Source organism: Pontibacter sp. LHS1 (assembly GCF_058932855.1).
Map to the genome: position 1 here is coordinate 171,842 of NZ_JBZYWF010000007.1, position 57,671 is coordinate 229,512.

A 57,671-nucleotide genomic window follows, 5' to 3' on the forward strand; every position below is an offset into this window, starting at 1 on the left:
CCGGGTTAATCTCCAGAATAGCACTCAACTGGTCCTCTTCCCCACTGAGCATGCGTTTAAACTCCAGCCCTTCAATAGCCGCCTCTGCCTTTTTTGCTTCCTGCTTTATGTCTTCTTCCGACACATCGCCTTCTTTGTAGAAATCGAAAAGCACTTCCAGGTCAGAAACCGTTTTCTCTACCTCCTCATAGTGGTCAGTCCATACCTTCAGCAGTTTTACTTCTTTGAGAACCTTCTCTGCTTCTTTTGGTTCATCCCAGAAGTCAGGCGCCAAGGTCTGCTTCTCGGTTTCTGCTATCTGCTCTTTCTTGGCATCGTAGTCAAAGATACCTCCTCAAGGCTTCAACACGAGCCTTTAATTCCTTCAATTGTTCTGAAGTCATGTTTTCTGTTTTTTATTTAACGCTAAAATGCTGGACTAAAAGCCGATGCAGCTTCCAGTCCAGCATTTACTTTTATCTGATTACTATAGGCTGATCTTATAGATCCAGTTGTGCGAGTCAGGCGCCTGACCGGTTTTGATACGGTCCAGCTCCTCGGCTATACTGTTGGAAATCTTGCGCCCTTCCAGTGCCGGCAGATCCAGGTCTTCGCCATTGCAGTGGATGGTGGCAATCTGGGCGATGGTAGCTGCTGTACCCGTACCAAATGCCTCCTGCAGCTTGCCGGCTTTGTGAGCCTCCACAATCTCGCTTACGGCTACCTTACGCTCCTCTACAGGTATACCTTTGTCGCGGGCTATCTGCAGCACGCTGTCGCGGGTGATGCCTGACAGAATGGTAGTGCTCACAGCAGGCGTCACAATCTTGCCATCGATCACAAACATCACGTTCATGGTACCGGACTCCTCGATATACTTGTGCTCACGCGAATCAGTCCAGATGAGCTGGTGATAACCGCGCTCCTGCATTTTGCGTGCAGGGTATAGGGCAGCACCGTAGTTACCGGCGGCCTTGGCATAACCGGCACCACCTTCAGCTGAGCGTACATAATTCGGCTCAATGGCAACGCGCAACGGCTGACCATAGTATGCTCCCACCGGACAGCTAAACACGACAAAGCGGTAGCTCGATGACGGGCGCACACCAATAAAGTCGTCGGTAGCGAAGATGAACGGACGGATGTACAGCGCGCAACCCGGTGTTGGCGGTACCCAGGCAGCGTCCAGGCGCAGCAATTGCTCCAGCCCCTGCATGAAGATCTCCTCAGGCAGCTCCGGTATGCACATGCGATCTCCGGAGATGTTCAGTCGCTTGAAATTATCGAGCGGTCTGAACAGCAGGATATCGCCATCTGCATTCTTATAAGCCTTCATACCTTCGAAGATAGCCTGGCCATAGTGTAGGGCTGAGGTTGCCGGACTAAGCGACATGTTGCCGTAGGGCTTGATTTCGGGGTTCTGCCAGGCACCGTCTTTGTAGTCGGCTACCAGCATGTGGTCGGCAAAGATTTTCCCGAATTCAATATTATTGAAGTCCAGCTCAGAAATGCGGCTCTGCGGGACGCACTGAGTAGGTATAGTTAGGGTATCAACTGACATAAATAAAGGGAATTATTAGTTGAACAATGTAATCAGACGCGAGGCTTCCAGGCAATTTCCTCAGCCTGTAACTCATACGTCATTTTGCGGCAAAGAGCGAACAGATAATCAGACAGGCGGTTGAGGTACATGATCACCAGATCGTCTACCGGCGACTCTTCCTGCAGGCGGATGGCCAGGCGCTCGGCACGACGGCACACGCAGCGGGCCAGGTGACCGAATGAAACAGACTGATGACCTCCTGGCAGCACAAAAGAGCGCAACGGGGGCACTTCGGCCGTCATCTTGTCTATTTCCTGCTCCAGCAGGGTGACATCCTCTGCATGCAGGTCGGGGGTCACCATTTTGGTGTTTTTATCAGGATCGGTGGCCAGTGTGGAGCCGATGGTGAAGAGGCGGTCCTGTATCTCTTTCAGGATATCAGCCCGGCTCTTGTTTACTTCCTGGTCGCGTACCAGTCCGATGTATGAGTTAAGTTCGTCTACGGTGCCGTAGGCTTCTATGCGTAGGTGCGACTTGGCTACACGAGTACCTCCTATAAGTGAGGTGGTACCTTTGTCGCCTGTCTTAGTGTAAATTTTCATGAGCTATTGCGCAGCGTTTAGATTTGCATGCGAGGTGACCTCCTGGTTCATTTCGTCTGTCTCTACCAAACCATCGCGAAGGCGCACGATCCGGTGGGCGTATTTAGCAATGTCCTCTTCGTGCGTCACCATGATAATGGTGTTGCCTTTGGCGTGCAGGTTCTCGAACAGCTCCATGATCTCGTAAGAGGTCTTGGTGTCGAGGTTACCAGTCGGTTCGTCAGCCAGGATAATGCTTGGATCGTTGATGAGCGCACGGGCAATGGCCACACGCTGACGCTGACCACCCGAAAGTTCGTTTGGCTTGTGCTTGCCACGGTTACCGAGGCCTACACTCTCCAGCGCTTTCTGGGCTTTCTCCTCACGCGCTGATTTGTTATACCCGGCATAGATCAGCGGAAGGGCTACGTTCTCAAGCGAGCTCTGGCGGGGCAACAGGTTAAAGGTCTGGAACACGAAGCCGATCTCCTTGTTCCGAACTTCCGCCAACTCATTGTCAGTCATGTTGCTCACATCATTCCCGTTCAGGATGTACTGTCCTCCTGAAGGTGTATCTAGACAGCCGATAATATTCATGAGCGTGGACTTTCCGGAACCTGAGGGTCCCATAAACGCCACATACTCTCCTCTCTCTATCTTGATAGACACGGACTTGAGTGCATGGATTGTTTCGCTTCCCATGCGGTATACTTTCGAAATATCGTGAGTCTCGATGATGGTGCTCATAGAACCTGTTTTAGAGTTGCCACTGATCTGCCTCTGCCTCCTTAGCTCGGCGCTGTTTATCAAATTTCTCTTTAAAAGTACTATATTCCGAAGCAGGAAGCAAGCTGCGAAGCGAAACAAGTGCCTGGTCTGCGTAGCTGACAAGTCCCCTGTTCACACTCTCCAGCGCATAGGCTTTGTAGAGTCTGGCGGAGTATGGATTATAGGTGATGCCATCCAGCAAAATGTCATAAGCCTGCATCTCAGCGGGGCTGTATCGGGCAAAGAAAGTAGCCGCGTCCTCTACCACCTGCTCATCGTATAACAGCATCTTAAGTGCCTGGCTGTAACGCTCGGCAGCTTCACGGTCACGCCCCTTTACTTCGGCAATTTTAGCCCTGAAGTAGAGTTTCTGCCGCTTATCCTTTGGTGTCAGGTATAGGTTGTCCATCCGTTTCACAAGCACCTCGTGATTCTTGGTATTGAGCCACAGGCGCATTTGCTGCAGGTTAAGCCTGGAGCGGAGCTCCCCTTCCGGCTGAAGTTCGCTAGCTGCCTCTTTTATAGCATCATTGGCCTGCTTCCAATCCCGTCGTCCCATAAAGTAATCTACCTTGGCTACCAATGCCTCACGGCGCAGGTCCTTTTCCTGCACGCTCTTCACGATGCGCTCTACATCTGTGGGCAGCAGGTCAGGCAGGTAAGCGATCAGATACTGCACCTTGTCGTGGTCCGGGGCCTGGGTGATGATGGTAGATGGGGCCTGTTCCAGCACTTCTTCCAGCGACTGCGCCACCGCAACAGCCGATTCTACTTCTGTAAAGGCAACTTCGCGGAGTGCTTCTACAGCCTCGTCGGTCTGATGGTTAAGGGCTAGCGCATAGGCATGGGACAGGAAGGCTTGCGTAAAGCCCCTGTCTTTGGCCTCTTTAAAATAATGAGCAGCGGCACCGTAGTTCTCCTCCTCCATCATCCAATGCCCCAATGCATTGTAATAATACCCGCTGCGCTCCCCTGCGGCCAGTGCCAGGTTCTCCACTACGCTGCGTGCCTCTTTCGGCCTGCCATCGTAGTGGTGTACCAGGCCCTTCAGGTATAGCAGGTCTTCCATAAAGAGCCTGTTCTCCTGTGAAGCCAGGTAGCGGTTGATTGGCTTCAACAGCGATGTATCGCCATTGTTTACACTGGAAATGGTTTTGTTGTAGAACAGCGTCAGATCTTCTACCCGCTCCAGCGAGTCCGACACAAAGTCGTCCTCTTTGATGTCAGAAGCCCGACCCAGCAGCTGGATAAGTGCTGCCATGTTGCTGCGTAGTGGCTTGTATTTCGTGGAGCGGATCTCAGCGATCAGTTCCTTGGCTTCTTCCGGCATGGCCTGGCGGGTATAGTAAGCCAGGCGATTGCTGCGTACCAGATCCTGATTCTCCGCATGCCGCTGTGCAAGATCAAAGTAGTAGGCTACACTGTCGTGTACGCTGGTCTGGGCATAAAGCAAGGCCAGGTTGTTGTAGATCTCCCCATTCTTCGGGAAAGCCTCCGCTCCCTGCTGCAGCACATACAACTTTTCGAAAAAGTACTGCTTGCGATCGTACAGGTTAGCCAGGCGGATGTAGAGCTTCGGGTTCGGGCTCCGCTCCAGTGCCTCCTGCAGGCTCAGAATTTCTTTGTTGCGCTCGTTCTGCACACGATACATAGCCGACAAGCTAAAGCTCGCCTTCATGTTGTGGTTATCAAACAGATCGCTCTCCCTGTAGAAGCGCTCTGCCAGAATCGAATTGTCAGAACCCTGGTACAGGTCGCCGAGGTAGCTGTAGTAGCCGGCATAAGCATTAAAGTATACCCTGAACTGCGTGCGCATCACCAGAATGGCCAAAAGAATAGCCCCCATTGTGTAGATGGTATAGACAGGCAGTTTCCGTGGCTCGTACACCACTTTATAAACGGCCAGCCGCTGCTTGATCAGGTCCCCGAAGTTCACCATCACATACACGAAGAAAAAGGCCCCGAAAGCCAGGTGCGTGTACACGATCAGGTTATGGAAAACTGAAACAACGGAATCGTTGGCGGTGGCATAGGCATAACCGATGCTCAGGAAAGTAATGGTTGCGAATACCAGGTATATGATGGCACCTGTAGGTTTGAAGGGGAACAGTCTGCCATACAGGACTTCGCGCTGGCGCATGCCCCAAAAGCCGGCTATTGACGAAAACAGCAGGATAACAAATGCATTGATGTAAGACAGATCGCCCTTTACATAACCCACATGGCGCAGGTATAACAACCCCAAAGTAACCAGGTATAGCACGCTTACGAGCACAAACTGCCATATACTAAAGCGACGCTCCGGCTTAGCAGCCTGTGTGTTGACCCAGAGCAGGGCATTGATGTTTTCGTACCCAACCCAGATCATAAAGAGCAGTGAGGCTACCATAAGGGCCAGCGAACTGTAGTTGGCCAGATGCAAAGTGGTCAGCAGTGGTGGAAAGTCTGACTCCATGTAGACAAAGGAGCCCAGCAAACTCACCAGCGCGATCATCACCATTACCCTGACACTAAAGGAAACCTGCTGGTAGAAGGCCTGAAAAGCATAGCTGACCAGGGCAAAGAACACGATGAATACCAGCAGCGTGGTCTGCCCGGTGTTGCTGCCAATCACCCCCAGGAGGTCCAGGTTGAAGGAAGCCAGCAGCATCATGAGCAGCAGCATACCTGCAAAGTAAGGGATACGCTTCATGGTGGTGATGGCCGCTGTATAGAAAGCCACGCAGAGGGCCAGCAGCAGAACCAGCGCCACCGCAGCAAACTTGTTGAGGGCAGGCATCGCCACATCGTACTGCTCTGTGAGCAGGTAGCCATCCACATACAGGGTGAAGGGCTCCAGCAGACGCGAAAACTCGTGCACCGGCACCTGCACCACCTGCAGTTCAGGCAGCTTGTCCCAGGCCATGAAATTGCTCTCACCTGTAAAGTAATGGTATACCCCCAGCATGAGCGCCAGCACGGCCACGATCAGCAAAAACAGATAGGGATACCTGGTATCGGCATCCCAACTGTTCCAAAACTTGATTTTGTTCATAGACAAACCGTCGGACTACTCGAGCACTTTCGGTACTCTGAAATAATCGGAGTCTTTTCTAGGTGCGTTTTTCAGCGCTTCGTCGTGTGACACTGTATTTTGTGCCAGGTCTTCGCGCATCACGTTCACTTCTTCTGACATATGAATAAGCGGCTCCACACTTTCGGTGTCAAGTTCGCGAAGCTGGTCTACCCAATTCAGGATCTTGTTCAGGTCCTGCAGCATCTCCTGCTCCTTCTCTTCATTGAACTCCAGTCGGGCCAGGTGCGCGATCTTTCTAATGGTTTGTATATCGGTTGACATCTATCGTATTGTGTTTCTTAAGTTCTTCCTGAATGATATGAAATACTTCCTGCTTCAGCGCAGGCAGGTCCTGCAACGTCATGCCTTTGGTTTCGATCGGCTCGTGAATAATGATCTTGAGCGGGTGCCAGCGCACTTTCAGCTTCCCGTCCAGATCCGGCAGAAATTTGTGGTTGTAGGGCATAGTTACCGGCACCACAGGCAACTGCTTCTCAATTGCCAGGCGAAAAGGGCCATCCTTAAATGCCAGCAGCTCCTCTCCTGCCGTGGGTGGTATGGTGCCCTCCGGAAAGATCACCAGGTTGCGACCCTGCTCCAGCGTGCGCACGGACTGTATGTAACTCTTGGCACTGCTGATCGCACTCTTACGGTCTACGGCAATATATAGCTTTTCATATACCTTTCCCCACAACGGCACTTTGGTGAGCGAGCTTTTCCCGACAAAGTTAATAAAACCCGGGATGGCATGCAGCAACAGCGGGATATCGAGGTATGAGCTGTGGTTAGGCGTAAAAATATACTGCTTGCCAGGGTTGAAGCGCATACGCCACTCCACCCGCAAAGGCGTCAGGAACATGCGCAGGGCTGATGATGACCAGAAGCGGTTGATGCTGTGTACGCGCGGATACCAGCGCTGCTTGCGTATAAGCACTGCCTGAAACGGATACGTGACCACAAACGGCATCACAAACCAGGTGACACACCAGGTTGTATAGATACGATGGGACAGGTATTTAAGCGCTTTCATGCCTTCAAATGTAAGAATAATCCACCAGTTATCAATCGGGGCGCTTCACCTAGTTAGCCTCCATTATGCTTACTCTCCCTGTTGCAAAAGTATAGCTGCCTTGAGTATACCTGCCACACTGATGGCGTCGGTGATCTCGTTGTCCATCACCATCCGCACGGCCTCCTCAAAGTGCACCCGCCGGATGTGAAGCTCCTCTGTCTCTTCAAAAGATGTTTCACCGGCCTTTAGTTCCTGTGCTAGGAAAACAAAGCCTTCCTCATCTGTAACGGAATTGGAGGTATGCAGGCGGGCAATGTTGGTCCACTTTTCGGCTGTGAAACCGGTTTCCTCCTGTAGCTCCCGCTTCGCCGACTCCAGTATGTCATTCTCGATCAGGCCGCCGCCCATCGGTATTTCCCAGCTATACTCCTTGAGCGGGTAGCGGTACTGCCCCACCAGGTAGGTATAACCTTCGTCATCGATGGGAATAATGCCAATGGCTTTGTTCTTCATACTTACTACGCCATAGATGCCCTCTCCGCCGTTGGGGTTGAGCACCTGGTCTTCGCGCACACTGATCCAGGGGTTCTGGTATACCTGCTTGCTGGACAGGGTGGTCCAGGGGTTATGCTGTTCGTCGATCATCATGCTATTTTCTTTTGGCGATCATTTCTATCTCTACCTGCGCCCCCAGCGGCAGCGAAGCCACCCCGATGGTGGTACGGACCTACAGCCACTGCTCCTTCAGCATTGAAAGCTTTTCCGGACATATGTTAAGCTTGTTTATGATCTAATTCTGGGCAAAGATAATAAGGTATAGATGAATTCTATTTCAGAGACGATCAGCCTCATCTATTTCTACTCTGGTATTATCCTTTTCCACGCCAGCTGTATCTGCGGGTGCCGTATCGGGTTCCGGTTGGGTTATGGTTGTCTCCTCGGTGTCGGGCGTGCTGTTGCAGCTGGCCATCAGAAAAGCGCCCAGGGCGAAGGTTAGCAGATACTTTTTCATAAATTCAGCTTCATTCTGTTATTGGTTATACAAATATCTCTGCTGCTGCAATCAGGCAGCATACACGGAGGCACAGGGGCGATGCTGGAACGCCGCCGCCTTAATGCATCCATACCTGCCGGGCCGGGAAGTTGATTGTCATTCTGGTTTGACGAATCACATCGTAGTTCAGCACCCCGTCATAGATGATGTTTTCGGCAGCAGCCTTGCTCACCAGCTTCCGCCTGCCTAGTTGAATCGCAATCGGATTCAGGGCTGTGCGCTGGACTGTCGTATCGCTTTGGAGGCCCCACCCGGAGGCTGTCTGGTGCGAAAGCAGCACCTCGCTTATATTGCCTGTGTCTAAAAGAAACCAGTATGAGCGGTCCTGATGAGGTATACCCAGGAAAATAGTCAGCTCGCTACCATCCAGCCCATTGGCGAAACGGCTGGGCAGCAGCGTTAGCCTGCCCTGCTGCTTCCGAAGGGCGGCTGGCGTCTCAACGAGGAGTCTGCTGGCCGCCAGGTCTAACGTCACAATCCTGTCCTGAAAGGACTTCAATGAGATAACTCCATCTACTTTCGGGAGGTCCTCCGGCAGGATGGTCATCAGGTCCCATACTCCAACGGTCGCATGAAAAAGCGGAACGTTATCGACCCTGATCTCAACTGAATCCAGCTTTTGGTACCGAAACATCTCCCCGTTCATGCGGAAGGCAGTTGCGCTGCCGTAAGGCTGTCTACCGATTTTCTGTGCTACTTCCGGGGATATAAAGGTCTGGCCACCTCCTGTATCGAATAAGAAGGTGTAGGGATGTCCTGCTATGGTAACGTCCACCTGCTTCAGTTCTCTGAAATATTCTTTCAGCTGAATGGTGTTTTGCGCAAGAGTTTCACCAACAAAGGCTAAGCACAGGGCCAAACCCAGGAAAAGTGTTTTCATTTTGAAAAAAAGACTGATCATCTAAGCATGTACGTCAGTGATAGATTTTGGCTGAATAATTACGCTAGCCCTTCATCAGTTCACCCAACGTTGTAATTCCCCGCTTTTTGGCCAGTGAGAGCAGCCTGAGCAATAGCAAAGCCGTGGCAAAAGCGTCTCCAGAGGCGGTGTGGCGGTCGTCGGTGGGTAGATTATACCTTCCACAGAGGGCGTCGAGGCTGTATTCGGCGGTTTTCAGGGTATGGCTGTCGGCGTGGCGGCGCTCCAGTCGTATGGCCAGGTGTGCTGTGTCGACGGAGCGGTTACGGAGCTTGCCGCCTATACCTTGCCGCTTCAACATCTGGTTGATCATGCCGATGTCGAAAGCCACATGCTGCCCGACCAGTACGGCATTGCCGACAAAATCAACAAAATTCTCCACCGCTTCCCGCTCCGATATACCTCCCTCCAGCTGACTGGAAAGCAGACCATGCACTTCAGCGCTTTTGGTAGCAGGTGCCCCTTCCTGCTGCACTAAACACTCGAAGGTATCTGACACGAGCACCTGCAGCCCCCTTACCTTTATCGCCCCGATGGAAAGCACTTTGTCCTTGCGTTGGTCCAGCCCGGTCGTTTCGGTATCGAACACCACGAATTCGGCTTCTGCCAAGGGGGTATCTTTTGATGGCTGCTCTTTCAGAGCGGCGCTATACCTGTGCCAGAAAGCCGGCGCATTCCTGTCTACTGGTTGCAGCTGGTGAATTAACTCTTTCAGCCACTCCATCAGCCGAGGTAGTTGAGTTGAAAGCGTACTTGCAGGAGCTCCTGTATGTCGCTGATCGGCTTGAAGGTGCTGCGCAGCGTCTGCCGCTCCAGTTTGTTGAGCTGATTGGGGTTGAGGTAACGGCCGGAGTTTTTGTTGCGCAGGCCGCTGAGCGCCCGGAAACGCATCATGATCTCGTAAGCCATGGCGGCCTCACGGTATAGCTCTGCGTTTTGCGGCTCCAGCTCGGCCAGTTTCTCGAAGCGCTTGAAGGTGTTGTTCTCGCCGGCTACGCGGTTGTCGAGCGTGAGCACCCGGGCGGCATCCACGAGTGGAGTCATGGCCCGTAGTTTGATATCAAATTCGTTTTTGTGCTCTCCTCCCCGCTCCACAATAAAGTTGCGGAAAAAGCTCAGCGGCGGCGGACTCTGCAGCGCATGCTTGGCCAGGAAAGGAAGAAAAATGCGCTCCTGCTGTATGTTGTCGTAAATGTAGTCAGTAAGCTGATGGCTCAGACTGAAGTCGCCGTACACGGGGCGGTAGTCGTAGAAAATAGAGGTATGCATCAGCGCCTCCTCGGTTGGTTCGTGTATCCAGTTGTAGAAGTACTGCTTCCAGGTATGCAGCGGCTGGCACCACTTCGGGTTGCTGGCCATCATGTCTGCCGGGCACTTTTCGAATCCGCATTGCACCAGAATATCCCGCACGATGGCGGCTAACTTCACAAAGTAGTCCTGATATTCCTTCTCAAGCGCGATGTTCTTGTCTTCATACACGAGGGCATTGTCCTGGTCAGTGCGCAGGAGTTGCTCTTCGCGCCCTTCGCTGCCCAATGAGAGCCAGCAATAGTGCACAGGCGGCTCGCCCAGCTCCTTTTCGGCATGCTGCAGCGCCCGTACAATGATGGCGTCGTTGATCTCGGTGATGATGTTGGCGATGAACGAAATACTCACCTCCTGCTCCAGGTACTTCAGCAAAAGCTCCTCGGCCCTGTCGCGGATGGCAGGCAGGGAGTTTATATCCCATGTTTGGCGAATCTCGGAGATCAGCACGGCCGGGTTGTTGCCCTGCGCCAGCAACAGGTCATGTTCGGTGAGCACACCCAGTGCTTTGGAGTTAATAGTCCCGTCAATGGTCACACAGAGGTGCTTCACTTTGTTCCGGATCATGTTGATGAGCGCATCGGCCATGGGCGGATTGGGCACGGTCGTGATCACTGGCGATGACATGATGACCTTCACCGGATCATCAATAGCCACATGCCCCGCTACTACCTGGCGGCGCAGGTCGGTGTCGGTCAGAATACCTAATGGCCGCTCGTCAGCATCGACTACCATCATAAAGCTGGAATCCTTGTCGCTCATCATCTGGGCGGCCAGCCGGATGGAGGTATCAGGCGGACAAGCTACAATGCTTTTAGCCGTATCGATTTTAAGGGTGTCTTCGAGGTGCAGCGGTATAGACGAAGGTGCAATAGTGCTCAATCCAACCCGTGCCCTTTGCGCATCACGCAAGGTAGGGTTGCGCACCGGCTGCCCCGCCGCAAAACCCGCCGCAAAGTAAAGCGCCACCTGCGGATTTTCGGTTAGGATGGGTTCGAAAGCAGCGATAGGTATAGCGTACACCAGTGACTCCTCAGCAGAAGTGGCCGTGGAGGAGTAGTTCTTTTTGGCGATGAGTGCCCGCACCCCAAACACATCTCCTTCATCGCACACATCGATTAGCTTAGGATTGCCGCCTTCCGTCTTTTGCTCTAGTCGCACCGATCCCTGCCGCACGACATAGAAAAACGCATGAGCTGTATCCCCCTGTGCAAACAAGACCTGCTCCGGCTCCAGGTATAGCACCCGCACCTGCCGCGCCAACTGACGCAGTTTTTCCGGGTCAATCAGATTGAAGGGTGGATTGGCATTGAGAAACTCGTGGACGCGTTCCTGTATGACGTTGGAGGGTTTCATAGCTTCGGTTTATACCTGTTGAAGGTACGGTTTTGGGAAGTGGATTGCAATTGTCTGAATCAAGATTTTCTGGATTAAAAGATTAACAGGACTGTCGCAGATACCGGGTCACTTATACCTGAAAAATCTAATTAAGGCAGTCTCAAACTGTCGGCATTTAAAACATTCTATTTAACGCAAAAGTCCTGCAACAGACGCCGCAGGACTTTACGCATTCAACTAAACTTATCAATCTAAAATCTTTACAAAGCTCCCGCTTTGATCTCATCCACTACATCCGGATCAAGCAAGGTTGAAGTATCGCCCAGGTTAGACGTATCGCCCTCGGCTACTTTCCGGAGGATGCGGCGCATGATCTTGCCGGAACGGGTTTTAGGCAGACCACTCACGATCTGGATCTTGTCTGGTTTGGCGATCTTGCCGATCTTCTCCACCACCGTTTCGATGATCTCGGCACGCAGCCAGTCTTCGCGCTCTGGCACCTCTTTGCATATAACAAAGGCGTATATCCCCTGTCCTTTCACGTCGTGCGGATAACCCACCACCGCAGACTCCACCACGTGGGCGTTGTGGTTGATGGCCTCTTCGATCTCGGCCGTTCCGAAGCGGTGACCGGACACGTTAATCACATCGTCCACACGGCCGATGATGCGGTAAAGGCCATCCTTGTCACGCTTGGCACCATCGCCCGTGAAGTACAGGCCTTTGTAAGTCGAGAAGTAGCTCAGGCGGGCACGCTCGTGGTCGCCGTAGGTAGTGCGGATAATGCTCGGCCACGGGAATTTCATGCACAGGTAGCCTTCCACTTCATTGTCGGTAATCTCCTTGCCGTCGCTGTCTACCAGGATCGGCTGTATGCCTGGCAGCGGCAAACCGGCGTGGCTTGGCTTCATCGGAGTTACGTTAGCGATGGTCGAAATCATGATGCCGCCAGTTTCGGTTTGCCACCAAGTGTCTACCAGCGGACAGCGCTCCTTGCCAACGTGGGTGTGGTACCAGTGCCAGGCTTCTTCGTTGATCGGTTCGCCTACTGAGCCCAGCACTTTGAGCGAGTCAAGGCTGTAGGAAAGCACATCGTCGATATCACCACCCATCAGTGAGCGAATGGCAGTTGGGGCGGTATAGAAAATGTTCACGCCAAACTTATCCACTACCTGCCAGAAGCGACCCATGTCCGGGAAGGTCGGTACGCCTTCAAACATCAGTGAAGTAGAGCCCGATAAGAGCGGACCGTAGAGCAGATAGGTATGGCCGGTGATCCAGCCGATGTCGGCAGTACACCAGTAGATGTCGTTTTCCTGTACCTGGAACACATTGCTGAAGCTGTACTGGGCGTATACCATGTAGCCGCCGCAGGTATGCACCACACCTTTCGGTTTGCCCGTAGAGCCGGAAGTATAGAGAATGAAGAGCATGTCTTCGGCGTCCATTTCTTCGGCCGGGCAGTCCTTGCTGACACCCTGCACTTCGTCGTGGTACCACACGTCACGGCCTTTGACCATGTTCACGGCCCAGCCCAGGCGCTCTACCACAATTACTTTCTGCACCGAGTCGCAACGCTCCAAGGCTTCGTCTACCACACGCTTCACCGGAATCTGTTTCGCGCCGCGGTTCAGACCATCAGACGTGAGCACCATGCTGCACTGCGCGTCGTTGATACGGTCGGCCATGGCCACAGCGGAGAAACCAGCGAACACCACCGAATGGATGGCTCCGATACGGGCACACGCCAGCACAGCGAAAGCCAGTTCCGGGATCATGGGCATGTATATGCAGATGCGGTCTCCTTTCTTAGCACCGTTCTTTTTGAGCACGTTGGCAAACTGGCATACCTTCTCGTGAAGTTCGCGGTAGGTATAGCGTATGTATCTTTCTTTCGGGTCGTTCGGCTCCCAGATCAAGGCCAGTTTGTTGCCCCGGGTTTTCAGGTGACGGTCCAGACAGTTTTCCGTAATGTTCAGCCTGCCGCCCTTAAACCACTTTATGTTTGGCTCTTCAAAGTTCCACTCCAGTGTCGTGTTCCACTTCTTGCGCCACGTAAAGGTACTCGCTATATCGGACCAGAACCCCTCCGGGTCTTCCACACTTCGCTTATAGGCTTCTTCGTACTCCTGATAAGTTTTGATTTGAATGTTAGGCATGATATCGGTTTGTTATGGTGTTTAAGGTTTATTTCGGTAATTCTAGTCTAGGGGTGAATCACTGGAATTAACCCACCCCTGCCCCTCCGAGGAGGGGATTTAGAGAACGATTGTCATCCCCCTGCGCCCTACAAATAGAGACTTTTCCTGTGATTGCCATTTGGCAGGTATTGACTACGATGTATACCGCAAGTTTAGCGTCAGCGCAACTTGTGGTTGTTTATGTGGCCAGTTTGTAACTGGCGTAATTATGTAGTGCCACATACGCCAGTTACAAACTGGCTGTCATGTATTCCACCTGTTACCGCTGCGCTCAAACTGGCGGTATGAATGGGCCCCTCTACCCTCGCTCCCCTGTTTTAGGGCTGGGGGGTCACTCCAAAAAAGCATTCCCAATCTTCCGCTGCTTCAGGTCATCGTGAATCTCGGTTAAGATGGCCGGATCGTCGATGGTGGAAGGTATAGCGTAGTGCACCCCGTCGGCGATGTTGCGCAGTATCTTGCGGAGGATCTTGCCGGAGCGGGTCTTGGGCAGGCGTTTCACGATCAGTGCGTTTCGGAAATAAGCTACGGCACCGATTTTCTCCCGAATCAAGGCGATCAGCTCTTGCTCGATTTGCTGTTCGCTGATATTCTGTCCGTCTTTCAGCACCACTAAACCAATAGGACGCTGACCACGCAGGTCATCGGCTATACCTACCACGGCGCATTCAGCCACGGCAGGGTGAGAGGCGACCATCTCTTCCATCTCTCCGGTTGAGAGACGGTGGCCGGATACGTTGATCACATCGTCTATGCGACCCATGATATAAATATAGCCTTCTTCATCCATATATCCCCCATCGCCGGTCATGTAATAGCCCGGGAAGCGGTCGAGATAGGATTTGTAGAAGCGGTCATTGTCTTCCCACAAGGTGGGCAGGCAGCCGGGAGGCAAAGGAAGCTTCACCGCCACGTAGCCTTCCTGCGCAGGTATAAGTTCCTGCCCTTCTTCGCCCAGAATTTCTACTTTATACCCACAAACCGGCAAGCCCGCAGAACCCGGCTTGGCTGGCTTTATACCATAGCCCACCATGTTGGCTACCATCGGCCAGCCTGATTCTGTTTGCCACCAGTGGTCGATGACAGGTATGCGCAGCAGGTCTTTTGCCCAGTAGTAAGTGGCAGGGTCGCAGCGCTCGCCGGCCAGAAACAGGTACTTGAGCGATGGCAGGTCATACTTTATTTTCTCTATGCCATCCGGGTCTTCTTTTTTGATGGCGCGGATGGCGGTCGGGGCCGTGAAGAGCACCTTTACATCATGCTGCATGATGATGCGCCAGAAAGTACCAGCATCTGGGGTACGCACGGGCTTACCTTCGAACAGCACTGTGGTGCAGCCATGAATCAGCGGGGCGTATACCAGGTACGAGTGCCCTACGGCCCAACCCACGTCTGAAGCAGCCCAAAACACATCGCCCGGGTCTACTCCATACACGGCTTTCATGCTATACTTGAGCGCCACAGCATGGCCGCCGTTGTCGCGCACAATACCTTTGGGCTTTCCGGTGGTGCCGGAGGTATAAAGAATGTAGAGCGGGTCGTGTGCGTCTACCGGCACGCAGTCGACTGGCTGGGCTTTTTGAAGCACGTCTATGTAATCCAAATCACGGCCCGGCTGCATGTCGGCCTCCACATAGGGGCGCTGCAGAATAATAGTGTGCTCAGGCTTGTGCTTGCTGTCATTCAGGGCCTTGTCCAGAAGCGGCTTGTAAGGTATGTGCTTGTCGAATTCAATGCCACAGGAAGCGGAGATGACCACCTTCGGACGGGCATCGTCTATGCGCACTGTGAGCTCGTGCGGCGCAAAGCCGCCGAACACCACCGAGTGAATGGCTCCTAACCTTGCGCAGGCGAGCATGGCAACCACGGCCTCAGGTATAACGGGCATGTAAATGACCACGGTATCGCCTTTGCCCACACCTAAACCACGCAGCGCACCTGCAAACCGGGCCACCAAGTCCCGGAACTCACGGTAGCTGTACTTGCGGATGGTATTGGTGACGGGAGAGTCGTAAATCAGGGCAGTCTGGTCGGCGCGACCGTTCTCCACGTGGTAGTCAAGCGCCAGGTAAGCCGTGTTGAGTTTGCCGCCCGCGAACCAGCGGTAGAAGCCGTTTTCGTCGGTGGTCAGGATTTGCTTTGGCTCTTCGAACCAGGCAATCTGCCGCGCCTGTTCGCCCCAGAATCCCTCGGGGTCCCGAATGCTTTTTTCGTAGGCCTCGGCGTACGAGCTGTAGGTGTGGATTAAGCTTTCCATATCTCCTGCGTCTTTTATTGCGATTAACTCTGTGTCAGCTCCTTTATCTTTTCCATAAGGAAACGTGTCGAAAAGGGCTTCGGGATATACAGGTCCGCCCCTACGTCATAGCCCTTCCTGATATCGGCGTCCTTGGTTTTGGCGCTCATAAAGATCACTTTGGCGCCGTTCATATTTTCCTGTCCGCGTATGTGGCGGCATACCTCGTAGCCGTCCACGTCAGGCATCATAATGTCGAGCAACACCACATCGGGGCGCTCTTTGTCCACACTTTCTATGGCCTCGGTACCGTTGCGGGCAATGTATACCTGATAGCCGCTCTTGCGCATCAGGAACTCCAGCGGCATCAGTATACTCGGCTCATCGTCCACGACCAACACCTTCAATTTTTCTTTACTAGCCATAGTTTTATACGTTTGCGGGCACATTTACTTTCACGGGCAGCACGAACGAAAACCTGGACCCTTTGCCCAACTCGCTCTCCACCCAAATGCGCCCCTGGTGCGATTCAATTATCTTCTTGCTGATGGCCAGTCCCAGTCCGCTGCCCTCTGGTTTGCGGATGTTCTGGTTCTGCGCCTGGTAAAACTTGTCGAATATCTGTTTGTGAAACTCGGGGTCAATGCCCTTACCGTTATCCACCACATTCACTTTGATGTCGCCGTCGATGTAGTAACCCGACACAATAATGCGGCCGTGCTCGGGGTTGCAAAACTTGACAGCGTTGGAGATCAGGTTGACCAGCACCTGTATCAGGCGGTCTCTGTCACCGTTGATGGTGGGCAGGTTGTGCTGCACATCCACCACCAGGTCGATGCTCTTCTCCTGCACCAGTTGCTCCAGCGCCTGCACCGATTCATGTACGACTTCCTCTATCTGCACAGGTCCCAGGTTAAGTTTTTGCTTGCCCGATTCGAAGCGCTCCAAGTCCAGCACCTGCGTAATCAGGCGCGTCAATCGCTCCGATTCCTTCACGATGGTCTGCAGGAAATGCTCCTGGTCCTCGCGCTCCATTTCCGGGTTGTCGTACAGGATTTCAGAGAGCGCCCGAATGGAAGTCAGCGGTGTGCGCAGCTCGTGCGTGACAGTCGACAGGAACTCGTCTTTCAGCTCGTCGAGTTGCTTCAGTCGTTCATTGGCGCTGCGGAGTTGCTCGGTAGCGCGGCGCAGTTCCATCGACTTGCGGCGGAGTTCGTTGTTGATGGAAATTAGTTGCTGCGATTCTTTCAGGATGTTGAGCACCTCGTCGATGCTGATTTCCTCCTCCTTCACAACCGACGACACCATAATGCGGGCCGATGATGACCCGATGACACCCGATAAAAGCTTCTCTGCATAGGTCACCAGTTTCGGGTCGGCCTTTCCTGATTCGTCTTCGGGCTCAGGATATTTACGCTTGTAGGCTTTCATGGCGACCTCCGCTTTTTTCTCCCCCAGGAAGTTCACCAGCAACGACTTGATGTCAGGTATATACGCCGTGCCTTTCCAGACGATGGAGCTTTCGAACACAGTGGAGTACTTGAAGATGTCCACGAACACTTCGGCCTGGTTGCGCTCCTGTGACGTTTGTTTGCTCAGAAGTGACACGCCAATGTAAAGACCCACATTCAGGAACATGCTCCAGAACATGGCGTGCGAAATGTAGTCCATGACCTGCAGGCCGAAAAGCTCGAAAGGTTTAAGCAAGGCTATACCTAGCGGACCTTCATTTAAAATAGAAGTTGGCAGCATGCCTACCCCCACCATCGACGGCACGACCAAGGTATAGAACCACACCGCCGCCCCAACGACTATACCCGCCAGCGCACCGTTTTTAGTGCCCTCTTTCCAAAAAATGCCCCCAATAATGGCAGGTGCAAACTGCGCCACCGCCGCAAAGGACACCAGCCCGACTTCCACCAGCGAGTAGTATTCGGCCACACCTTTGTAATACAGGTATGCCAGCAACAAAATCAACAGGATACCCAGCCGACGACTGAAAAGCAAAAGCTTTGTCAGCTGGTTCTGGTACTTGTTTTTGATGGCAGGTATACCTACTAGTAGCGGCATGACCAAGTTATTGCTAATCATCACACTCAGGGCGATGGTCGCCACGATGACCATACTTGTGGCTGCCGAAAAGCCACCCAGGTATACCAGCAAAGCGAGTAGCGATTGGCCTTCGCTCAAAGGTATAGCCAGCACAAACATATCAGCGTCTACGCTGGCACCGTTGAACAATAAGTCACCGCCAAAGGCAATCGGCAGCACGAAAATGTTGATGGCAAACAGGTATAGCGGAAAGAGCCACATGGCCTTGTTCAAATGCTGTTCATTCACGTTCTCTACCACGGCCACCTGAAACTGGCGCGGCAGAAACAGAATCGCCAGCATGGACAGCACCACCATCCAGAACCACTGCGAAAAGCCGCTGTCATTGTCAAAGGTCATCAGCCGCTCGAAGTCGGGCAGCTGCGTAGCCTGTTGCATGATATCACCGAAACCGTTGAACACGCCATAGGTCACAAAAACACCCGCCACGATAAAAATCACCAGCTTGAAAAGCGACTCAAATGCAATGGCCGTGACCATCCCTTCGTGCCGCTCCGTGGCTTCCACGTGTCGCGTGCCATACACAATCGTGAATAGACCCAAGCCCAGCGCAATGTAGAAAGACGTGTCGCCGAACAGCGGACTCCGGCCCACCTCATTCATGCCGGTTAGTATATCCAGGCTACTGGCGATGGCCTTGAGCTGGATGGAGATGTAAGGTATAATGCCAAGCACGCAGATGATGGTGACGATGCTGCCCAGCGTGATATTTTTGCCGTAGCGCGACGAGATGAAGTCGGCGATGGTCGTAATGCGCTGCACCTTGCAAATGCGTATAATCTTGCGCAACACCACCCACCAAAGCGGCGCCATCAGCGTCGGACCGATGTAAATCGCCAGATAACCCAAGCCCGTTGTGGCGGCCCTTCCCACCGAACCGTAATAGGTCCAGGCAGTGCAGTACACGGCCATGGAGAGCGCGTAGATATAAGGATTTCCCACGAAACTCCTGCCCGCAGCCGAACGCCTTTCTGCCCACGAAGCCAGCCCAAAGAGCAAAGCCAGGTAGAAAAACGACACACCGATGACAAGCCAGTAGTTCATGGTTTACCTCTTCTGTTTCCGTGGATCCTGCCGGTTAATGAAAAACGCAATCGCCGCAATGCAAAGCAGCCACACCACCGTCAGGTACAGGTATAGCACCGGCACACCGCTCACCGTCGCCCCCGAATTGAAGATCGAAAGCAAGGGAAAATTCAACAGCACCATGAACAGGGCGCTGATGAAAAAGAGTAGTCTGCCTTTGGAGCGGTCACGCATGGGAGTTTAGAAGTTTAAGAGTTAGAAAGTTTAAGAGTTTGAGAGTTGTTCTAAGTTAGGAAGTTTAGAAGGTTAGATTTAGAAAATTAAATAATGCTTTAAGCCTTTTACCTTTGCCCTCGTCCCAAATGCTTCCGGGATGTGAGCTATCTGGCGGACTCTGGCCACTTGAATGTGTGCCTGTACCACAAGTGGCGGGACGCCACTGAATAACTCACACTCGCGGGACGCGAGCGAGGGCTGAAGAGCCAGCAAACTGCCGAATGGCTGACCAGTGAGATTCACCGAATCAACCATTCAACAATTTAACTATCATCAATCAACAATTCAACCTTAATGCCCTGCAACTGCTTCGCCGGCACCGCGTGGTATGCGGATGTCCTCAATCAGCTCCTGAATGTGGGCTGGTGGGGCTGGCGTGAAGCGGGACACGATGAACGACACGATGAAGTTGATCAACATACCTACGGTACCGATGCCTTCAGGAGAGATCTCCATGAACCAGTTTTCTGGTATGTTGGCAGCCGGGTTTATGAACTTGAAGTAGGAGATGTAGCTGATCGTGAACAACAAACCAGAAATCATACCCCAGATAGCACCTTGTTTGTTCATGCGTTTCGAGAAGATACCCATAATGATCACCGGGAAGAAGGAAGCCGCTGCCAGACCAAAGGCGAAGGCCACCACCTCCGCCACAAAGCCTGGCGGGTTGATACCGAAATAACCTGCAATTACCACCGCGAAAGTTGCTGCGATGCGAGCCGCAACCAGCTCTTGCTTTTCGGATATATGTGTCATCACAGACTTTTTAAGCAAGTCGTGTGCAATCGACGTAGAGATTACGAGCAAGAGACCGGCCGCTGTGGAAAGAGCCGCTGCCAGACCACCAGCCGCTACCAGCGCGATCACCCAGTTAGGAAGCTGCGCGATCTCAGGGTTAGCCAGCACCATGATGTCTTTGTCAATCTTGAGTTCGTTTACAGCTGGGTCCTTCACATACTGCACGCGACCGTCACCATTTTTATCATCCACACCGATCAGACCAGTCTTTTCCCAGTTGTTCACCCACTGCGGCAAGTTGGCTATGGGCTGATTACTGGTAGTCTGCAGCATGTTGTACATACCAAAGGCGCCTACTGCAGGTGCAGCTGTGTACAGAATAGCAATGAACACGAGCGCATAACCAGCCGACTTACGGGCGTCTTTTACCTTTGGCACTGTAAAGAAGCGCACAATTACGTGCGGCAGACCGGCGGTACCCACCATTAGGGCGGCCGTGATAAAGAATACATCAATGGTGGCTTTGCTACCATCGGTATAGGCCGTGAAGCCAAGCTCCGGAAGCAAACCGTCTAGTTTATCTAACAGGTAAGTGCCATCAGCCAATGTGCCACCCAAGCCAAGCTGCGGAATCGGGTTGCCGGTCAGCATCATGGAGATAAAGATAGCCGGTACCATGTAAGCGAAGATCAGCACGCAGTACTGCGCTACCTGGGTATAGGTGATGCCTTTCATACCACCTAATACCGCGTAGAAAAGCACGATGATCATACCAATGATTACACCGGTTTCGATCTGCACTTCCAGGAAGCGGGAGAATACGATACCTACCCCACGCATCTGCCCGGCCACATAGGTAAACGACACGAAAATGGCACAGATTACCGCCACCAAACGGGCAGTTTTGGAGTAGTAACGGTCTCCCACGAAATCAGGCACGGTAAACTTACCGAACTTGCGCAGGTATGGCGCCAGAAACAGGGCCAACAGCACGTAGCCGCCGGTCCAGCCCATCAGGTATACCGAGCCGTCATAGCCCATAAACGAAATCAGACCGGCCATGGAGATGAACGATGCTGCCGACATCCAGTCAGCGGCCGTTGCCATACCGTTGGCCAGCGGAGAAACCCCACCGCCTGCCACGTAAAATTCTTTTGTAGAACCGGCCCGCGACCAGATGGCGATACCAATGTACAGGGCGAAGGTCAGGCCCACAATAATGTATGTCCAGGTTAAGATATCCATTGTCTTAAATGTTGTGTGGTGAGAGATTAGTCTTCGTGCACGTCAAATTCGCGGTCCAGTCTGTTCATCAGCCACACATAAATGAAGATGATGATCACAAACACATAAATGGAGCCTTGCTGTGCAAACCAGAAGCCCAACTTAAAGCCGCCCAGTCGGAACTGGTTGAGCTCGTCGACGAGCAAAATGCCGAAGAGGTAAGACACGGCGAACCAAAGGCCCAAAAGCATCAGGAGAATGCGCACGTTGCGCTGCCAGTACTCCTGCATTCTGTTCTTGTTATTTTCCATGGGTTATAAAGTTTAGTCTTTAAGGTTCTGTTATAAGTAGATCATGGCCTGCAGCGTGATCTCCGGACGGTAACGCAGGTTATTCGGGTTAGTAAAGTCCGGTCGGTTGCGGTAGTTCAGCGTAAGTTTGGAGTGGTGGCCTTCGAGCAACAGGTTGGCGCCAAGATCGAGCACTTTTACCGGCACTTTATCGCCGGCAGCATCGCGCAGACCTTCAAAATTGCCGTAGCTATAGGCCGCGTAAGGCTGCAAACGGGTTTTTTCGGTGATCAGGTCTTTCGGAAGTAAGTAGCCTACCTGTCCGTACAGGATATCGCCCGTACCCATCGTAGGGAAGGCGTTGCCACGCAAGCCGCCACCGCCTTGTGCCGGGTTCATGATACCGATATTGCGCACATAGTTTCTGCCGAAGTCGTAGTTGTAGTACACACCGTAGGCTGTCAAAGCCGTGTTAGTCTCAGTGTTGAGTGGCAGGTCCAGGAAGGCATCTACACCAAACAAGGAGATGTCTTCGTGCACTACGTTTGTTGTGCCTATTGCAGTGGCTTCTTCACGCCACATGGCGTCGCTGTTGTGCATAAAGCCTGCACCGATGTTAAACACTCTTTTTGTACCCAGATAGGTACCCACCATGAACGGCAATAGATTTGACTCCTGATCCAGGAACTGCCAGTTGAAATACCCCTGGTATACCTTGTTGTTGTTCCGTGGACTGTAGTTGGCTGCGGTACCGATCGCCTCTGCCGTATTGGTCAGGAAGGGGTCGTTCACGGCTACGCGATAGTCGAGTTTGCCGAGCTTACCTTTGGCATATACGCCCAGCATACGGGCGAACTGGTCAGCGGCATCAATGGTGGCCCAGTTGAAGATAGGTGCATCGATAGTCATGAAGTTGAGGGTACTGGCGTTGGACATCCGCGAGATGCCGTTCCAGTAGTGCAGACCCGCCCCGATGGAGAGCGCCTTGTCGAACACCTTGTACTCTGTCCAGGCATCATGAATAAAGATCTGCGGCTTCTTACCATCCAATGCCGGGTTCACACCGCCGCTGATCGCATTCTGGTTGTTGATACCAAAGTGCAGTAACACTAAAAAGCGCGGTGAAATCTGGGAGTAGGTAAGGAAGCGGGAGCGACGCAGCCCGAAGTCCAGCGTATTGTCGACAGGCTCGCCGTTGCGGATGGTGCCCGAGTTGTGCTCGTTATACCTCACCCATACCTGATGCCAGGTGATAAAGCGGATGTACTTAGATCCGTCTTCGTTAATAGGCAGCTTAATTCCAGCGCCATACTCTGTGGAGCCCTGTGCAGACGCACTCCTCCCGACACAGCAGAGCATCAGCCCTGCTGCTACATATAGTAACAGTTTTTTCATTTGGAATACTAAATGTTAAGGTGAAGAGAGGTCAGCTGTTTCCCCGAATTCTTTATCTATTTTAAGAAAGATTTATGAAAAAGGGTAAAGAGGTGTATATATTTGGTAAGTTGATATATATGGCGCGAGCGTCCACGCTCGTGTCTACTATGATGGGGGCCTCTGGCCCTTTTGTCAGGTATATCTGCTGTCTTATTTTATAGCTTGCCTTGGCCAGGCGGGCACCTTTTTCGCCTGTGCGGCGGGCACCTACTTTTTTTCTTGACAAAAAAAGTAGGCAAAAAAGTCAAGACTATCCAAACTCGCTGAACACTCAAACAGTGGATAGTCAACGGGTGCACCTGGGACAGTTGTTTATTTCATAGGTTCAGTGCGATTTACTTAGCAATCCGTGCCTATGATATGTGTAGTATGCTACAAAATCACAAATTTACCCATCAACAATTTCAAAATTGACCTAATCCTTAAACCGCTTCCACTTGATCATCATGTACTTGTCACCAAGCTCGGTGATCATCATACCTGCGCCTTTCAGGTTGGCGCTGTTTTTCATGTGCTCTACCAATTCGGCGTGATTCAGAATCTTGTAGGTGGGATGATATTCTGTTTGCTCCGGGGCCTTGATTTTGTACTTGCGCACCCAGTTCATGATCGAAACATGGCTTACCCCCAGAATCCGCTCGATTTCCCGATAGCTTATACCTTCGATGTAAAGCTGCAGCGCCTTGGTGACATAGTAGCTGTCTATGCCCTTCCCAAGCTTGTTCACCGTGAAATAATAACCGCACTTCTTGCAGCGGTAGCGCTGCCGATCATTTATGACACCACTTTTTACTACTTCCAGGGCATTACATTTCGGACAGATTGGGTTCTTCATAACAGCCTCAGGTATAGTTCAAAAACAACTATACCAATTTAGCATAACTATAGTAAATTAGCAACAATGCTTTAAAAACTATTTTTGTCAGTATCAGCAGGTTATGCATGTATAAACATCAGTCGGATACAATACCTAGGTGTTATAAACGAAAAAGCCCTGCCACAGAGGCAAGGCTTTTTCATCGTGTGTGCAAACGATGAACTAAAAACTACATGTCCCGCACGGACACAATCACTTCATCAAATTTATCGGTATTGTTCAGAAACCAGACAATCTTGCGGCCCACTTCTTCCGGAGACGCCAGTTCCCCCTGCTCCTTGTAATCCCTAAACCGCTGCACATTACTGAATTTCTCCTCATCGCTCTCCCGGATGTGCTCCTGCATGGCAGTATCTACCACACCTGGTGACAGGGCGTATACCCGCACGTCTGAAGCCCGCACATTCTGTTCCTGCTGAATCGTCTGCGACAGCATATCAATCGCTGCTTTGGAAGCGCAATAACTCGCCCAACCGTCTATCGGATATTTGCCTGCTCCGGAGCTAATGTTTACGATCACTTTAGGAACCTGCAAGGGCTGGTATACCTGCAGAAAGCTGTTCATCAGCATGGCCGGCACGATTACGTTCACGTCAAATACAAACTCAAAGCGCTCATTCGGCATACCTTCTCCTACGTAGCCAATATCTCCCAGCACACCCGCATTGTTGATCAGCACGAGACGTTCGGCATCTTTAAAAGGTACGAATACCTTATGCAGGTTATGCTCCACGGCAGGTATATCCGAAAAATCCAGCGGCTGATGGCGGTAGTTCTTGTGCTGTATGGTGCTGTTGCGGCACACGCCAATCACAAAGTTGTTCTCGTCCTGCAGTAATTCCTCGGCGATGGCTTTGCCTATACCTTTGCTCGTTCCGGTGATGATGTAGTAGTTCATGGAAGTTTAGGAGTTTGAGAGTTAAGAGTTAAGAGTGACTCTTCTAAAGTACGAATGGGATTTAAGATTTGGTTATACCTATACCTGCAAGCAGAGGTTTCTCCAAACAAAAAAGCTGGTGCCTCTGCCTTCACAGAAACACCAGCTTTTCTTTTTCGCGAGTATTAAATCAGCTTTAGTGTAAGAGTCACGTGAATGGATCTTGCACCAGTACCTTTAAAAGATTGCGTACGGTCGCCTCACAATGAAGCGGAAATGCTTCGTAGCACCACGACGTTACGATGTAACGTCGCTACATTTCAACTCCTCAAACTCCTAAACTTAAAGAATGTACTGGCTCAGATCGCGGTTCTTCACCATATCCGACAGCCTTTCCAGCACCATCTCGCGGTTGATCACAATATGTGCATTGGCACCGATCTTGTCTGGCACGTCGAAGAGGATGTCGTTGAGCAGGCGGCTCATGACGGTATGCAGGCGACGGGCACCGATATTCTCTACCTCTGAGTTTACCTCGTAGGCAATATTGGCGATTTCATCCAACGCTTCGTCAGCAAAGCTCAGTTCTACGTCCTCGGCTTTCAACAAGGCTTCGTACTGCTTGGTCAGCGCATTTTTCGGGAACTTCAGGATCTGGTAGAAGTCGTCCTTGGTCAGGCTCTGCAGCTCCACTCGAATCGGGAAGCGGCCCTGTAACTCAGGTATAAGGTCCGATGGCTTGGCTACGTGAAAAGCTCCGGCTGCGATGAACAGGATATGATCGGTGTTAATCACGCCGTACTTGGTGTTCACCGTAGAGCCCTCCACAATAGGCAACAGGTCGCGCTGCACGCCTTCGCGGCTCACGTCCGGTCCGCTGCCTTTGCTGCTCGAGCTGGCCACCTTGTCAATCTCGTCAATGAAAATCACCCCGGAGTTTTCGGCTTTGAAAATCGCTTCTTCCTTCACCTCGTCCATATCGATCAGTTTAGAGGCTTCTTCCTCCAGCAAAATCTTGCGGGCTTCAGCAATGGTCACTTTGCGCTTCTTGGTTTTCTTTGGCATCATGCCGCTGATCATCTCCTGGATGTTCATCATAGAAGCCTCGTCCATACCTGGTCCCATAGCACCTATACCTGGCATAGCGCTCTGCTGAATGCGGATCTCGATCTTACGGTCTTCGAGTTCGCCGTTGCGAATTTTCTCTCTGAATTTCTCACGGGTGCGTTCGTTCAACTCGTAGTCATTGTCGGGCATGCCGTTTGACTCTGATGTACTGGAGAAGCTTGGCGTTGCGCGGCCACCTTGTATTGGCGGGATCAGCGCGTCCAGAATGATGTCTTCCACCACCTCGGCGGCTTTCTGCTTCACCTCCTCTTTCTTTCTGGTCTTCACCATATTCACAGACTGCTCCACCAGGTCGCGCACCATGCTTTCCACGTCACGGCCCACGTAGCCTACTTCTGTAAACTTAGAAGCCTCCACTTTGGTGAAAGGTGCATCCGCAATCTTGGCCAGACGGCGGGCGATCTCGGTTTTACCTACACCGGTCGCACCGATCATCAAAATATTATTGGGCACGATTTCGCGACGGATACTTTCGTCGGCGTTCATTCGGCGCCAGCGGTTACGCAGCGCAATGGCCACATTTCGTTTAGCGTCTTTCTGCCCGATAATATATTTATCCAGCTCCTCAACAATCTGGGCTGGTGTTAAATGCTCTATTGAATCTAACATGTTCTATACTTAAAATTTATAAAACTGACAGCTGTGCACAGGGGCTCACGCTGTCTTATTCTTTACTCTTACGTTTCAGGAAGGTGCCTGTATCGGTGCTGAGCGTAATATAATGTGTGCCACCCGACGGATGAAAAAAGGCACTTCCGTAATTCAGCTCGAAAGCCCGCACCCGCAGCATGGCTCCCACTGAGAAGCCGGCACCACCAGCATTGCTATCGAGCCGAAGCTCTTTACGCCGCAAATGGTTATACCCTGCCCGCACCTGAAAGTTTTTGCTGAAGATAAACTCCGTGCCCACCACAAAATGCCGTGCGATCTGGTCACCGACCTTTTTCTCCTCCTCCACCTGGTTGCCGTTGGCGTCCAGTCTTGTCGAAGTGCTGGGGTCCAGGTATACAACGTCAAACTTGTACAGGTGGTGTGCCGTGAGCGACAATCGAACCGGCATGTGCTCCGGTTTGTAGCTTGCGCCGAGTTGCACATCAAAAGGCATTGACTGCCGATCGGCTCCGGCAAAAGAGCGCACCTGGTATCCGATATTCTTAAAGGCCATCCCTATGCTCAGGTCATGTTCGGGATGCTGAAAAGCGCCACCTACATCGGCCAGTATACCTACCGCTTTGTCGCCGGCCATACTCGAGACAGCCACTTTGGCGGTGGCTCCCACCGTGAAAGCCTCCGCCTGCCGCGAATGGCTGATGCCCAAGGTATAGTCGTTCACCGTAAAGCTGCCCTCTTCCATACCTGTGTGATCGCGCTGCACAAAGTCACCATAGTTCAGGTAGTTCAGACTAGCGGACCAGCGGCCATACCTGCTAGTGTTGAAAGCATAAGCCAGACTGCTTTGCCTGATATCAGCCAGATAGCCAACATAGGTCAGGGACAACTGACGGTCCATCGCCTCGTTCAGTAAAGCAGGGTTGGAAGCCACCATGTTTACATCATGCCCCGGCGCACTCACATTCACACCGCCTAAGGCTGCCACCCGCGCATTGCCAGGCAGCTGCAAAAAAGGAAACCCACGCTGCCCACCTACCTGCGCCCATCCCGTGAGCGGAAGGCTCAGGAAGAGGGTTAAGATGAGGATGGCGGTTGGTTTCATATGGTTGCCCCTTCCCAGCCCTCCCCTAAAAACAGGGGAAGGGGTTCGGAAATATTGTAATGAGAGGGTTTGTACTACACTTCGTATTCAGAACCCATCGATCTACCCCTTAAAAGGGCTTACTATAACTATGTACCTGCAAATGCTTGCCACAGGCATAACAATTAACAATTAGCAATCCATTACTCCTCACTCCTACCATTCTCCGTAACGACCAGCTTAAGCGGATGCTTTACCTTCTGCTTGAGCAAGGCAATCTGCACGACTTCATCCACACGATCCACATAGTGGATATGCAGACCTTTGATGTACTGGTCTGGAATCTCCGTGATGTCTTTGCGGTTTTTCTGGCAAAGAATAATATCCGTTATACCTGCTCTTTTTGCAGCCAGAATCTTCTCTTTAATACCTCCCACCGGCAGCACCTTGCCACGTAGCGTAATCTCGCCGGTCATCGCAAGACGCGACTTCACTTTGCGTTGCGTGAACACCGAGGCAATGGACGTAAATATGGCTATACCTGCCGACGGACCGTCTTTCGGCACAGCGCCTTCCGGGAAGTGAATGTGCAGGTCGTACTGGTCAAACAGGCGGTAGTCAATCTCCAACAGCTCAGCGTGGGCTTTCAGGTAGGAGATGGCCGTCATCGCTGACTCTTTCATCACATCGCCCAACTGGCCTGAAAGCGTCAGTTTGCCTTTCCCTTTGCTCAAAATGGACTCAATAAACAGAATATCGCCGCCTACCGACGTCCAGGCCAGGCCCGTTACCACACCGGCCGTGTCGATGTCCTGGTAGATCTCTTTGTCAAAGGTTTCCGGACCCAGAATTTTCACTACGTCCTCTGGTTTGATGGACGGAACAAACTCTTCCTCCATCGCCTTCAGTTTGGCTGTGTTGCGCACTACCTGTCCAATTTTGCGTTCCAGGCTACGCACTCCCGACTCGCGGGTATAGTCGTCGATCACTTTCTGAATAGTAGCTTTCGACATTTTCACGTCTTCTTCCTCCAGTCCGTGCTCTTTCACCTGCTTCGGCACCAGGTGGCGCTTCGCAATTTCGGTCTTCTCCTCCAGGGTATAGCCGGTTAGCTCAATGATCTCCATACGGTCGCGCAGGGCAGGCTGAATGGTGTCCAAAGAGTTGGCTGTGGCAATGAAGAGCACTTTGGAGAGATCGTACTCTACGTCCAGGTAGTTGTCCATGAAAGTATGGTTCTGCTCCGGATCCAGCACCTCCAGCAAGGCCGAAGACGGGTCACCACGGAAGTCAGAGGCCAGTTTGTCGATCTCATCAAGAATGATCACCGGATTAGAAGAGCCCACTTTTTTGATCTGGCTGATGATCTTGCCTGGCATGGCGCCCACGTAGGTACGACGGTGACCGCGAATCTCGGCTTCGTCACGCACCCCGCCCAGTGACATTCTGACATATTTACGACCCAATGCTGTGGCAATTGAACGGCCAAGTGAGGTTTTACCCACACCCGGAGGTCCGTACAGGCACAGAATCGGCGCTTTCATGTCCTTTTTCAATTTGAGCACAGCCAGGTACTCGATGATGCGCTCCTTTACCTTCTCCAGACCATAGTGGTCGGCGTCCAGTATCTTCTTGGTGCGCTTCAGGTTAAAATTGTCTTTGGTAGTCTCGTCCCAGGGCAGGTCCAGCAAAAACTCCAGGTAGTTCACCGCCACCGGATATTCGGCTGCCTGCGGATTGAGACGGGCCAGTCGTTCTATCTCCTTGTTGAAATGCTTGGCAACAGCCTCTGGCCACTTCTTTTTGGTAGCACGTTCGCGGAATCGCTCGATCTCCTGATCAGGTCCTTCCTGCCCCAGTTCGTCCTGCAGCACTTTGATCTGCTGACGCAGGAAATAGTCACGCTGCTGCTGGTCGATATCGGTGTGTACCTTGGTATGAATCTCCTGCTTGAGCTCCAGCAACTGGATCTCGCGCAGCATGATTTCGAGGAGTTGTGTACCGCGCTCCACACCGTCGTTCACTTCCAGAAGTTTCTGTTTCTGAGCCACATCCACATTGAGGTTGCTCGACAGGAAGTGTGTCAGGAAACTTGGGCTGTCAATATTATCAAGGGCGACTTGTGCCTCCTGCGGAATCTCCGGGTTCAGCTTGAGCATCTTGGCGGCTGCATCTTTCAGCGAGTGCACCAGTGCCTTTACTTCTTTGCTTTTCTTGTTTGGGAAGGTGTCTTTGCAGTAGCTCACCTTGGCCGACAGGTAAGGGTCTTCCTGCGTCACCTCATCTATCTTGAAACGGCCCTGCCCCTGGATGATAATGGTCGTGTTGCCATCCGGCAGCACCAGCATTTTCAGGATCTTGGCCATGGTGCCGATGTCGTACAGGTCTTCGGCTGTAGGGTCGTCGCTGTTGGTGTTGCGCTGCGCCACTACCCCGATGATTTTATCGCCTTTATGGGCTTTGCGCACCAGGCGCACCGATTTTTTGCGGCTAACAGTAATAGGCAATACCACACCCGGAAACAATACTGTGTTGCGCACCGCCAGTATAGGCAGCTCGCCCGGCATATCTTCCGGCAGCATTTCTTCATCAGGGTCCGTGGTGATTACCGGAATCAGATCGTCGCTATCGTCTACCGACATGTTTCCGATTAAAAGATTGTTTAAAAAGTTCTTCAGTGTATAGTTCATAGGTTGTATCAGTGCCAAATTGACATAAAGATAACGAAATTCTCTCTCTATGCCTGTGGGGTGTACTATAGTCAAGAGCTGTGCCAAGTGCGCCGGCCTACCCAAATTGTCGCACTGGCAGCAGCGTTAGCACTTATCCACAAAATATAAGGGATAATTAATAAATCGTTTCAGAACATAGGCTAAAAAATAATATCTTTGGTTTCAGGTATCATGCTCTGTGCCGATGAAACGACTTATTACTCCTGCTTTCTTCCTGCTGCTCTTGCTGGCTCCGCTCCTGTGCGTAGGTCAGCTGAAGCACACGCCATTGCAAGACGGACCTGATGTAAAGGTGAAGAAAAAGGCTCCGAACCAGGAGATGCACCTGGACTTCCCCAACCTGAACAAGATCACCTTCTACAAGGATTCAAAGAAGCTTTCGGAAATACAGCGCTTGGAAAGACGCAAGCAGTACGGGCAGGCACTTCCGCTGCTGGAGCGCTACGTGCGCAATTTCGGCATTCAGAACTTCTACAAGGACACGAATCTGCTCTGGAGACTGGGCCAGCTTTATGAGCGCCAGGGCATGATGGACCAGGCTATGGAGGTATACCGCCTCGTGCTCAAGCACCACCGCAGCGACGTGCGCCAGGTGCAATCCTATTACGACTCGCTGGAGCAGAACACCAAGGACTACTATGTGCCGCTGAGTTACTATTATGAACTGGTGGAATACCGTAAGTCCATCTCGACGTACCAGCCACCACGTGGGGTATACCTGAACATGGGCAACAGCATCAACTCCCCTTACGAAGACTATGGCCCTACGCTCAGTGCCGACAATAACAAGCTTATCTTCACCTCTAAGCGCACCTTTCAAGGTATAGAGAGTAAGCCAAACGAAGACCTGTACTATTCCGATAACAGCAATGGTTACTGGACAGAAGCGCAGTCATTTGGCAAGCCGATCAACAGCATTTACAACGAAGGCTCCGCCACCCTCACCCGCGACGGCAAGACACTGTACTTTGCCCGCTGTGAATCGCCGGACGGCTATGGCAACTGCGACCTGTACAAGGCTACGCTTCAACCAGACGGCAGCTGGCATGAGATCGAGAACCTGGGACCAAACGTAAACAGCCCGGCCTGGGACTCCCAGCCTACCCTGTCGCCTAACGAGGATACGCTTTACTTTGCCTCCGACCGCCTGGGTGGTTTTGGTCTTTCTGACATTTACTTTACACATAAGCTAAAGAACGGGGCTTGGGCACCGGCGCAGAACATGGGGCCTATTATCAACACCCGCCAGAGTGAGGTGAGTCCTTTCTACCACCCAAAGTATAAAGTACTCTACTTCAGCTCCCGCGGGCAGCTGTTCAACTTCGGCGACTTCGATATCTACAAGACTTACCTGGTAGGCGGCAAGTGGCAGGAGCCGCGTAATATTGGCCCGCTCGTAAACGGACGCGGCAGCGAGTACTACTTCACCATCGATTCGCAGTCCCAGAACCTGTACTATGCCCGCTCCGAAGAGAGCGACCTCAAGAACCTGGACCTCTACTCTTTCCCCCTGCCCATGGAAGCCCATCCGCTGGCTGTGACCAAGGTAGAAGGTACCCTACGGGATTCTGTTACGAACAAACCGCTTTCCGGCATCATCTCCATCATTGACCTTGATAACGGCATTGAGATCTCTTCGAAGTACATCCGTCCCGATGGTTCCTTTGCCTTTAACCTGATTGACAATTCGCGCTACATGATGATCATCCAGAGTCCGGATTTCTTCACTATTGAGCGAGAGCTGGCACTGCAACAGGATACTTCGCTGCAGATTATGACCAAAGTGATCGACCACAACATTCCGATCGTGTTCAGGAACATTGAGTTTGAGCCGAACGAGTCGAATATTACACCGGAGATGCACCCGATATTGGACGAGGTGGCTTACTACCTGGCCGAGAACCCAGGTTATCGACTTGAGATCTCTGGCCATACCGACAGTGCAGGTGATCCAGAGTTCAACCAGATTCTGTCGAAGGACCGGGCAGACGCCATCATGATGTACATCCAGCACAAAGTGCGCATCGACGATGGCCGGATTGATGCCTATGGCTACGGAAGCAGCAAACCGCTACGTGAAGAGAGAACGGAAGAAGATCGCCGCATTAATCGCCGCGTAGAATTCAGGCTAATAAAACCAGTACTGCAGGGACGAGGTATAGGAAAGTAGTTTATCCCGATTCTTATACCTTATGCCTTTCACCGCTGCGCATCCCGCTGCCATACTTCCTTTACTTAAGCATAGCCGCTGGTTTTCTGCCACCGGCCTGATCACAGGCAGTATAGCGCCGGACTTTCAGTACTTCCTGCTACTCCCCCTTTTCAAGCACAGCGGCCATACCCTGGAGGGCTTGCTGTATTTTAATTTGCCTGTTGCGCTGGCCATTGCGACTGTCTTTCACCTGATCGTGCGCCGCCCCGCTGTTGCACACCTCCCCGATTGGCTCAAAAGCCGTGCCCTGGCCGTGCCGGAGCTCAACTGGATCACCTATCTAAAAGAGCGTTGGTTTGTATTTGCAACGTCGGTTATCATCGGCGCAGCCACGCACATATTCTGGGATGGTTTTACGCACGAAACAGGTTACTTCGCAAGTCGGTGGCCGCTATTGACCAGCATGGTGCATGTAATGGGTCAGGAGATCATGCTTTGCCGTATCATACAGCACAGCAGTACGCTGGTAGGTGGCTTTCTTATCCTGCTCTATACCTGGCGTCAGCCGACGGTGGCTCTACCTGACAAGGTGAGTCTGCCGCAAAAACTGTGGTTCTGGACAGGTATAGCAGTGGCGGGTTTTGCCTTTATGGGCTATGCGCTATACGCCAGCGCTTTTATGCGCTCGATGATGGGTGTGGTTGTTTCCTTTCTGACAGGCTCCATGATGGCGACAGTCGTCATCAGCATAATGGCGCAATTGAGCTGGCGCAGGCAGCGTTTCTAGAAAGACATTTTGCGGGTACCGTCGTTCTTCTGAAAAAGGGTGCTGTTCACCTTTCCTTTGTAGTCCAGGTTCACAATGTTCATCTGGTCATTAAAAAGCTCCTGCAGTACGACATTTCGCACATAGAGGTGCGTGAGGTTTTGCGTCTTCACGGGCACTTCCAGGTATACCCACACCACATCAGCCTCCTGCTCGGCTCCGACAAAGGTATGTCGCAGCGATTTGCCTTTCTCCAGCTCAAAAGAGAGTGTTGCTCCCATATACTCCTGCACCAGTTGCTGCACCTGTGGCGCCTGGCTGTAAGTTACTTTTGATTTGCTTTTGCGGGAGAGGGCATTTTCCAGATCATCCATAAACACCTTTACGGCTACCTCCAGGCTTTGCGTGCGCGGGTTGTACCGGACGTCGGTGATGCTGGCGTGGTAGTCATGGGCATGGGCGGCAAGGCTCGTAAAACTGAGCAACAGTGCCAACAGGATTATTCGGAACATACTTACTTCTGGGCTTGCGGAAGGTCAGCCAGCACGCGCCGGGCCATGTTCGGCATGTTGTCGCTCACAATGCGCTGCACGTCGTTCATGTTCGACTGGTAAGGCACTTTCACCTTGTTGCCTGACACGAGCTCTCCCTTGCTGTCATAGATTGAGTAGTGAACCAGGAAATCGCGCTCGTAGTTCCAGGTAGCCCGATCGAGGCAGTTCTCGTAATTGGTCTTCACCTCAAACTGGTTGATGAACACGTAGTAGTCTATGCCATACTGCCCGTTGAAGTGCGAAAAGAATTTCGGGTCCTTCACCTTCACCCCGAAGTGCTTGTTTTCGTCCTGCGCCACAGGCACAGTGGCCGGCTGCCCGCCTCTGATGTTCACTTTCTCTTTCTGACGCTTCACCCAATCCAGTGCATTTTCACGCTCTTTGGCTTTTACCGTAGGCTGGTGGTTGTAGCGCGACTGCTTGTTATCCTGGTAGCCGTAGCTTAATGATTTGTACAAAGTGCTCAGTTCGCTCACACTGTCGCGGTACACGCCGCCCAACAGGTTGATAGTCTCATAACCTTCGGGTGCCAGCAGGGCGTTAAGTCGGCCACGGAACACGTGGCGCACGTTCTGGCGCGGAATTTTGGAATGACGGGCGATCTCGTCGTCAGCGTCAGAGAAGTACAGGTATGGGTCGAACGGCACCACCAGGATGCGCTGCTTCACCTTGCTCTCTAGTGTAGGCAGTGTTGAGGCCGAGGCTGAAGTACTTGCCTGCGTACGGGCCGGGCCTGTCGGATTAGCTGTGCTGGTCGCTCTTGCTGACTGTGCAGACGGAGTAGCGGCTGACTTGGCAGCTTGTGGCTGTGGTGCAGCCTGGGCTTTAGTGGCAGGCTGCTTAGCTGGCGTAGCCGGTGTATTGGCTGCGGTGTTCGCTGGCTTTACAGCTGGCGCTGGGGTTTTAGCGGCATTGCGCTGCTGGTTGGTAGCTGGAGCAGGCTTGGTAGCAACTGTTTTAGCTTTCGCTTGACGGTTCGTCAGGTATAGCGTCTGGCCCATGTTCAACTGCGCGCCATTCCACTTCTGCAGCGAGTCAATTGGAATATTAAACCGGCGAGACAGGCTGTAATAAGTGTCGCCCTGCTGCACCAGGTAGGTGGTGTCAGCTGCGACAGATTGCTGCGGTATAGAAAAAGCCGATGCTACTGGTGTAGCACCGGCTTGATTAAATGCAAACAGAACAAAAAGAATGGCAATAGTTAGAACGCTCTTCACGATGGCTTTCATAAAAGAATCTTTGGTTAGAAGATTATCTTGAATACATCGTTAAATATAGCAAAAGCCATTAAGCCCAACAATAAAACCATGCCCACTTTTTGAGCGTTTTCCAAAAAATTATCCGACGGCTTGCGGCCGCTGATCATCTCGTATGTCAAAAATACAACGTGGCCACCATCCAGCGCAGGTATAGGCAGGAAGTTCATAAAGGCCAGCACCATCGACAACATACCTGTGATCGACCAGAACTTGTACCAGTTAAAGGTGTCGCCGAAGATCTGCGCTATACCTATTGGTCCGCTCAATGACTTGGAAGCCGATACTTCGCCTCTGAATATTTTGCCAAAGCCTTTCAGGTTGGCTGTGATTACACCAAAGGCCTGGTTCGTGCCACGTGGAATAGACTCGCCCAAACTAAAGTCACGGGTAGCGTACTCTAACAGCGGCTTCTGGTAAAAGCCCAGGGTACCGTCTTCGTTCACAGTGCCCTTCAGGGCTACAATCTCGTCATTACGCTCTACCTCGATAGTTACAGGCTTACCGGCATACTTCTGCATCGCCGCCTGGAAGTCGCTAAAGAATAAGGTACTCTCGCCGTTTACCGACTTGATATAGTCACCTGCCTTCAGACCGGCTTTGTCTGCGTTGCTGTTTGGCTCCACCTGGCCTACCATAAATGGCTCACGCGGCTGAATGAACACCATGCGCTCCTTGTTGTCGGCCATGCGGTCCATAAAATCGGCAGGTATAGGAATATCCACCTGGCTGCCGTTGCGCTCTACTGTATAGTAAGAGCCACGGTCCAGCAGCATGTCCATGGAATACACGTCGTTGAAATTCTCCAGCGGACGACCATTTAATGCCACAATCTTATCACCAGGCTCGAAACCGAGTTCCTGCCCCAGCTGGTTTGGCTGCACGCCGTACTTTACTTCGCTGGCTGGCAGGTATGTCTCGCCATAGTAATAGTTCAGGGCGATGAAAATGACAATACCAGTGATCACATTCACGATGATACCGCCCATCATCACGATCAGGCGCTGCCAGGCGGGTTTGGCTCTGAATTCATATGGCTCCGGGTCTTTCTTGAGCGCCTCTGTGTCCAGCGACTCGTCCACCATACCTGTTATCTTCACGAAACCACCCAATGGGATAGCACCCACCATATACTCTGTTTCGCCTATTTTTTTGCTAAATATCTTCGGGGGAAACCCAATCGCATATTTCTCTACACGCATGCCAAACCATTTGGCAGTCAACATGTGTCCCAGCTCGTGCAATCCTACTAGCAGTGTAAGGCCTAGAAGGAGCTGGCCCACCATTATTAAAATATCCATTTAATAGAAATAAATTTAGAATCGATGATTATGACGAGAGATTAACGTACCACGGGAGCTATGAAAGGCTCAGCTTGCTGGCCACTTCTGTCGCATAAATACGTGTGTCTCTGTCTGTTGTAACATAGTCTTCGTAAGAAGGATTCGCAATATACGCAACTTTTGCCATACTGCTTTCGATGATGTCGGACATCTCCAGGAAGCCAACCTCCTCACGCAGGAAAGCCTCCACGGCAACTTCGTTGGCCGCATTGAGAATGCAAGGCATGTTGCCGCCACGTTCCATCGCATCAAAAGCCAGTTGCAGGTTGCGGAAAGTCTCCAGATCCGGTTTCTCGAAGGTAAGCTGCGGATAGTCCAGAAAGCTGAAGCGCGGAAAATCGTTCTTCAGCCTGTTCGGGTAGCCCAGCGCATACTGGATTGGCAGTTTCATGTCGGGAAGCCCGAGCTGCGCCTTGATGGAACCGTCCTCGAACTGCACCAGCGAATGGATGATGGACTGCGGATGCACCACCACCTCGATCTGCTCGTTCTTCAGCCCGAAAAGCCACTTTGCCTCGATCACCTCCAGACCTTTGTTCATCAGCGAAGCTGAGTCAATGGTGATCTTGGCGCCCATCTCCCAGTTGGGATGCTTGAGTGCCTGCGCCCGGGTCACCTGGCGCAGTTCGTCTGCCTTGCGGCCACGGAAGGGGCCACCCGAAGCTGTCAGGATGATTTTCTCGATCGGGTTGTGAAACTCGCCTGCCAGGCACTGGAAAATAGCACTGTGCTCAGAGTCTACCGGGTAAATGTTCACCCCTTGCTGACGAGCTAAGTCGGTAATCAGTTGACCGGCCACTACCAGGGTTTCTTTGTTAGCCAGGGCAATCTCTTTACCGGCTTTGATGGCGCGGATGGTTGGCTGCAATCCGGCATAGCCCACCATGGCGGTCAGCACCATGTCCACTGTCCCCATCTCCACAACAGAGTTGAGCGCATTGGCACCGGCGTACACCTTGATGGCCTCGTGCTGCAGGGCATCGCGCACCTGCTCGTAGCGGGCTTCATTGGCGATCACGACCACATTCGGCTTAAAGGCCAGCGCCTGTGCTATCAGCAGGTCGGCGTTGTTGTTGGCGGTAATGACCTCCAGCTCAAAACTATCAGGATTGGCCCCGATCACCTCCAGGGCTTGTGTGCCGATGGAGCCTGTGGAGCCAAGTATGGCAATTCGTTTCATTTGTTAGTGTTAGTAGTAAGGGCGCCCGCCGACTCAATCAGGCCATCAGCCAGTTTGCGGTCGTTGCTCAGGCGCGGCACTTTGTTCTGCCCGCCAAGCTTGCCCTGCGACTTCATGTAGTGGCGGAACGTTCCTTGCGGCAGCGACCGGATCTTCAGATCAGCCAGAATATGGCCTGTGATCAGGTCGTCATAATAGGTATTCAGTTTCTGCAATTGTGCATTCAGTTCTTTTTCAAAGGCCTCCATATTGGAAGGAGGTATAGAAAACTCCACAAACCACTCGTGAAAAGACTGTCCCTTGTCCTGACTCACGTAAGGCGCAACCGTGAACTCTACCAGCTCCACCATGGAGTAGCTTTGCATCGTGCGCTGCATCGCCTTCTCCACCTCCTCGCCTATCACGTGCTCGCCAAAAGCAGAGATGTAATGCTTGATGCGGCCACTCACGATCAGTTTATAAGGCTTCACAGATGTGAACTTTACTGTATCGCCTATGGAGTATGCCCACAGGCCGGCATTGCTGCTAACGATCAATGCATAGTTCACACCCGCCTCCACTTCGCCAATGGTAAGGCGGGTTGGATTTTCGTTGAAGTACTCATCGGTAGGTATAAACTCAAAGAAGATACCCGCGTTCAGCAACAGCAACAGTCCTTTGTCGTGCTGCTCGTTCTGGTAAGCGAAAAACCCTTCGGAGGCCGGAAATGTTTCGACGGAATCAATCTCGCGGCCGATCGACTCGAACAGTTTTTTGCGGTAAGGCTCAAAATTCACGCCACCATACACAAACAGCGAGAAATTCGGAAAAATATCCTTAATCGGCTTGCCTGTCTGCCTCATCAGTTTGTCGAAGTACATTTGCACCCAGGGCGGTATACCTGAGATAAGCGTCATGTTCTGGTCGATCGTCTCTTCGATGATCTGGTCGAGCTTGGTTTCCCAGTCTTCGATGCAGTTGGTTTCGTAGCTTGGCAGCTGGTTGGTACGCAGGTAGCCTGGTACATGGTGGTTCACGATGCCCGACAAACGCCCGGTATGAATCCCTCCTACCTCATCAAGCACCGGACTGCCTGACAGGAAGATCATCTTCCCATCCAGAAAGCTGGAGTTGCCTGTTTCGTGAATGTAGGACAGCAGTGCGTCTTTCGCTCCGTTGATATGGTTGGGTATAGAGTCTTTGGTGATCGGGATGTACTTGGTGCCCGAAGTGGTGCCGGATGTTTTAGCCAGGTAGATCGGCTTGCCAGGCCACAGGATGTCGGGTTCGCCTTCTTTTACGCGATTAAAGTAAGAGGCCAGGCCTTCGTAATCGCGAACGGGCACGGCTTTTACGAAGTCGGCGTGGGTCTTTATTTCAGAAAAATGATGATCGCGGCCAAAGGCTGTCTGCTGCGCTTTTTTGATGATCTTCTCAAAAACAGCTCGCTGCGCTTCTACCGGGTTCTGTATCCAGGACTGGTGTTTTTTGTGCACGTAAGCGGCCAAGGGCTTACTGAGCCATGCTTTCACACCCATATGGTTTTTCTTTTTTTAGAAGGGGTAAATATAGCCAGATAAACGGGCTTTGCCATAGCCGTTCACCATGTTTTACCTGCATGTTATTTTTAGGGTTAACAAAAAGCGGCCTCCTGTAGTTTATAGGTATTGTATTCATCTAAAAACATCACAAACGATAAGACTTATGAAAAAAAGCACAGCAAAGGCTCAATGGAACAAAGGCCTTAAGAACGGCAATGGAGAAGTAGCATCAGGCAGAGGACACTTCAAAGCGAGCTATACCTTCGCCTCACGCTTCGGCGACGACACATCGGCCACTAACCCCGAGGAACTGATTGGCGCGGCACACGCTGGCTGCTTTTCCATGTTCCTGAGCGCCCTGCTCGAGAAGGCGAACCACGAGCCGGAGTCAGTGCAGACTACTGCCACGGTACACCTGGGTGAGAAGGATGGTGGTCCGCACATCATGCTGATCGAGCTGAACACCGAGGCCCGTGTGGAAGGTCTCGAGGACGATGAATTTCAGAAACTGGCACAGGAGGCGAAGGCAAACTGCCCTGTTTCAAAAGCATTGGGAGCCGTACCGGAGATAAAACTGACTGCCTCACTAAAAAAATAAAATTACTATATTGCAGCTTGCACATAAACTGTGCTCGTTTGTTTCACTTTAATATCTTTATATGCCAACAGCCGGTAATGCAAGATCGTCGCTTTTAGTACAGTTAAGCCCTTCGCGCAATGCTAAGCTTTCGTTTACAGTGCAACTGGTACTCACCCTATTCTGGCTGGCCTGGGCCACCATGCTCCTGTTAAGCGACAACCCAACCGACGACCAGAATTACCTGTACTACATCTTCTTCGGATTAGCGGTCGTTTTTCTGGGTTATGTGATCCTGCAAAACACCTCTGTATTTGGCATACAGTCTTACATTGAAGTGACACCGGAGTACATCGTGCAAAAAAACGGCGTGTTCCGCACCAAGATGATCACGGCTATACCTGACATTGAAGCAGTACATGTATCGCCAATGGCCCTGCGCATTACACAGCGCGATGGCAACAAGGTATACCTGGACCTGAAGCAGATCCGCAAGAAGCGTGACATCGAGAAAGTGAAGAGCAGAATTCGCGAGTTGAGCCGCCAGCACAATTTTGAAGTAAGCGAAGCAACTATATCCAACAACTAGTTTGAATGGCTAAAAGGAACAGATCAGCGACAACCCGCTTTTATAGAGGCATGGCCATACTGTTTGGCGGGGCTCTGTACTTGATGCTATCGAGACAAGTTGATACCGCTGCTTATTTTGTTTTGGCACTGGGAGCTATACCTGTTGTAGCCGCAGGTATAAGTATTAGTCGAAAGAGGAAAATAGAACAAGTCTAGACGCGTGAAAATATCACCTGAACTATTCCGGTTTTGCCTGGGTGTGGCTATTTTGCTCGCTGCCGCTCTATACCTGAAGTTCAGTATGAACGCTAGTCCACAGGCCTATTTTATACTGGCTTTAGGCGCTATACCTTTAACTATGTCAGGTATACGCATTTTGCAAAAGGCCAAAAAATGACTAACATGTGATAATTAACAAAAAGAGAAGGCTATACCTGCGCAGGTATGGCCCTAAATCAAAAACTGCCGCTACTCAGATATGGTAGCGGCAGTTCTGTCTTATACAGGTATAGTCTTCGGTCAGGTATAAGCTTAACCCACCTTCGATTTAAATTTCTTCTGAAGCTCCTGTATACTCACTTTGAATTTCTTATCGGTATCGATCAGGTCCGAAACAGTCTGCACGGAATGGATCACGGTACTGTGGTCACGGCCGCCGAAGTGGTAGCCGATCGACTTGAGCGAATGGCTGGTGAACTCCTTGGCAAAGTACATGGCCACCTGACGTGCTGTCACGATCTCTTTTTTGCGGGTTTTGGCCTTCAGTGAGTCCAGGCTTACCTGGAAATACTCGGCTACGGTTTTCTGGATGAAGTCGAGGTTCACCTCTGTCTCTACATCCTCAATAATATGCTTCAGGGCCTGCTTGGCAAGCTCCAGGTCAATTTCTTTGCGGTTAAGTGAGGACTGTGCGATAAGCGAGATCAGCACGCCTTCGAGTTCACGCACGTTGGTATCTACGCTGTAGGCGAGGTACTCTACTACGTTGTCAGGTATATCAATCCCATCGCCCTGCATTTTTTTCTGGATGATGGCCATACGCGTTTCGAAGTCCGGGCTCTGCAGGTCGGCGGTGAGGCCCCACTTGAAGCGGGACAACAGTCGCTCCTCCAGGCCTTTGAGGTCACGCGGCGGACAGTCAGAGGTCATCACAATCTGCTTGCCGGACTGGTGCAGGTGGTTGAAGATGTGGAAGAACATTTCCTGCGTCTTCTCCTTGCCGCTCAGGAACTGCACGTCGTCGATGATCAGGATATCCACCAGCAGGTAGAAGTTGGCGAAGTCCTGTACATTATTGGTCTTGAGTGACTCGATGAACTGGTTCACGAATTTCTCGGAAGACACATACAGCACGAACTTATCCGGGTTGCTGTTTTTGATATGGTTACCAATGGCCTGCACGAGGTGCGTTTTGCCCAGTCCCACGCCGCCGTATACCATCAGCGGGTTGAAAGAGGTCGTACCTGGTTTGTTGGCAACAGCATAACCAGCCGAACGCGCTAGGCGGTTACAGTCACCCTCGATGTAGTTCTCAAAGGTATAAGCTCCGTTCAGCTGCGAGTTCAGGAAGTTGCGGTCGATAGTCTTCGACTCGAACGGGCTCTTGATGAAATTTTGCTCCGGCCGGTAAGAGTTAACAACGGCCTGCGGGATTTTCTTGGTTGGGATATTAACCGTTTGCGGTTTGTTCGCCTCATTGCCACGGTCCACAATGATAGAGTACTCCAGGCGCCCCTCGCTGCCCAGTTCCTGGTAGATCACTTTTTTCAGCAAGCCTACATAATGCTCCTCCAGCCATTCATAAAAGAACTGGCTAGGCACTTGTATGGTCAGCACGTTGTCGCGCAGGGACAAAGGCTTGATCGGTTCGAACCAAGTTTTAAAGCTCTGTTCGCCAATATTTTCCTTTATTACCTGTAGACAGTTACTCCATACTGTTGAACAGTCTTTTATCATCCAATTTTCCAAAACACAAAAGATTCGTTTGGTGCAACAAACCTCTCCTTAACGGCGGGGGGTTACAAATTTGACTAATTTATTCTAAACAAAAAATTATTTATTCACGAAGTTAATACAGGGTTATCCACAGCCAAGACAGCGGTCCTTGTGTCGGTCCTTCTCTTTGATTTTCTGCTGAATGTAACATCTATTCTGCCCAAAAACAAACCTGACCAGCCCACTTGGTTGATCATGGTTTCGTGGCCGTTTTCGTGTCGCAACACCTCTGGCTTGTCCATGAAGGTATGGGTGTGTCCTCCCAGTATCAGGTCGATGCCACTTACCTGCGTCGCCAGTTTGTGGTCGTCTATTTTTTCGGTGTCGTAGCTGTAGCCGAGGTGCGACAGACAGATAACCAGATGGCATTTCTCCTGCTCCCGCAGCACCTGCACCATTTCGCGGGCTTTCTCCACAGGGTCCAGGTATAGGGTTTCGCCGTACATATTCTTGCTCACCAGGCCATCCAGTTCTATACCCAGGCCAAACACACCTACCCGAACACCTTGCTTCTCGAACACCTTGTAAGGCTGAAAACGACCTTTGAGGATGGTATTGGAGAAGTCGTAGTTAGCCGTGAGAAACGGGAAACCAGCCAGCGGCAGCTGCTTTTGCAGTCCTTCCAGCCCGATATCAAAGTCGTGGTTGCCGAGCGTGGCAGCGTCGTACTTCATCTGGGTCATGAGTTTGTATTCAAGCTCCCCTTCAAAGAAGTTAAAGTAAGGCGTGCCCTGCCAGATGTCGCCGGAGTCAAGCAAAAGCACGTTGGGTTCCTGCTGTCGGATGTTTTTGATCAAGGTAGCACGACGGGCCATACCGCCCATGCCGCCATACTTGCGCCCGTCATCCGGAAAAGGGTCGATGCGTGAGTGCTGGTCGTTGGTGTGCAGGATAGTCAGCCTGATACCATCGCGGGCGGCCTCAGCCGAAAACGGCATTCCCAGCATGCTTATACCTGCCACGCCGAGGGCCGTGTGCTTCAAAAAGTCTCTTCTCTTCATGGTCAGGTATGGCTTATGGAATGACAGTCACACGCTTACCAACCGGAGCAGTTACCTGCTTGCCAGCCGCCGTGAGCTGCTGTATCTGCTGGTGAATGGCATCGCGGAGCAAGAGGCCCAGCTTTTCGTATTTCAGCGGATTCTTGAGCATGTCCAGTTTATCGCCTCCGCCAGCCAGGTAGTCGGAGGTAAGCAAGGTATAGCTTTTATTCGGGTCGAAAGGCTGGCCTTTGATTTTGATATCCTGTGCCTTGCCGTTAGCTACAGTATAGGTCGCATTGCCGATATAGATGATCTTGCGGGCAGCGGCATCGTCGAACAGCTGCTGCACGGCCTTGCCGTTCAGGGTGAGCACCACCATCTCGTTCTCGAAAGGCATCAGCTCAAAAATATGGCCGGTTGTGATATTACCCTGCGGCAGCGGCACACGCAGTCCGCCCTCTGTTGTTACTGACAAATCGATCGGCTTCCCGTAGATCGGTTCGCTTTGGGCCAGTTGCAGGTCCACTACAAAATTGCCGAGCGGCGATTCGTACTCACCTTTGCCCAAAGCCACTGGTGCCGTGCCCACCACCTCCGACATTTTCTCGGTCACTTCCTCACGGTAAGGAGCCACTAGCGCCTCCACAGCCGGATCGGCTGCGATGGCCTTGTCAACGGCTATATCCGTTTTGTCCAGACTAGCCGAGGGTTGCAAAGGTCGCTGGCAGGCGACCAGACTCAGCGCCAGAGCTAATCCGGAGATGTATTTTAAATAGGGGCGGTTCATGGGTACTGCTGTAATTATCCCCAAAGTTATCAACATTGTCCGGCACAGCCAAGCCTGTGTTATAATTATAATTTTGCTTTCGCAGGAAGCATTTCGCTCCTCACTGTCTCACAATTACATCCAGAAAATTATATATTGCATTGAATATCATATTAGTGCCTATGCGATCATACCTCTACTCTATTTTACTCTTACTGGCTTGTATTTTTAGCAGCACCCGGGCCGAAGCTACTCATTGGCGCGGTGGTTTCATCAACTATACCTTAGACGAGCAAAATCCGCTGAAAGCATTTTTTACAATGACTGTTTATACGAAGTCGAGCTCACCTGCTGATGAACCTTTTGTATACATCCACATGGGAGATGGAAACATTGTGAAAGTTAACCGCTTTTCAGAAACTCCTATTGAGTATGATGTGAACTTAAACATCTATAAGTGGGAGTATACCTTTCCAAGTGCCGGCACCTATACAGCTGTCTTTAATGGTGAAAACAGGAATAATGGCATACTAAACCTGGCTACACCTACAGATCAGATCAGCTTCGCGATTGAAACAACAGTAAAGATCAACCCGCTGAATTCGAACCGGCACGGGGTGCAGATAAAACAAACACTCTCTATCATAGCCTATCCAGACACTCCTTTGCGCTTTAATCTGTTGGCTTACGACCTCGATGGTGATAGCCTGGGTTATGAACTCATTGCCCCATTATACCGGAATACTCAGGGAGTCATCACATCTGCACCAGGCTATACCGCCCCGGCAGGCTTCGGAATAAACCAGTTCGGAGAGATTTACTGGGAAAAACCAAGCAGGGTAGGCGAATACAATTATGCCGTGCGGATTACTCAGTATCAGAAAGGAGTGGCTGTGGGCCATACAGTGTTTGATATGCAGTTCCTGGTACTTGCAAACAATACCATTTATGGAATACCTCAATTCACACTAGTAAATAAAGACGAGTTGACCTTTCTAAAAGACGGCAGATTGCTTGTAAAGCCAGGGGAAAAGGTAAAGCTACAGCTTGATTTTTTACAGCCGGTTAGCAAAACCTGGGATAGTGAGCTGAAGGAAAAAGGTATCGAAGACATTTCTTTTCAAGATATCGATCCTTTTGTTACTGAATTCTCTTTCACTGCCACAAAAGACCTGATGCGGAGACAAGCTTACGGTATTAATTTTAACTATGGTTACCGTGAGTCTCACATACCGACTATCTACAATGCAACCTTTACACTTCCCATTTTGATCTGGGAGCCAGACCCATTGGAATTATTGCTTAATGAGACAGAAGACTTGGCTCTTACTTCGGAAGGCCACATCAGCAGCAAGCCCGGTACAACGACAAAACTATTAATATTCGCTAAAAACGGACTCGGGCATGACCCTGAGCTGACTGTGGAGAGCGACCTGAGTACAAATGCTGAGCTTTTCAGCTTCTTCACACGCGACTCAGCTGACAGCAAAGTGGGCGAACTGATCTTCAAGCCTTCTGTAGATCAGGTTAGTGCAAGCCCTTATACCATTACAGTACGTGGCACTTCCATGCAGCTGCGCACCGCTGCTTCGGACACCGAAACACAGGAGCTTACGTTACGGGTGCTTGTGTCTGCGCCTGCCCCTACTTCTTCAGGCAAGGCTCTTGCCGATGGCGGTGTACAGGTATACCCTAATCCGGTGAAGGAATTGATCACCGTCAGTACGCGACAGCCAAACAGCACTTTTACCTTGTATACAGTAGATGGTCGGGTGGTTTACCGGGCACAGCTTGTAAGTGGCGACAATCTGCTTAGCCGTCCAGCCAAACTTCGTCCCGGCCTTTATACCTATACCGTTGGTAACAATGAAAATTTGAGCGGACGAGGGAAACTTTTGCTGCAATAGAGGTAGCTAAGCAGGTATAGCAGAGAGCTTTAATCAATGAAATAAATACAAAAATTCACAATATTATTACAATAATAGCGTATTATAATTTTACTATTATATTTCACAGCTCTTTAACCTTATACCTATGAATATCAAACCTTTACTTAGCATAATAGTCCTGCTTCTGTTGCCGGCACTAGTACAGGCCACACACATCTACAGCGGCTACATCAGTTACACGGTGGACCCACAGAATCCACTAAAGTATAATTTTGTACTGACGATTTCTGCTTTCTCCCATTCCCCTGCCGATGAATCTGTAACCATAATGGCAATGGGTGATGGCAATGAGGTAAAAGTCTTAAGAAATGAGATCATCCGCACAAGCCGGCACTACACAACACAGATCTTTAAGTGGACCCATACCTATGAAACGCCTGGCAACTACCTGGTGCATTACGACAGCGAAAACCGAAATGGGGGCATTATCAATATTGATGGAATATCAGATCAGTTATCTTTTAACGTCTATACCCGCGTGAAGGTCGGAGTCACGCCACAAAACCTAAACGGGGCTAAACTGGCAGGCTCACCCATCATCGATGCCTTTGTCGGTGAGCCTTGGACACATAATTTACTAGCCTATGATACGGATGGAGATTATCTGATGTATAAACTGGTGACGCCCCGACACAGAAACCAAGCCGGGCAATCAGCTGAGATTCCTAATTACACCAGACCTATTGGGCTTATCATAAATGAATTTGGTGAAATGCGCTGGCTAAGTCCTGCTCAGAAGGGCCAATACGCTATAGCAGTGCTCATAACAGAGATGCGCGATGGGCGGGAAGTAGGTTCTATGCTAGTTGATTTCACCTTGAATGTATTTGAGCGCTCCCGGCAGCCCAGCATAAGTCTCCTGAACAAGGACCGCTTAACAATTAGTGAGGACGGATCTATCCAGACCTGGCCAGGTCAGCCGGTGAAGTTGGAGTTCTACCTGCGCGAAAGCCCTGATAGTGAACACCCTTTAACTGCCAAAGCTTTTGGGGAAGTGGATACACTGCAGCTAGTCCAAACCTCCACACACTACCGGGATACGCTTGGTGGCTTTGCCGTGACGTATACCTTCACGCCTTCTGCTGATATGGAGCGTACAGAGCCCTATTTAATGGGCATGCGAGCCAGACAAATATACAACGCACTCGATCAGAATTATTCACGGGATGTTGAATTCAATTGGGCCTTTGCCTACTTCTACGTAGGAGAGCAACGGCGCCCACTTTCCTCCGGCGACAATTTCCCTCCTGAAAGACTGAAGCTATACCCGAACCCGGCACGGGGCGAGTTCACCTTCGAGGCACCCGACCTGCCGGGCCTCCACCTGCTAGTGCGCGACATCACAGGCAAGGTGGTGGCAAGCTATGCCCTGAGGCCAGGCAGAAACGACTTTACACGACCAGCCAAGCTGGCCTCAGGGCTCTATACCTATACCATCACCAGCCAGCTCTCACCTATTGAAACGGGTAAGCTGGTGCTGCAGTAGTTTTAGAAATAAAAAAAAGCCTCCCCACCGATTGATGAGGGAGGCTTTTCTATACCTGTTTACAACTTACTTCTTACCCTTTCCTTCCATATAGTTTAAGGTCAGCGAAGTCAGCGTCTTCACGCCAAGCTTCAAGCCGCTTTCATCGATAAAGAAATCAGGTGTATGGTGCGGTGCTACCTCTTCCGGCTTCTTACCTTTTGACATGCCTCCTACAAACAAAAACAGACCCGGGATCTTCTCCTGGTAAAAAGCAAAATCCTCGGCACCGGTCACGGCTTTGGCCAGCACCACTTTGTCGCGGCCTGCTACGGTATGTAAGGTAGGCAGCATGCGCTCCGTCAAAGTCGGATCGTTGTAAGTAACCGGTGTCTGAGGGATGATCTCTACCTCGGCTACAGCCCCACTGCTCTCCGCTATTTTGGTGGCAGTGAGGTTGATCTTCTCGTGCAGCTTCTTCTGCATTTCCGCGTCCAGCGCCCGGATGGTGCCTTCCATCAGCACCTCCTCCGGAATGATGTTGTTGCGCACACCACCGTGGATGCTACCTACCGTAATCACGGCGGCACCTTCCGGTAACTGTGTCTGACGGCTGATGATGGTCTGCAGACCGTTGATGATCTGCGCCGAAACAACGATCGGATCTATGCCTGACCAGGGATAAGCGCCATGCGACTGCTTTCCTTTTACTTTGATGCGGAAGATGTCGGCGCTGGCCATGGTTCCGCCAGGGGTATACTTGATGGTGCCTACTTCGGTCTGTGAGTTGATGTGCAGACCAAAGATCACTTCCGGCTTGGGGCCTTTGTCCAACACGCCCTCTTTTACCATCAGGGCGGCACCGCCTTCCTCGCCTATCGGGGATCCCTCCTCCGCTGGCTGGAAGATAAACTTCACCGTTCCTTTCAGGTCGTTTTTCATACCTGCCAGTATTTCAGCGGCACCCATCAGCATCGCAATGTGCGTGTCGTGGCCGCAGGCGTGCATCACGCCTACTTCCTGTCCGTTGTATGTACTGCGCTCTTTCGAGGCAAAGGGTAGGTCCACGCGCTCGGTTACAGGCAAGCCATCAATATCAGCACGCAGGGCTACTACGGGGCCAGGCTTCCCGCCTTTCAGGATGCCCACCACGCCGGTATGGGCTACACCGGTTTGTACCTCCATACCTAGCTTGCGCAGGTGGGTGGCAATCTTCTCGGCTGTTTTGGTTTCGCGGTTGCCCAACTCGGGGTATTGGTGAAAGTCGCGACGCCACTCGATCACCTTTGGCTCCAGTTTGTCGGCCATGGTATTGGCCTTTGCCAGTAGCTTAGAGTCCTGCGCAAAAGCAGGTATAGTAGCGAACAGACCGAGGCAAAGCGGCAAGGCCCGGCGAAGCAAGGGTTGAGATATCTTCATGGTTCAGGTATAACATTTAGCGAATACTAAAGCTACACATTTTGCGTGACCCAAACCAACAAAAGAGCATGGCACTACTCTTTTCGGCATAGAACCTGTTCATAGCATCCTGGCACGGGCAGCTACTTTACGCCAAGGCTGAAACTGATGGCACTGATTCTGTCACCAGAGCCCCTGTGAAGCAAGATCCCTTATACCTGCGCTCCTTTGTACACGTACAGTTATAAGCATGACCATAATACACCTGCACCTCGCCTATTTTTCATAAGCTGCCAGAGAAAGTATATATTTACAGACCAATAGTTACCAACTGGAACTTGTGCTATTAACGGCTTCTTCTTTATAGAAGCTATAAGAGATTCAGCCGTTTTATTTAACTCAGTCTCAAATGATACATACCCCTGCGAGGGCTTCCCTTTCTTATTGACTTTATTGGCAGGAGCGAGTATCAACTCCGCCTCTATAGGCTTAGTTTGTATATCACAAGACACAGGCATTCTAGGTATACAGTAACGCTGCATTAAGAAGTCGTTAAGCTCAAACCTATACCTTCCCTCTTTCATCTCGATCTTTAGTGTATCCCACAGCCTTCGTTTTTCCAACACCTTCTCATCATTTACCACTATATCAGTAAATGCTTTGCCTATTATTTTGCCACTTTCTTTATCATCCATCTGGATAACCTCATCAGCTGATCCGAAATTCTTCACATAGAATTCACGCAAGCGGCTGTACAGCTCCTGCTGTGATAGGCCTTCAGCTGTCACCACTTCAGAGTACACTATCTTTCCGCTATCATCTCTTGGAGGTGTGGACTGGGCAAAGGAGAAAAGAGGCAGGCAGATCAGAAAGGTGAGTAGTAGACTTTTCATAAGCTTGTAGTCACATTAAATACTAAGTTCAATTATTCTGCCCTGGTAAGGGTGGTTATGTGTTTGTGGATGTCTCTATCGAACCAGAGTTGGATACCTGGGAAGTTTTCATGGTAATGCTGCCCCTGTATCCAAGACTTCTCCCACACCAGCTTTTCAGAGTTCAGGGTAGTCACCTGAACCGTATCTGCATACCAGTCCTCCCCACGAATTAGGATAGTCTTTCCATTCAGCTCCTCTACACGGTAATTGCCGCTCCCACTTATGGGGCAATGGCATGTACCTTCACCGCTTATGACCGACGTTCTGTCATTTTGGAAAGTAAAGAAGCCCCGGCCGTACGTTTCTGTTTCGCGGGAAATTGTCTCCCCTTTCATAGTCAGGGCAATATCCTCCATGGTCTCGATCCGCCACTTACCGAGAATAAGGTTTTCAGGGGTAGGATTAGGCGCAGGTTCATCTTCCTTGCACGCGGTAAGGCAGAGGCCAAGCACAGCTGCAAAGAAGAAGGAAAATCGTTTCATGGGGTAAGTATAAGAAGAAGTGAATATAGGGTGCAAGGTATAAATAAAAAAGCCACCCTATTTAAGAGTGGCTTTAAGTTAGAGATTACGGGTTTACAGATCTCCACCCTGCGTCATAGCCTGCCCACCAGGCCGCTGCCTCCTCCGGTGTCAGGTTGGCAGGTTGGTCAGCGGAGGATCCATACGGTCTTCCGGCAGAGGCATCCATCCTGCCGAATCTGTATCCATCCTGATACCACCACACAGGGTCATTCATAGAGGCTTCAACTGAAGGAGCTGCCAATGCATCAACAAGAGGAGCACTTCCTACCAGCAGGAAAGCCAACATTGGAATGATAAGTTTTCTTTTCATAAGTATGTGGTTAAAATGAAACATGGGTGAAGCTCCACATAAAAATAGTCTTAAAAAAGGAAGGTTTAACACAAAAGGTAACATGTAAAGATCACGTTATGAACACTTACAATCTCCAAAGATGGCACTCAGTGGCCTCTAGGCCCGTAAATTCATGAATACTGTTGAGGTAGAAGTAACCTTGATACTGGTCCAGCCAGACAGGTATAGAACAGTCGTAGTTCTGCACGTCCTGCGCGGCCAACAGGAAATGTGGCGAAATGCCTTTGCACCTGTCGAGGATGCCCTGCAGCACACCGAAATAAGCCGGCAACAGGTTCTCGAAGCTAATGGGCGCAAACTCTGACCGTGCCAGGCTCAGCATATAGTCACGTCTCAGCACCGCTATTCTTGGCTCCACCTTCACCCGCTTCCAGTTGCCGTCCTGATCCTGCTCGAACATAGGCATATACAGCAGGCCGCCACGTTCCTCCGAAGCAGTAAATGGCAGCGTCACCAGGTCTTTCTCCTTCTCCAGCTGCTGGTCATCGATCACCAGGTAATGATCTCCCTGACCTCCCCTCTCATCAGCCTTATACCTGAACCAGCTTTTTTGCGCGAACTCACCGAACCTGTACTGTACCGGTACCGGGCCTACCTTTACCAGCTTGGCTGACCAGTCCAGTGCCTTGGCCTTGTTCACCTCCAGCTCACGAAATGGCACCAGCCGCATGGTATTGCTATAAGGGTCAAAGCTTGGCATCAGGTCGAAAATCGAGCGGATGGCCTTGAAGAAGTCCTTCTGTGAGATATCTGGCAGGTTCAGCTGATATGCTCTGTCGACAGATCGGCCATCTTTCGCAGCTTGCGCAGCACCTGCCAGTAAAGCGAAAGCGAAGAATCCTGAATCTCGTACTCGGTCATCAGCCAGTGCTCAAAGCGGCTTACCCATGCCTTGTCAAGATCCGAAGGCTTAGCTTTCGGGTCGAACTTAATCATCTTGGATACTGCCACCTGCATGTTGTTCACGTAGGAGTGCCCCTCAGTCCCGTTTGGCTTGCCTCGGTTCTTCTTGGCTTTGTAGTCCTCAGCCCATGCGTCGAAGTACTCCTGCACCGTCACTGGCCCTTTCTTCGCCTTCTTATCATTTGGCCGGATAATGCGCTTCAGGTCTTCGTCGGAAAGCTCTTCACCGTTATCAAGCTTTGCCCTGAACTCCTTCTGCACACGGCCGGCAATGAGCTGCAGGCGGTTGTTTATCTCGGAGGCGTACTTCTCTTTTCTGGCCAGCACTTTTTGATTATCATGGTGCCAGGCTTCCCGTAAAACACGCTCATGAGTGGAGGCGCGGAGCTCGTAGAGACCATTGGCGTGCACCCGGCAGTAGATGGAGCTCTTGCCTTTGGTGGAGGTGAAATTGTGGAGGTAGAACTGGCAGGAGATCATGTGCTATACTGTGACGTAGACTGTGACGCAAAGTATGCAACATATGCAGTTGTTCCAAGTGTTTACGACGCATAAATTTTAGCATAAAGGTAATTTCCGCGTCGCTAGCACGTATATTACCTGATAGCGTTTTATATTGCTATCTTTACAGGAAATAACACCCATACACGATGACTGACGAGCAGAAGCTATTCTCAGAATTCAAGCCGGCCACGGCAACCGATTGGGCGGAACGCGCAAAAAAAGACCTGCGTGAAACACCCCTCGAGAGCCTCACTTGGCAAACCTATGAAGGCATCACGATCAAGCCCTACTATACCCGCGAAGACTTTGAAAACCTGCCATTTGCGCAACATAAACCCGGAGACTTCCCTTTTCTGCGCGGCAATGCCGGCAGCGATAACAGCTGGCAAAACATCCAGAAGATAAAAGCGAAAGCCAATGGCAAAGCCGCCATCGACAAAGCGGCAGACGCACTGAGCAGAGGCGCCGACGGCGTTCATTTTGTAGTGGAAGATCCAGCGGCATTTGACCTTGCCTACCTGGCCGGGAGCATCGACCTGACGACACAGTCTGTCAGCTATACCTTGAGCAACGATCCGGCTGCGTTTCTAAAGAAGCTCTATACCTTGCTTTCCGCGCAGAACATCTCCCACCGCAACCTGAAGGGCTTCCTGAACTACGATCCGATGTCAGGCAAAGGGGTGCTGAGCGAAGCAGAAAGCAAAGCCATCACCACTGTGCTCGACCTGACCAAAGACAGCAGCGACTTTTACGGGATAACGGTATGCGGCACCAACTTCAGCAGTATCGGTGCTTCGCTTATACAGGAGGTGGCCTATACCTTGAGTGCCGCCGTGGCTTATACAGATCGCCTCACCACAGCTGGCGAGCCGCTTGAATCGGTGCTGCGCAACATGCAGTTTTGCATGGGTGCCGGTACCAATTACTTTTTTGAGATCGCCAAACTGCGAGCCCTGCGCCTGTTGTGGGCTGCCGTGGTGGAAGCCTATCAGGCAGAGCCGGCACTGGCCGCTAAGTTGCGCATCCACACGACAACCTCCAGCTGGTACCAGACTACGCTCGACCCTTATGTGAACATGCTCCGCGTGACCACTGAGGCCATGTCAGCGATTCTCTCCGGTACTGACTCCCTTACCGTACTGCCTTTCGACAGCACCTTCAAGGACTCCGATGAATTCTCGGAGCGCATTGCCCGCAACGTGTCCATCATCCTGAAAGAGGAATCTTACCTGGACAAGGCTGTGGACCCTGCCGCCGGCTCTTACTACCTGGACTCACTCACCAACGAACTGGCCTCTAAAGCGTGGGAGCTGTTCAAAGACGTGGAAGCACAGGGAGGTTTTGAAGCCGCTTATGACAATGGCTTCATCTTAGGCTCCATCACAGAAGTAAACCGCCAGAAGTTCCGCGACATTGCCACGGGCCGCATGGTGCTGGTGGGCACCAACAAATACCCGAATCCGAAAGAGAAGATCGAGTTCGACCCGGAGGAACTGATCCAGCGTGCCGATTTCGACACGACCCGCGCCGCCTACCCAACCGAGGTGATGCGTATGGCTACTGAACTGCACCTGCGCAAGCGCCAGCGCCGCCCGAGAGCAGTAGTGGCCGTCATTGGAAGCTCCGAGCGGCAGCATGTGAATGCTACTTTTGCAAAGGAGTTCTTCAGTTGCGCCGGCTTCGACACGGAATTGCAGCAATACAACGACCCACACGAGGCTGCCGACAGGTTATTGCATGCAGCTGCGGAGGTAGTGGTTGTGGCTACACCAGAAGAGACCTACGCCCGTGAGTTCGGACCAAGGCTGCGCGGCCACAAGGATAGGCCAACCATCATCATGGCTGACAATCCGCAGGAAATGAAGGACGAGATGGTAGCCAATGGCTATGACGAGTTCATCTTTGAAGATTGCGATATGTCTACCATTCTGGAGTTGGTGCAGAAAAGGCTATCCCGGGATGAGGACAGCAATGGGAACTAAGCACTTCGCTGCTACTCTCCTGCTCACAAGTATGTTGGCAGTTTCCTGCACAACACACACAGATAAAACTGTAAAAAACGAACGCATCGCTATGGCTGACGCAATATCAGAAGTAAAACAAGCCCTTGACGGGCAGGTGGCCGCCTGGAACAAAGGCGAACTGGAAAAGGCCATGGACTTTTACTGGGAGTCGCCGGACATGCTCTGGATCAGCCGCAACGGTACAGAAAAAGGCTGGCAGGAAGTGCTGGAGATGTTCCAGACTGACTTCACCGACCGCAGCAAAATGGGCGAGTATACCTACGAGCCTTTGCACATCGAGCAGGTAGGCCCGGAATCCGTGTACTACGTGTACCGCTGGAAGATCGACCTGCAGGATAAAAAGCTGATGGGCGGCGTATCGTCGCAGCTCTGGAAAAAGATTGGCGGACGCTGGGTCATCACCTCCGAGCACGCGAGCTAGGAAATGACTGAATTAGTGAATGAGTGATTGAGTGAATTAATTTTGAAATGTACCTCACTTACGATCTCATTCTGGACTATAAAGTAAAAAATGGATTTTGATGAGCGGATGAATTGACGAATACCTACTCACTCATTCACTCAATCACTCATTCAAAACTAACCAATGAAACCTGACTTTTCGAACATAGATATCAACAAGGTCGCTTCGGCGGAGCACGGCCCGAAAGACCCGTTGCAGCCGAAGGACTGGAAAACGGCCGAGCAGATTCCGCTCAAAAGCTACTATACCTCCGAGGACGTGAAAGGCTTCGAGCATATGGATTTTGCCGCTGGTCTGCCGCCATACCTGCGTGGGCCCTACAGCACTATGTATGTGCAGAAGCCCTGGACTATCCGCCAGTATGCCGGCTTCTCCACCGCCGAGGAATCCAATGCTTTTTACCGTCGCAACTTAGCGGGCGGTCAGAAAGGCCTCTCCGTGGCCTTTGACCTGGCCACGCACCGCGGCTACGACTCCGACCATCCGCGTGTGGTGGGTGACGTGGGCAAAGCCGGTGTGGCCATCGACTCGGTGGAGGATATGAAAATCCTCTTCGATCAGATTCCACTGGACCAGATGTCGGTATCCATGACCATGAACGGGGCCGTGCTGCCGATCATGGCCTTTTACATTGTGGCCGCCGAAGAGCAGGGCGTGACGCCGGAGCAGCTGAGCGGCACGATCCAGAACGACATCCTGAAGGAGTTCATGGTGCGCAACACCTACATCTACCCGCCGGAGCCGAGCATGAAGATCATCGCCGATATCTTTGAGTATACCTCGCAGAACATGCCACGCTTCAACTCCATCTCCATTTCGGGCTACCACATGCAGGAAGCAGGCGCCACCGCCGATATCGAGCTGGCCTATACCTTGGCCGACGGTCTGGAGTATGTGCGCACCGGTCTGAAAGCAGGTATGGACATCGACGTGTTCGCACCACGCCTCTCCTTCTTCTGGGCTATCGGCATGAACCATTTCATGGAAATCGCTAAAATGCGTGCCGCCCGTATGCTGTGGGCCAAGCTCATTCAGCAGTTCAACCCGAAGAACCCGAAATCGCTGGCGCTGCGCACGCACTGCCAAACTTCCGGCTGGAGCTTAACGGAGCAGGACCCGTTCAACAACGTGACCCGTACTTGCGTGGAGGCCTTGGCTGCTGCCCTGGGCGGTACCCAAAGCTTGCATACCAACGCACTCGACGAGGCCATCGCGCTCCCAACCGACTTCTCAGCCCGTATTGCCCGCAACACGCAAATATACCTGCAGCAGGAAACCAATATCAACAAAGTGGTGGACCCTTGGGGAGGTTCTTATTATGTAGAGGCCCTGACGCACGAGATCGCACACAAGGCCTGGGAGCTGATTCAGGAAGTGGAAGAACTCGGCGGTATGGCCAAGGCCATCGAGACCGGTTTGCCGAAGATGCGCATCGAGGAAGCCGCCGCCCGTAAGCAGGCCCGTATTGACTCTGGTAAAGATGTGATCGTGGGGGTAAACAAATACCGCCCGGACCAGATTCAGGAAATTGACATCCTCGACATCGACAACACGGCCGTACGCGAATCGCAGCTCCGCAGACTGGCGCAGGTAAAAGAAAGCCGCGACAACCAGGCCGTGGAAGAAGCACTCACAGCACTGACAGTTGCTGCCGAGTCAAATGAAGGCAACTTGCTGGAACTGGCCGTGAACGCCGCCCGCCACCGCGCTACGCTGGGTGAGATTTCTGACGCATTAGAGAAAATCTACGGAAGACATAAAGCAGTGATACGTTCTATATCAGGCATCTACTCTGCCGAGCTCTCCGACGACGAGAACTTCGAGCGGGCCAAGGTGCTGGCCGACCAATTCGAGGAAATGGAAGGCCGCCGACCACGCATCATGGTCGCTAAAATGGGGCAGGACGGGCATGACCGCGGTTCCAAAGTCATCGCCACCTCCTTCGCCGACCTCGGCTTCGACGTGGACATAGGCCCATTATTCCAGACACCGGCCGAAGTAGCCATGCAAGCCGCCGAAAACGACGTGCATGTGGTGGGTGTATCTTCATTGGCAGCAGGCCATAAGACACTGGTACCGCAGCTGATCGAGGAGCTCCGCAAGCTTGGTCGCGAGGACATCATGGTGATCGTAGGCGGCGTTATACCTGCCCAGGACTACGACTTCCTGTTCAAAGCAGGCGCTGCCGGTGTGTTCGGCCCGGGGACCATTATCTCAGTAGCCGCTCAGAACATTCTTGAGCAGTTGATCAGAAGGGTTGTGGAGTAGGTTTTAGCTTAAAGATTAGAAAGCTGCAGCTGACTTTGGTTGGTTGCAGCTTTTTTATTTCTGATCTGAAGTTCTTTCAGACACACTCCCTGTTCTGAAGGGTATACGGCACACCAGTACTTTGCCCAGGGCCTTTTTAAACCGTACCTTTGTAGTAATCACAAAACTCTGTTATGTCATCCAAGTCAACGAAATACCTCCTGCTTGGCCTAGCTGCCGCCCTCATCATCTACTTCGTCTACGACTCCTTTTCTCAACCCAGTGTCGATGACTTGGAAGGTGATTTCAAAGAAGTAGCCTTCTACCGTAACGAGAACAATACTGGCCCGATCGTCAGGATTTACGCAGTGACGGTTGCCGATACCTTGTGGCAGGAGATGGAGCAATACGGCAATTACATGCCGCATACCAAGTATGGCACCACACGAGTCTATTTCTTTCTGAACAACCAGCCAGTACCGGATCAGGTGCAGCCCGGACAACAGAACTTCGATCCGCAGTTTGCGCCCTATACCTTAGCCCGCTACGAGAAAGACGCCATGGGACAGGTATCGTTCGTGCGGCATCCATTTAGCCGTTAAATCACCTTTTTGTGTTGTTTTGACATTACTACTTATTGATAATTAAGTAGTAACCCCCATTTATTACCGGCATATTTCTGTAGCGCATCTTCAAATTAACCGTAAAAGAGAGGATGTGTAACTTAAAAACTATTATGCTATGAAAATGATTTGGAAAACAGCAGCTGCCTCTCTCTTTATAAGTTCGGCTCTTCTTATGTCCTCCTGCGGCGGAGAACAGGGTGATAACTCAGAAATGCCAC

51 protein-coding genes (2 of these 51 running past the window's edge) are annotated in these 57,671 nt (G+C 51.5%); 12 read left to right on the forward strand and 39 right to left on the reverse strand.

All coding sequences use genetic code 11. The features are described from left to right. The 25 genes from prfB to lon all read right to left on the reverse strand — a co-directional run. Window positions 1-383 (reverse strand): peptide chain release factor 2 gene (prfB, locus tag AC5FXQ_RS14810; protein WP_493603202.1). Its coding sequence is split into 2 segments (ribosomal slippage): window positions 1-322 and window positions 324-383, totalling 1,077 coding nucleotides; it reaches 695 nt to the left of the window's first position; the frame shifts between segments, so codons are not numbered across the junction. An 83-nt stretch (window positions 384-466) separates the two neighbouring features. Then, window positions 467-1,540 carry a branched-chain amino acid aminotransferase gene (locus AC5FXQ_RS14815; protein ID WP_493603203.1) on the reverse strand — a complete coding sequence of 358 codons (1,074 nt, stop codon included), beginning with the start codon at window positions 1,538-1,540 and terminating at the stop codon, window positions 467-469. Between the two features lie 32 nt (window positions 1,541-1,572). Further along, window positions 1,573-2,124: a cob(I)yrinic acid a,c-diamide adenosyltransferase gene (locus AC5FXQ_RS14820; protein WP_007653725.1), complete on the reverse strand. Its 552-nt coding sequence runs from the start codon at window positions 2,122-2,124 to the stop codon at window positions 1,573-1,575. Window positions 2,125-2,127: 3 nt separating this feature from the next. Beyond that, complete coding sequence (locus AC5FXQ_RS14825) at window positions 2,128-2,850, reverse strand: ABC transporter ATP-binding protein (RefSeq protein WP_493603204.1); 723 nt, start codon at window positions 2,848-2,850, stop codon at window positions 2,128-2,130. 10 nt (window positions 2,851-2,860) lie between these two features. Further along, window positions 2,861-5,905, reverse strand: a complete 3,045-nt coding sequence (locus AC5FXQ_RS14830; protein WP_493603205.1) for a tetratricopeptide repeat protein — start codon at window positions 5,903-5,905, stop codon at window positions 2,861-2,863. A gap of 15 nt (window positions 5,906-5,920) precedes the next feature. Beyond that, window positions 5,921-6,208, reverse strand: coding sequence for an Asp-tRNA(Asn)/Glu-tRNA(Gln) amidotransferase subunit GatC (gatC, locus tag AC5FXQ_RS14835; RefSeq protein ID WP_007653720.1), 288 nt, complete (start codon window positions 6,206-6,208; stop codon window positions 5,921-5,923). Next, window positions 6,183-6,956, reverse strand: a complete 774-nt coding sequence (locus AC5FXQ_RS14840; protein ID WP_143731791.1) for a lysophospholipid acyltransferase family protein — start codon at window positions 6,954-6,956, stop codon at window positions 6,183-6,185. The genes gatC and AC5FXQ_RS14840 overlap by 26 nt, the downstream gene beginning before the upstream one ends. A 69-nt stretch (window positions 6,957-7,025) precedes the next feature. Next, on the reverse strand, window positions 7,026-7,583 hold the full coding sequence (locus tag AC5FXQ_RS14845) for an NUDIX domain-containing protein (RefSeq protein WP_493603318.1): 558 nt from the start codon (window positions 7,581-7,583) through the stop codon (window positions 7,026-7,028). A 187-nt stretch (window positions 7,584-7,770) separates the two neighbouring features. Then, entirely contained in the window at window positions 7,771-7,950 is a 180-nt protein-coding gene (locus tag AC5FXQ_RS14850) for a hypothetical protein (protein WP_493603206.1), read from the reverse strand. A 100-nt stretch (window positions 7,951-8,050) separates the two neighbouring features. Continuing rightward, a complete protein-coding gene (locus AC5FXQ_RS14855; protein WP_493603207.1) occupies window positions 8,051-8,872 on the reverse strand; it encodes a retropepsin-like aspartic protease in 822 nt (273 codons plus the stop codon). Window positions 8,873-8,936: 64 nt separating this feature from the next. After that, window positions 8,937-9,635, reverse strand: a complete 699-nt coding sequence (locus AC5FXQ_RS14860) for a 3'-5' exonuclease (protein WP_493603208.1) — start codon at window positions 9,633-9,635, stop codon at window positions 8,937-8,939. After that, entirely contained in the window at window positions 9,635-11,572 is a 1,938-nt protein-coding gene (locus tag AC5FXQ_RS14865; protein ID WP_493603209.1) for a DUF294 nucleotidyltransferase-like domain-containing protein, read from the reverse strand. The genes AC5FXQ_RS14860 and AC5FXQ_RS14865 overlap by 1 nt, the downstream gene beginning before the upstream one ends. A gap of 242 nt (window positions 11,573-11,814) precedes the next feature. Then, window positions 11,815-13,713: an acetate--CoA ligase gene (acs, locus tag AC5FXQ_RS14870; RefSeq protein WP_493603210.1), complete on the reverse strand. Its 1,899-nt coding sequence runs from the start codon at window positions 13,711-13,713 to the stop codon at window positions 11,815-11,817. A 373-nt stretch (window positions 13,714-14,086) separates the two neighbouring features. Beyond that, window positions 14,087-16,012 (reverse strand): propionyl-CoA synthetase, encoded by a 1,926-nt coding sequence (locus AC5FXQ_RS14875; RefSeq protein ID WP_493603211.1) that lies wholly within the window; start codon window positions 16,010-16,012, stop codon window positions 14,087-14,089. A gap of 23 nt (window positions 16,013-16,035) precedes the next feature. Next, entirely contained in the window at window positions 16,036-16,416 is a 381-nt protein-coding gene (locus tag AC5FXQ_RS14880; protein ID WP_493603212.1) for a response regulator transcription factor, read from the reverse strand. Between the two features lie 4 nt (window positions 16,417-16,420). Then, the gene (locus tag AC5FXQ_RS14885) at window positions 16,421-19,147 is read right to left on the reverse strand and encodes an ATP-binding protein (RefSeq protein ID WP_493603213.1); all 2,727 of its coding nucleotides are present in this window, start codon (window positions 19,145-19,147) and stop codon (window positions 16,421-16,423) included. A gap of 3 nt (window positions 19,148-19,150) precedes the next feature. Next, entirely contained in the window at window positions 19,151-19,363 is a 213-nt protein-coding gene (locus AC5FXQ_RS14890; protein WP_493603214.1) for a hypothetical protein, read from the reverse strand. Window positions 19,364-19,696: 333 nt separating this feature from the next. Then, window positions 19,697-21,388, reverse strand: a complete 1,692-nt coding sequence (locus AC5FXQ_RS14895) for a sodium:solute symporter family protein (RefSeq protein ID WP_493603215.1) — start codon at window positions 21,386-21,388, stop codon at window positions 19,697-19,699. A gap of 26 nt (window positions 21,389-21,414) precedes the next feature. Next, window positions 21,415-21,678: a DUF4212 domain-containing protein gene (locus AC5FXQ_RS14900; protein WP_493603216.1), complete on the reverse strand. Its 264-nt coding sequence runs from the start codon at window positions 21,676-21,678 to the stop codon at window positions 21,415-21,417. 30 nt (window positions 21,679-21,708) lie between these two features. Continuing rightward, complete coding sequence (locus tag AC5FXQ_RS14905; protein WP_493603217.1) at window positions 21,709-23,052, reverse strand: hypothetical protein; 1,344 nt, start codon at window positions 23,050-23,052, stop codon at window positions 21,709-21,711. A gap of 457 nt (window positions 23,053-23,509) precedes the next feature. Continuing rightward, window positions 23,510-23,929: an IS1/IS1595 family N-terminal zinc-binding domain-containing protein gene (locus tag AC5FXQ_RS14910; protein ID WP_493603218.1), complete on the reverse strand. Its 420-nt coding sequence runs from the start codon at window positions 23,927-23,929 to the stop codon at window positions 23,510-23,512. 211 nt (window positions 23,930-24,140) lie between these two features. Next, on the reverse strand, window positions 24,141-24,869 hold the full coding sequence (locus AC5FXQ_RS14915) for an SDR family NAD(P)-dependent oxidoreductase (protein WP_493603219.1): 729 nt from the start codon (window positions 24,867-24,869) through the stop codon (window positions 24,141-24,143). A gap of 321 nt (window positions 24,870-25,190) precedes the next feature. After that, window positions 25,191-26,585: an ATP-dependent protease ATPase subunit HslU gene (gene hslU, locus AC5FXQ_RS14920; RefSeq protein WP_493603220.1), complete on the reverse strand. Its 1,395-nt coding sequence runs from the start codon at window positions 26,583-26,585 to the stop codon at window positions 25,191-25,193. A gap of 55 nt (window positions 26,586-26,640) precedes the next feature. Further along, the gene (gene porQ, locus AC5FXQ_RS14925; protein WP_493603221.1) at window positions 26,641-27,690 is read right to left on the reverse strand and encodes a type IX secretion system protein PorQ; all 1,050 of its coding nucleotides are present in this window, start codon (window positions 27,688-27,690) and stop codon (window positions 26,641-26,643) included. 182 nt (window positions 27,691-27,872) lie between these two features. Then, the gene (gene lon / locus AC5FXQ_RS14930) at window positions 27,873-30,359 is read right to left on the reverse strand and encodes an endopeptidase La (RefSeq protein ID WP_493603222.1); all 2,487 of its coding nucleotides are present in this window, start codon (window positions 30,357-30,359) and stop codon (window positions 27,873-27,875) included. 226 nt (window positions 30,360-30,585) lie between these two features. Between lon and AC5FXQ_RS14935 the strand changes: the two genes are divergently transcribed. Continuing rightward, window positions 30,586-32,571: an OmpA family protein gene (locus AC5FXQ_RS14935; protein WP_493603223.1), complete on the forward strand. Its 1,986-nt coding sequence runs from the start codon at window positions 30,586-30,588 to the stop codon at window positions 32,569-32,571. 22 nt (window positions 32,572-32,593) lie between these two features. Next, window positions 32,594-33,340 (forward strand): DUF4184 family protein, encoded by a 747-nt coding sequence (locus AC5FXQ_RS14940; RefSeq protein WP_493603224.1) that lies wholly within the window; start codon window positions 32,594-32,596, stop codon window positions 33,338-33,340. Here AC5FXQ_RS14940 and AC5FXQ_RS14945 read toward each other — a convergent pair. Genes AC5FXQ_RS14945 through AC5FXQ_RS14965 form a run of 5 tightly spaced genes read right to left on the reverse strand, consistent with a single transcriptional unit; the run spans window position 33,337 to window position 39,169 of the window. After that, a complete protein-coding gene (locus AC5FXQ_RS14945; RefSeq protein ID WP_493603225.1) occupies window positions 33,337-33,831 on the reverse strand; it encodes a DUF6702 family protein in 495 nt (164 codons plus the stop codon). The genes AC5FXQ_RS14940 and AC5FXQ_RS14945 overlap by 4 nt on opposite strands. 2 nt (window positions 33,832-33,833) lie before the next feature. Then, window positions 33,834-35,102, reverse strand: coding sequence for a LysM peptidoglycan-binding domain-containing protein (locus AC5FXQ_RS14950; RefSeq protein WP_493603226.1), 1,269 nt, complete (start codon window positions 35,100-35,102; stop codon window positions 33,834-33,836). A 14-nt stretch (window positions 35,103-35,116) separates the two neighbouring features. Continuing rightward, complete coding sequence (gene rseP, locus AC5FXQ_RS14955; protein WP_493603227.1) at window positions 35,117-36,430, reverse strand: RIP metalloprotease RseP; 1,314 nt, start codon at window positions 36,428-36,430, stop codon at window positions 35,117-35,119. A gap of 58 nt (window positions 36,431-36,488) precedes the next feature. After that, window positions 36,489-37,652 (reverse strand): 1-deoxy-D-xylulose-5-phosphate reductoisomerase, encoded by a 1,164-nt coding sequence (locus AC5FXQ_RS14960; RefSeq protein WP_493603228.1) that lies wholly within the window; start codon window positions 37,650-37,652, stop codon window positions 36,489-36,491. After that, window positions 37,649-39,169, reverse strand: coding sequence for a GH3 auxin-responsive promoter family protein (locus AC5FXQ_RS14965; RefSeq protein ID WP_493603229.1), 1,521 nt, complete (start codon window positions 39,167-39,169; stop codon window positions 37,649-37,651). The genes AC5FXQ_RS14960 and AC5FXQ_RS14965 overlap by 4 nt, the downstream gene beginning before the upstream one ends. Window positions 39,170-39,335: 166 nt before the next feature. Here AC5FXQ_RS14965 and AC5FXQ_RS14970 point away from each other — a divergent pair, with 166 nt between their 5' ends. The 3 genes from AC5FXQ_RS14970 to AC5FXQ_RS14980 all read left to right on the forward strand — a co-directional run bounded on the left by AC5FXQ_RS14970 (window position 39,336) and on the right by AC5FXQ_RS14980 (window position 40,716). Beyond that, window positions 39,336-39,770 carry an OsmC family peroxiredoxin gene (locus tag AC5FXQ_RS14970; protein ID WP_493603230.1) on the forward strand — a complete coding sequence of 145 codons (435 nt, stop codon included), beginning with the start codon at window positions 39,336-39,338 and terminating at the stop codon, window positions 39,768-39,770. Between the two features lie 61 nt (window positions 39,771-39,831). Continuing rightward, window positions 39,832-40,338, forward strand: coding sequence for a hypothetical protein (locus AC5FXQ_RS14975; protein ID WP_493603231.1), 507 nt, complete (start codon window positions 39,832-39,834; stop codon window positions 40,336-40,338). Between the two features lie 201 nt (window positions 40,339-40,539). Beyond that, window positions 40,540-40,716, forward strand: coding sequence for a hypothetical protein (locus AC5FXQ_RS14980; protein WP_493603232.1), 177 nt, complete (start codon window positions 40,540-40,542; stop codon window positions 40,714-40,716). A 134-nt stretch (window positions 40,717-40,850) separates the two neighbouring features. Here AC5FXQ_RS14980 and dnaA read toward each other — a convergent pair whose 3' ends face one another. The 3 genes from dnaA to AC5FXQ_RS14995 form a co-directional block, all read right to left on the reverse strand. Further along, entirely contained in the window at window positions 40,851-42,275 is a 1,425-nt protein-coding gene (gene dnaA / locus AC5FXQ_RS14985) for a chromosomal replication initiator protein DnaA (protein ID WP_493603233.1), read from the reverse strand. Window positions 42,276-42,379: 104 nt separating this feature from the next. Continuing rightward, window positions 42,380-43,315 (reverse strand): bifunctional metallophosphatase/5'-nucleotidase, encoded by a 936-nt coding sequence (locus AC5FXQ_RS14990; RefSeq protein ID WP_493603234.1) that lies wholly within the window; start codon window positions 43,313-43,315, stop codon window positions 42,380-42,382. Between the two features lie 13 nt (window positions 43,316-43,328). Continuing rightward, on the reverse strand, window positions 43,329-44,084 hold the full coding sequence (locus AC5FXQ_RS14995; RefSeq protein WP_493603235.1) for a 5'-nucleotidase C-terminal domain-containing protein: 756 nt from the start codon (window positions 44,082-44,084) through the stop codon (window positions 43,329-43,331). Window positions 44,085-44,245: 161 nt separating this feature from the next. Between AC5FXQ_RS14995 and AC5FXQ_RS15000 the strand changes: the two genes are divergently transcribed. After that, window positions 44,246-45,970, forward strand: coding sequence for a T9SS type A sorting domain-containing protein (locus tag AC5FXQ_RS15000; protein WP_493603236.1), 1,725 nt, complete (start codon window positions 44,246-44,248; stop codon window positions 45,968-45,970). A gap of 127 nt (window positions 45,971-46,097) precedes the next feature. Next, the gene (locus tag AC5FXQ_RS15005) at window positions 46,098-47,498 is read left to right on the forward strand and encodes a T9SS type A sorting domain-containing protein (RefSeq protein WP_493603237.1); all 1,401 of its coding nucleotides are present in this window, start codon (window positions 46,098-46,100) and stop codon (window positions 47,496-47,498) included. Window positions 47,499-47,564: 66 nt separating this feature from the next. Here AC5FXQ_RS15005 and AC5FXQ_RS15010 read toward each other — a convergent pair whose 3' ends face one another. The 6 genes from AC5FXQ_RS15010 to AC5FXQ_RS15035 all read right to left on the reverse strand — a co-directional run bounded on the left by AC5FXQ_RS15010 (window position 47,565) and on the right by AC5FXQ_RS15035 (window position 52,069). Next, entirely contained in the window at window positions 47,565-48,896 is a 1,332-nt protein-coding gene (locus AC5FXQ_RS15010) for an amidohydrolase (RefSeq protein ID WP_493603238.1), read from the reverse strand. 221 nt (window positions 48,897-49,117) lie between these two features. Further along, window positions 49,118-49,768, reverse strand: coding sequence for a DUF4468 domain-containing protein (locus AC5FXQ_RS15015; RefSeq protein ID WP_493603239.1), 651 nt, complete (start codon window positions 49,766-49,768; stop codon window positions 49,118-49,120). A gap of 32 nt (window positions 49,769-49,800) precedes the next feature. Continuing rightward, on the reverse strand, window positions 49,801-50,292 hold the full coding sequence (locus AC5FXQ_RS15020; protein ID WP_493603240.1) for a lipocalin-like domain-containing protein: 492 nt from the start codon (window positions 50,290-50,292) through the stop codon (window positions 49,801-49,803). A gap of 85 nt (window positions 50,293-50,377) precedes the next feature. Further along, window positions 50,378-50,644: a hypothetical protein gene (locus AC5FXQ_RS15025; RefSeq protein ID WP_493603241.1), complete on the reverse strand. Its 267-nt coding sequence runs from the start codon at window positions 50,642-50,644 to the stop codon at window positions 50,378-50,380. Between the two features lie 106 nt (window positions 50,645-50,750). After that, complete coding sequence (locus AC5FXQ_RS15030) at window positions 50,751-51,356, reverse strand: hypothetical protein (RefSeq protein WP_493603242.1); 606 nt, start codon at window positions 51,354-51,356, stop codon at window positions 50,751-50,753. An 89-nt stretch (window positions 51,357-51,445) separates the two neighbouring features. Continuing rightward, entirely contained in the window at window positions 51,446-52,069 is a 624-nt protein-coding gene (locus tag AC5FXQ_RS15035; RefSeq protein ID WP_493603243.1) for a phage integrase SAM-like domain-containing protein, read from the reverse strand. A gap of 170 nt (window positions 52,070-52,239) precedes the next feature. Here AC5FXQ_RS15035 and AC5FXQ_RS15040 point away from each other — a divergent pair, with 170 nt between their 5' ends. The 5 genes from AC5FXQ_RS15040 to AC5FXQ_RS15060 form a co-directional block, all read left to right on the forward strand. Continuing rightward, a complete protein-coding gene (locus AC5FXQ_RS15040; protein WP_493603244.1) occupies window positions 52,240-54,075 on the forward strand; it encodes a methylmalonyl-CoA mutase family protein in 1,836 nt (611 codons plus the stop codon). Between the two features lie 91 nt (window positions 54,076-54,166). Further along, window positions 54,167-54,538: a YybH family protein gene (locus AC5FXQ_RS15045; protein WP_493603245.1), complete on the forward strand. Its 372-nt coding sequence runs from the start codon at window positions 54,167-54,169 to the stop codon at window positions 54,536-54,538. A gap of 165 nt (window positions 54,539-54,703) precedes the next feature. Continuing rightward, entirely contained in the window at window positions 54,704-56,848 is a 2,145-nt protein-coding gene (scpA, locus tag AC5FXQ_RS15050; RefSeq protein WP_493603246.1) for a methylmalonyl-CoA mutase, read from the forward strand. A 173-nt stretch (window positions 56,849-57,021) separates the two neighbouring features. Continuing rightward, window positions 57,022-57,429: a hypothetical protein gene (locus AC5FXQ_RS15055; protein WP_493603247.1), complete on the forward strand. Its 408-nt coding sequence runs from the start codon at window positions 57,022-57,024 to the stop codon at window positions 57,427-57,429. Window positions 57,430-57,568: 139 nt separating this feature from the next. Then, on the forward strand, window positions 57,569-57,671 hold the 5' portion of the coding sequence (locus tag AC5FXQ_RS15060) for a hypothetical protein (protein ID WP_493603248.1). Its footprint extends 551 nt past the window's final position; 103 of the gene's 654 nt are visible here — the first part of the coding sequence; it begins with the start codon at window positions 57,569-57,571; its stop codon lies off the right edge, out of view.

Excerpts from the sequence above, each read along its gene's own strand:
- AC5FXQ_RS15045 (WP_493603245.1), top strand. The coding sequence starts at position 54,167 with ATGGCTGACGCAATATCAGAAGTAAAACAAGCCCTTGACGGGCAGGTG.
- AC5FXQ_RS14885 (WP_493603213.1), bottom strand. The coding sequence starts at position 19,147 with ATGAACTACTGGCTTGTCATCGGTGTGTCGTTTTTCTACCTGGCTTTG.
- AC5FXQ_RS14875 (WP_493603211.1), bottom strand. The coding sequence starts at position 16,012 with ATGGAAAGCTTAATCCACACCTACAGCTCGTACGCCGAGGCCTACGAA.
- AC5FXQ_RS14905 (WP_493603217.1), bottom strand. The coding sequence starts at position 23,052 with ATGAAAAAACTGTTACTATATGTAGCAGCAGGGCTGATGCTCTGCTGT.
- rseP (WP_493603227.1), bottom strand. The coding sequence starts at position 36,430 with ATGGATATTTTAATAATGGTGGGCCAGCTCCTTCTAGGCCTTACACTG.
- AC5FXQ_RS14945 (WP_493603225.1), bottom strand. The coding sequence starts at position 33,831 with ATGTTCCGAATAATCCTGTTGGCACTGTTGCTCAGTTTTACGAGCCTT.
- gatC (WP_007653720.1), bottom strand. The coding sequence starts at position 6,208 with ATGTCAACCGATATACAAACCATTAGAAAGATCGCGCACCTGGCCCGA.
- AC5FXQ_RS14995 (WP_493603235.1), bottom strand. The coding sequence starts at position 44,084 with ATGAACCGCCCCTATTTAAAATACATCTCCGGATTAGCTCTGGCGCTG.
- AC5FXQ_RS15035 (WP_493603243.1), bottom strand. The coding sequence starts at position 52,069 with ATGATCTCCTGCCAGTTCTACCTCCACAATTTCACCTCCACCAAAGGC.
- AC5FXQ_RS15055 (WP_493603247.1), top strand. The coding sequence starts at position 57,022 with ATGTCATCCAAGTCAACGAAATACCTCCTGCTTGGCCTAGCTGCCGCC.
- AC5FXQ_RS14895 (WP_493603215.1), bottom strand. The coding sequence starts at position 21,388 with ATGGATATCTTAACCTGGACATACATTATTGTGGGCCTGACCTTCGCC.
- AC5FXQ_RS14865 (WP_493603209.1), bottom strand. The coding sequence starts at position 11,572 with ATGAAACCCTCCAACGTCATACAGGAACGCGTCCACGAGTTTCTCAAT.
- AC5FXQ_RS14860 (WP_493603208.1), bottom strand. The coding sequence starts at position 9,635 with ATGGAGTGGCTGAAAGAGTTAATTCACCAGCTGCAACCAGTAGACAGG.
- AC5FXQ_RS14880 (WP_493603212.1), bottom strand. The coding sequence starts at position 16,416 with ATGGCTAGTAAAGAAAAATTGAAGGTGTTGGTCGTGGACGATGAGCCG.
- AC5FXQ_RS14825 (WP_493603204.1), bottom strand. The coding sequence starts at position 2,850 with ATGAGCACCATCATCGAGACTCACGATATTTCGAAAGTATACCGCATG.
- AC5FXQ_RS14970 (WP_493603230.1), top strand. The coding sequence starts at position 39,336 with ATGAAAAAAAGCACAGCAAAGGCTCAATGGAACAAAGGCCTTAAGAAC.
- AC5FXQ_RS15005 (WP_493603237.1), top strand. The coding sequence starts at position 46,098 with ATGAATATCAAACCTTTACTTAGCATAATAGTCCTGCTTCTGTTGCCG.
- AC5FXQ_RS14910 (WP_493603218.1), bottom strand. The coding sequence starts at position 23,929 with ATGAAGAACCCAATCTGTCCGAAATGTAATGCCCTGGAAGTAGTAAAA.
- hslU (WP_493603220.1), bottom strand. The coding sequence starts at position 26,585 with ATGTTAGATTCAATAGAGCATTTAACACCAGCCCAGATTGTTGAGGAG.
- AC5FXQ_RS14840 (WP_143731791.1), bottom strand. The coding sequence starts at position 6,956 with ATGAAAGCGCTTAAATACCTGTCCCATCGTATCTATACAACCTGGTGT.
- AC5FXQ_RS14815 (WP_493603203.1), bottom strand. The coding sequence starts at position 1,540 with ATGTCAGTTGATACCCTAACTATACCTACTCAGTGCGTCCCGCAGAGC.
- AC5FXQ_RS15000 (WP_493603236.1), top strand. The coding sequence starts at position 44,246 with ATGCGATCATACCTCTACTCTATTTTACTCTTACTGGCTTGTATTTTT.
- AC5FXQ_RS14900 (WP_493603216.1), bottom strand. The coding sequence starts at position 21,678 with ATGGAAAATAACAAGAACAGAATGCAGGAGTACTGGCAGCGCAACGTG.
- AC5FXQ_RS14990 (WP_493603234.1), bottom strand. The coding sequence starts at position 43,315 with ATGAAGAGAAGAGACTTTTTGAAGCACACGGCCCTCGGCGTGGCAGGT.
- AC5FXQ_RS14960 (WP_493603228.1), bottom strand. The coding sequence starts at position 37,652 with ATGAAACGAATTGCCATACTTGGCTCCACAGGCTCCATCGGCACACAA.
- AC5FXQ_RS14830 (WP_493603205.1), bottom strand. The coding sequence starts at position 5,905 with ATGAACAAAATCAAGTTTTGGAACAGTTGGGATGCCGATACCAGGTAT.
- AC5FXQ_RS14950 (WP_493603226.1), bottom strand. The coding sequence starts at position 35,102 with ATGAAAGCCATCGTGAAGAGCGTTCTAACTATTGCCATTCTTTTTGTT.
- lon (WP_493603222.1), bottom strand. The coding sequence starts at position 30,359 with ATGAACTATACACTGAAGAACTTTTTAAACAATCTTTTAATCGGAAAC.
- acs (WP_493603210.1), bottom strand. The coding sequence starts at position 13,713 with ATGCCTAACATTCAAATCAAAACTTATCAGGAGTACGAAGAAGCCTAT.
- dnaA (WP_493603233.1), bottom strand. The coding sequence starts at position 42,275 with ATGATAAAAGACTGTTCAACAGTATGGAGTAACTGTCTACAGGTAATA.
- AC5FXQ_RS15015 (WP_493603239.1), bottom strand. The coding sequence starts at position 49,768 with ATGAAAAGTCTACTACTCACCTTTCTGATCTGCCTGCCTCTTTTCTCC.
- AC5FXQ_RS15020 (WP_493603240.1), bottom strand. The coding sequence starts at position 50,292 with ATGAAACGATTTTCCTTCTTCTTTGCAGCTGTGCTTGGCCTCTGCCTT.
- AC5FXQ_RS15025 (WP_493603241.1), bottom strand. The coding sequence starts at position 50,644 with ATGAAAAGAAAACTTATCATTCCAATGTTGGCTTTCCTGCTGGTAGGA.
- AC5FXQ_RS14855 (WP_493603207.1), bottom strand. The coding sequence starts at position 8,872 with ATGAAAACACTTTTCCTGGGTTTGGCCCTGTGCTTAGCCTTTGTTGGT.
- AC5FXQ_RS15010 (WP_493603238.1), bottom strand. The coding sequence starts at position 48,896 with ATGAAGATATCTCAACCCTTGCTTCGCCGGGCCTTGCCGCTTTGCCTC.
- AC5FXQ_RS14935 (WP_493603223.1), top strand. The coding sequence starts at position 30,586 with ATGAAACGACTTATTACTCCTGCTTTCTTCCTGCTGCTCTTGCTGGCT.
- AC5FXQ_RS15030 (WP_493603242.1), bottom strand. The coding sequence starts at position 51,356 with ATGCGGCTGGTGCCATTTCGTGAGCTGGAGGTGAACAAGGCCAAGGCA.
- AC5FXQ_RS14915 (WP_493603219.1), bottom strand. The coding sequence starts at position 24,869 with ATGAACTACTACATCATCACCGGAACGAGCAAAGGTATAGGCAAAGCC.
- AC5FXQ_RS14965 (WP_493603229.1), bottom strand. The coding sequence starts at position 39,169 with ATGGGTGTGAAAGCATGGCTCAGTAAGCCCTTGGCCGCTTACGTGCAC.
- scpA (WP_493603246.1), top strand. The coding sequence starts at position 54,704 with ATGAAACCTGACTTTTCGAACATAGATATCAACAAGGTCGCTTCGGCG.
- AC5FXQ_RS14940 (WP_493603224.1), top strand. The coding sequence starts at position 32,594 with ATGCCTTTCACCGCTGCGCATCCCGCTGCCATACTTCCTTTACTTAAG.
- porQ (WP_493603221.1), bottom strand. The coding sequence starts at position 27,690 with ATGAAACCAACCGCCATCCTCATCTTAACCCTCTTCCTGAGCCTTCCG.
- AC5FXQ_RS14820 (WP_007653725.1), bottom strand. The coding sequence starts at position 2,124 with ATGAAAATTTACACTAAGACAGGCGACAAAGGTACCACCTCACTTATA.
- AC5FXQ_RS14850 (WP_493603206.1), bottom strand. The coding sequence starts at position 7,950 with ATGAAAAAGTATCTGCTAACCTTCGCCCTGGGCGCTTTTCTGATGGCC.
- AC5FXQ_RS14975 (WP_493603231.1), top strand. The coding sequence starts at position 39,832 with ATGCCAACAGCCGGTAATGCAAGATCGTCGCTTTTAGTACAGTTAAGC.
- AC5FXQ_RS14890 (WP_493603214.1), bottom strand. The coding sequence starts at position 19,363 with ATGCGTGACCGCTCCAAAGGCAGACTACTCTTTTTCATCAGCGCCCTG.
- AC5FXQ_RS15040 (WP_493603244.1), top strand. The coding sequence starts at position 52,240 with ATGACTGACGAGCAGAAGCTATTCTCAGAATTCAAGCCGGCCACGGCA.
- AC5FXQ_RS14845 (WP_493603318.1), bottom strand. The coding sequence starts at position 7,583 with ATGATCGACGAACAGCATAACCCCTGGACCACCCTGTCCAGCAAGCAG.